55 protein-coding genes and 1 pseudogene (2 of these 56 running past the window's edge) are annotated in these 55,457 nt (G+C 62.1%); 36 read left to right on the top strand and 20 right to left on the bottom strand.

All coding sequences use genetic code 11. The features are described from left to right. Positions 1-222: the 3' portion of a MucR family transcriptional regulator gene (locus M2281_RS03305; RefSeq protein ID WP_280819670.1), read on the top strand. The gene continues 204 nt to the left of window position 1, outside the view; the window shows 222 of its 426 coding nt (coding positions 205-426); its start codon lies off the left edge, out of view; the stop codon is at positions 220-222. A 119-nt stretch (positions 223-341) separates the two neighbouring features. Here the strand turns inward: M2281_RS03305 and M2281_RS03300 are convergent. Next, a pseudogene (locus M2281_RS03300) lies at positions 342-608 on the bottom strand (cytoplasmic protein); the annotation flags it as partial. Between the two features lie 142 nt (positions 609-750). Between M2281_RS03300 and M2281_RS03295 the strand changes: the two are divergent. Continuing rightward, complete coding sequence (locus M2281_RS03295; RefSeq protein ID WP_280819667.1) at positions 751-1,557, top strand: DUF6456 domain-containing protein; 807 nt, start codon at positions 751-753, stop codon at positions 1,555-1,557. Positions 1,558-1,564: 7 nt separating this feature from the next. Here the strand turns inward: M2281_RS03295 and M2281_RS03290 are convergent, their stop codons facing one another. Next, positions 1,565-1,990 carry a SufE family protein gene (locus M2281_RS03290; protein WP_280819666.1) on the bottom strand — a complete coding sequence of 142 codons (426 nt, stop codon included), beginning with the start codon at positions 1,988-1,990 and terminating at the stop codon, positions 1,565-1,567. Between the two features lie 109 nt (positions 1,991-2,099). Further along, positions 2,100-2,423 (bottom strand): DUF5330 domain-containing protein, encoded by a 324-nt coding sequence (locus M2281_RS03285; protein WP_280819665.1) that lies wholly within the window; start codon positions 2,421-2,423, stop codon positions 2,100-2,102. 464 nt (positions 2,424-2,887) lie between these two features. On the opposite strand from M2281_RS03285, the gene M2281_RS03280 reads away from it, so the two are divergent. The 3 genes from M2281_RS03280 (at position 2,888) to M2281_RS03270 (ending at position 5,929) form a co-directional block, all read left to right on the top strand. Continuing rightward, entirely contained in the window at positions 2,888-4,684 is a 1,797-nt protein-coding gene (locus M2281_RS03280) for a sensor histidine kinase (protein ID WP_280821095.1), read from the top strand. Further along, entirely contained in the window at positions 4,659-5,474 is an 816-nt protein-coding gene (locus M2281_RS03275; protein ID WP_280819664.1) for a peptidoglycan-binding domain-containing protein, read from the top strand. The genes M2281_RS03280 and M2281_RS03275 overlap by 26 nt, the downstream gene beginning before the upstream one ends. 107 nt (positions 5,475-5,581) lie before the next feature. Beyond that, a complete protein-coding gene (locus M2281_RS03270) occupies positions 5,582-5,929 on the top strand; it encodes a DUF1491 family protein (RefSeq protein WP_280819662.1) in 348 nt (115 codons plus the stop codon). Here the strand turns inward: M2281_RS03270 and M2281_RS03265 are convergent. Then, positions 5,916-6,830: a hypothetical protein gene (locus tag M2281_RS03265; RefSeq protein WP_280819660.1), complete on the bottom strand. Its 915-nt coding sequence runs from the start codon at positions 6,828-6,830 to the stop codon at positions 5,916-5,918. The genes M2281_RS03270 and M2281_RS03265 overlap by 14 nt on opposite strands. 221 nt (positions 6,831-7,051) lie before the next feature. Here M2281_RS03265 and M2281_RS03260 point away from each other — a divergent pair, with 221 nt between their 5' ends. Continuing rightward, on the top strand, positions 7,052-7,246 hold the full coding sequence (locus M2281_RS03260; protein ID WP_280819659.1) for a hypothetical protein: 195 nt from the start codon (positions 7,052-7,054) through the stop codon (positions 7,244-7,246). Between the two features lie 36 nt (positions 7,247-7,282). Here the strand turns inward: M2281_RS03260 and M2281_RS03255 are convergent, their stop codons facing one another. The 3 genes from M2281_RS03255 to M2281_RS03245 all read right to left on the bottom strand — a co-directional run bounded on the left by M2281_RS03255 (position 7,283) and on the right by M2281_RS03245 (position 10,666). Continuing rightward, positions 7,283-7,825, bottom strand: coding sequence for a DUF1254 domain-containing protein (locus M2281_RS03255; protein ID WP_280819657.1), 543 nt, complete (start codon positions 7,823-7,825; stop codon positions 7,283-7,285). Further along, entirely contained in the window at positions 7,818-8,402 is a 585-nt protein-coding gene (locus M2281_RS03250; protein ID WP_280819656.1) for a DUF1214 domain-containing protein, read from the bottom strand. Before M2281_RS03250 ends, M2281_RS03255 begins: the two co-directional genes overlap by 8 nt. A 110-nt stretch (positions 8,403-8,512) precedes the next feature. Further along, on the bottom strand, positions 8,513-10,666 hold the full coding sequence (locus M2281_RS03245; protein ID WP_280819654.1) for a transglycosylase domain-containing protein: 2,154 nt from the start codon (positions 10,664-10,666) through the stop codon (positions 8,513-8,515). A 691-nt stretch (positions 10,667-11,357) separates the two neighbouring features. On the opposite strand from M2281_RS03245, the gene M2281_RS03240 reads away from it, so the two are divergent. From M2281_RS03240 to M2281_RS03135, 22 genes are all read left to right on the top strand, one after another. After that, a complete protein-coding gene (locus M2281_RS03240; RefSeq protein WP_280819653.1) occupies positions 11,358-11,672 on the top strand; it encodes a head-tail connector protein in 315 nt (104 codons plus the stop codon). Further along, positions 11,672-12,004, top strand: a complete 333-nt coding sequence (locus tag M2281_RS03235; protein ID WP_280819651.1) for a phage head closure protein — start codon at positions 11,672-11,674, stop codon at positions 12,002-12,004. The genes M2281_RS03240 and M2281_RS03235 overlap by 1 nt, the downstream gene beginning before the upstream one ends. Continuing rightward, entirely contained in the window at positions 12,001-12,183 is a 183-nt protein-coding gene (locus tag M2281_RS03230; RefSeq protein ID WP_280819650.1) for a hypothetical protein, read from the top strand. Before M2281_RS03235 ends, M2281_RS03230 begins: the two co-directional genes overlap by 4 nt. After that, positions 12,164-12,574: a DUF3168 domain-containing protein gene (locus M2281_RS03225; RefSeq protein ID WP_280819649.1), complete on the top strand. Its 411-nt coding sequence runs from the start codon at positions 12,164-12,166 to the stop codon at positions 12,572-12,574. The genes M2281_RS03230 and M2281_RS03225 overlap by 20 nt, the downstream gene beginning before the upstream one ends. Positions 12,575-12,632: 58 nt before the next feature. Further along, a complete protein-coding gene (locus tag M2281_RS03220; RefSeq protein WP_280819648.1) occupies positions 12,633-13,049 on the top strand; it encodes a phage major tail protein, TP901-1 family in 417 nt (138 codons plus the stop codon). Next, positions 13,046-13,381, top strand: coding sequence for a gene transfer agent family protein (locus tag M2281_RS03215; protein WP_280819647.1), 336 nt, complete (start codon positions 13,046-13,048; stop codon positions 13,379-13,381). Before M2281_RS03220 ends, M2281_RS03215 begins: the two co-directional genes overlap by 4 nt. Next, complete coding sequence (locus M2281_RS03210; protein WP_280819646.1) at positions 13,378-13,620, top strand: phage tail assembly chaperone; 243 nt, start codon at positions 13,378-13,380, stop codon at positions 13,618-13,620. The genes M2281_RS03215 and M2281_RS03210 overlap by 4 nt, the downstream gene beginning before the upstream one ends. Next, positions 13,605-14,180: a phage tail tape measure protein gene (locus tag M2281_RS03205; protein WP_280819645.1), complete on the top strand. Its 576-nt coding sequence runs from the start codon at positions 13,605-13,607 to the stop codon at positions 14,178-14,180. The genes M2281_RS03210 and M2281_RS03205 overlap by 16 nt, the downstream gene beginning before the upstream one ends. A gap of 8 nt (positions 14,181-14,188) precedes the next feature. Then, positions 14,189-14,830: a DUF2460 domain-containing protein gene (locus M2281_RS03200; protein WP_280819644.1), complete on the top strand. Its 642-nt coding sequence runs from the start codon at positions 14,189-14,191 to the stop codon at positions 14,828-14,830. 2 nt (positions 14,831-14,832) lie between these two features. After that, on the top strand, positions 14,833-15,078 hold the full coding sequence (locus M2281_RS03195) for a baseplate hub protein (RefSeq protein ID WP_280819643.1): 246 nt from the start codon (positions 14,833-14,835) through the stop codon (positions 15,076-15,078). Positions 15,079-15,173: 95 nt separating this feature from the next. Beyond that, on the top strand, positions 15,174-15,473 hold the full coding sequence (locus tag M2281_RS03190) for a hypothetical protein (protein WP_280819642.1): 300 nt from the start codon (positions 15,174-15,176) through the stop codon (positions 15,471-15,473). Between the two features lie 99 nt (positions 15,474-15,572). Further along, the gene (locus M2281_RS03185; RefSeq protein WP_280819641.1) at positions 15,573-16,238 is read left to right on the top strand and encodes a response regulator transcription factor; all 666 of its coding nucleotides are present in this window, start codon (positions 15,573-15,575) and stop codon (positions 16,236-16,238) included. Between the two features lie 40 nt (positions 16,239-16,278). After that, positions 16,279-17,652, top strand: coding sequence for an ATP-binding protein (locus M2281_RS03180; protein ID WP_280819640.1), 1,374 nt, complete (start codon positions 16,279-16,281; stop codon positions 17,650-17,652). Continuing rightward, positions 17,627-18,217 (top strand): hypothetical protein, encoded by a 591-nt coding sequence (locus tag M2281_RS03175; RefSeq protein WP_280819639.1) that lies wholly within the window; start codon positions 17,627-17,629, stop codon positions 18,215-18,217. Before M2281_RS03180 ends, M2281_RS03175 begins: the two co-directional genes overlap by 26 nt. A 100-nt stretch (positions 18,218-18,317) precedes the next feature. Beyond that, entirely contained in the window at positions 18,318-19,460 is a 1,143-nt protein-coding gene (ccmI, locus tag M2281_RS03170; protein ID WP_280819638.1) for a c-type cytochrome biogenesis protein CcmI, read from the top strand. Between the two features lie 5 nt (positions 19,461-19,465). Next, complete coding sequence (gene ccmE, locus M2281_RS03165; protein WP_280819637.1) at positions 19,466-19,900, top strand: cytochrome c maturation protein CcmE; 435 nt, start codon at positions 19,466-19,468, stop codon at positions 19,898-19,900. Between the two features lie 22 nt (positions 19,901-19,922). Then, complete coding sequence (locus M2281_RS03160; RefSeq protein ID WP_280819636.1) at positions 19,923-21,914, top strand: heme lyase CcmF/NrfE family subunit; 1,992 nt, start codon at positions 19,923-19,925, stop codon at positions 21,912-21,914. Then, entirely contained in the window at positions 21,911-22,381 is a 471-nt protein-coding gene (locus M2281_RS03155) for a cytochrome c-type biogenesis protein (RefSeq protein ID WP_280819635.1), read from the top strand. The genes M2281_RS03160 and M2281_RS03155 overlap by 4 nt, the downstream gene beginning before the upstream one ends. Positions 22,382-22,498: 117 nt before the next feature. Beyond that, entirely contained in the window at positions 22,499-24,025 is a 1,527-nt protein-coding gene (locus tag M2281_RS03150) for a Do family serine endopeptidase (RefSeq protein WP_280819634.1), read from the top strand. 184 nt (positions 24,026-24,209) lie between these two features. After that, positions 24,210-24,884 carry a response regulator transcription factor gene (locus M2281_RS03145; protein ID WP_280821094.1) on the top strand — a complete coding sequence of 225 codons (675 nt, stop codon included), beginning with the start codon at positions 24,210-24,212 and terminating at the stop codon, positions 24,882-24,884. Positions 24,885-24,887: 3 nt separating this feature from the next. Continuing rightward, positions 24,888-26,345, top strand: a complete 1,458-nt coding sequence (locus M2281_RS03140) for a sensor histidine kinase (protein ID WP_280819633.1) — start codon at positions 24,888-24,890, stop codon at positions 26,343-26,345. Next, positions 26,342-29,308 (top strand): bifunctional [glutamine synthetase] adenylyltransferase/[glutamine synthetase]-adenylyl-L-tyrosine phosphorylase, encoded by a 2,967-nt coding sequence (locus tag M2281_RS03135; protein ID WP_280819632.1) that lies wholly within the window; start codon positions 26,342-26,344, stop codon positions 29,306-29,308. Before M2281_RS03140 ends, M2281_RS03135 begins: the two co-directional genes overlap by 4 nt. A gap of 8 nt (positions 29,309-29,316) precedes the next feature. Here the strand turns inward: M2281_RS03135 and M2281_RS03130 are convergent, their stop codons facing one another. Next, positions 29,317-31,641, bottom strand: a complete 2,325-nt coding sequence (locus M2281_RS03130) for a PAS domain-containing sensor histidine kinase (RefSeq protein ID WP_280819631.1) — start codon at positions 31,639-31,641, stop codon at positions 29,317-29,319. A gap of 140 nt (positions 31,642-31,781) precedes the next feature. Continuing rightward, entirely contained in the window at positions 31,782-34,427 is a 2,646-nt protein-coding gene (gene pepN, locus M2281_RS03125; protein ID WP_280819630.1) for an aminopeptidase N, read from the bottom strand. A 179-nt stretch (positions 34,428-34,606) separates the two neighbouring features. Between pepN and M2281_RS03120 the strand changes: the two genes are divergently transcribed. Further along, complete coding sequence (locus M2281_RS03120) at positions 34,607-36,919, top strand: xanthine dehydrogenase family protein molybdopterin-binding subunit (protein WP_280819629.1); 2,313 nt, start codon at positions 34,607-34,609, stop codon at positions 36,917-36,919. Beyond that, entirely contained in the window at positions 36,883-37,866 is a 984-nt protein-coding gene (locus tag M2281_RS03115; RefSeq protein WP_280819628.1) for a DMT family transporter, read from the top strand. The genes M2281_RS03120 and M2281_RS03115 overlap by 37 nt, the downstream gene beginning before the upstream one ends. Positions 37,867-37,903: 37 nt before the next feature. Here M2281_RS03115 and M2281_RS03110 read toward each other — a convergent pair whose 3' ends face one another. Next, positions 37,904-38,725: a helix-turn-helix domain-containing protein gene (locus M2281_RS03110; RefSeq protein ID WP_280819627.1), complete on the bottom strand. Its 822-nt coding sequence runs from the start codon at positions 38,723-38,725 to the stop codon at positions 37,904-37,906. 135 nt (positions 38,726-38,860) lie between these two features. Between M2281_RS03110 and M2281_RS03105 the strand changes: the two genes are divergently transcribed. Further along, positions 38,861-39,259: a hypothetical protein gene (locus M2281_RS03105; protein ID WP_280819626.1), complete on the top strand. Its 399-nt coding sequence runs from the start codon at positions 38,861-38,863 to the stop codon at positions 39,257-39,259. Here M2281_RS03105 and M2281_RS03100 read toward each other — a convergent pair. Both M2281_RS03100 and M2281_RS03095 read right to left on the bottom strand, forming a co-directional pair. After that, positions 39,256-40,128 (bottom strand): uracil-DNA glycosylase, encoded by an 873-nt coding sequence (locus M2281_RS03100; RefSeq protein WP_280819625.1) that lies wholly within the window; start codon positions 40,126-40,128, stop codon positions 39,256-39,258. The two genes, M2281_RS03105 and M2281_RS03100, sit on opposite strands and share 4 nt — an antisense overlap. A gap of 36 nt (positions 40,129-40,164) precedes the next feature. Next, positions 40,165-40,824: a hypothetical protein gene (locus M2281_RS03095; protein WP_425537658.1), complete on the bottom strand. Its 660-nt coding sequence runs from the start codon at positions 40,822-40,824 to the stop codon at positions 40,165-40,167. A 254-nt stretch (positions 40,825-41,078) separates the two neighbouring features. Between M2281_RS03095 and M2281_RS03090 the strand changes: the two genes are divergently transcribed. Further along, on the top strand, positions 41,079-42,731 hold the full coding sequence (locus tag M2281_RS03090) for an electron transfer flavoprotein-ubiquinone oxidoreductase (protein WP_280819623.1): 1,653 nt from the start codon (positions 41,079-41,081) through the stop codon (positions 42,729-42,731). Between the two features lie 81 nt (positions 42,732-42,812). Further along, the gene (locus M2281_RS03085) at positions 42,813-43,406 is read left to right on the top strand and encodes a DUF922 domain-containing protein (protein WP_280819622.1); all 594 of its coding nucleotides are present in this window, start codon (positions 42,813-42,815) and stop codon (positions 43,404-43,406) included. A 67-nt stretch (positions 43,407-43,473) separates the two neighbouring features. On the opposite strand, the gene M2281_RS03080 is transcribed toward M2281_RS03085, so the two are convergent. The 3 genes from M2281_RS03080 to M2281_RS03070 form a co-directional block, all read right to left on the bottom strand. After that, complete coding sequence (locus M2281_RS03080; protein ID WP_280819620.1) at positions 43,474-44,532, bottom strand: endonuclease/exonuclease/phosphatase family protein; 1,059 nt, start codon at positions 44,530-44,532, stop codon at positions 43,474-43,476. A gap of 128 nt (positions 44,533-44,660) precedes the next feature. Then, a complete protein-coding gene (locus M2281_RS03075; protein WP_280819619.1) occupies positions 44,661-46,163 on the bottom strand; it encodes an AMP nucleosidase in 1,503 nt (500 codons plus the stop codon). Positions 46,164-46,229: 66 nt separating this feature from the next. Next, positions 46,230-46,439, bottom strand: a complete 210-nt coding sequence (locus M2281_RS03070; RefSeq protein WP_280819618.1) for a hypothetical protein — start codon at positions 46,437-46,439, stop codon at positions 46,230-46,232. A gap of 357 nt (positions 46,440-46,796) precedes the next feature. On the opposite strand from M2281_RS03070, the gene M2281_RS03065 reads away from it, so the two are divergent. Then, on the top strand, positions 46,797-47,507 hold the full coding sequence (locus M2281_RS03065; RefSeq protein WP_280819617.1) for a glutathione S-transferase family protein: 711 nt from the start codon (positions 46,797-46,799) through the stop codon (positions 47,505-47,507). Between the two features lie 75 nt (positions 47,508-47,582). Here the strand turns inward: M2281_RS03065 and M2281_RS03060 are convergent, their stop codons facing one another. Beyond that, a complete protein-coding gene (locus tag M2281_RS03060; RefSeq protein WP_280819616.1) occupies positions 47,583-47,927 on the bottom strand; it encodes a DUF2147 domain-containing protein in 345 nt (114 codons plus the stop codon). Positions 47,928-48,367: 440 nt separating this feature from the next. On the opposite strand from M2281_RS03060, the gene M2281_RS03055 reads away from it, so the two are divergent. Together M2281_RS03055 and M2281_RS03050 are read left to right on the top strand one after the other, a co-directional pair. Then, positions 48,368-48,634 carry a sel1 repeat family protein gene (locus M2281_RS03055; protein ID WP_106723735.1) on the top strand — a complete coding sequence of 89 codons (267 nt, stop codon included), beginning with the start codon at positions 48,368-48,370 and terminating at the stop codon, positions 48,632-48,634. Between the two features lie 329 nt (positions 48,635-48,963). Beyond that, positions 48,964-50,070 (top strand): branched-chain amino acid ABC transporter substrate-binding protein, encoded by a 1,107-nt coding sequence (locus M2281_RS03050; RefSeq protein WP_425537700.1) that lies wholly within the window; start codon positions 48,964-48,966, stop codon positions 50,068-50,070. A 92-nt stretch (positions 50,071-50,162) separates the two neighbouring features. Here the strand turns inward: M2281_RS03050 and M2281_RS03045 are convergent, their stop codons facing one another. From M2281_RS03045 to M2281_RS03030, 4 genes are all read right to left on the bottom strand, one after another. Further along, positions 50,163-52,118, bottom strand: coding sequence for an acetyl/propionyl/methylcrotonyl-CoA carboxylase subunit alpha (locus M2281_RS03045; protein ID WP_280819614.1), 1,956 nt, complete (start codon positions 52,116-52,118; stop codon positions 50,163-50,165). Between the two features lie 35 nt (positions 52,119-52,153). Further along, entirely contained in the window at positions 52,154-52,921 is a 768-nt protein-coding gene (locus tag M2281_RS03040; RefSeq protein WP_280819613.1) for a VOC family protein, read from the bottom strand. Positions 52,922-52,991: 70 nt separating this feature from the next. Continuing rightward, on the bottom strand, positions 52,992-54,599 hold the full coding sequence (locus tag M2281_RS03035) for a carboxyl transferase domain-containing protein (RefSeq protein WP_280819612.1): 1,608 nt from the start codon (positions 54,597-54,599) through the stop codon (positions 52,992-52,994). After that, on the bottom strand, positions 54,600-55,457 hold the 3' portion of the coding sequence (locus M2281_RS03030) for an isovaleryl-CoA dehydrogenase (RefSeq protein WP_280819611.1). The gene runs 306 nt beyond the window's last position; only the last 858 of its 1,164 coding nucleotides appear in the window; its start codon lies beyond the right edge, outside the window; its stop codon occupies positions 54,600-54,602.

Below are 55,457 nucleotides of genomic sequence, written 5' to 3'. Positions count from 1 at the left end.
AAGCGCTCGGTTCACGACGACTATATCGTCTGCCTTGAAGACGGTAAGAAGTTCAAATCGCTGAAGCGTCATCTGATGACGCACTACAGCATGTCGCCCGACCAGTATCGCGAGAAGTGGGGTCTGGATGCCAACTACCCGATGGTGGCACCCAACTATGCTGCTGCCCGTTCTCAGCTTGCAAAGAAGATGGGCCTCGGCCGTAAGCGCAAGTCCAAATAAGAACGTCAGGACTGGTTAATAGGTTTTAACGGCGCCCTCGGGCGCCGTTTTGCATTTGGCCTTTTGGCGATCCGCCTCGCCAAATGGTTGTCGTGGGCATCGGCCAGCGCCGCCTCGCTACCGCGCAGCCTGTCCAACGCCTGCTTCAGAGCGATGTGCCGGTTGAGATCATAACTCCAGTGCCGGCGCATGCCGCGCAGACGCTCCCGTTCGATGGCCCGCTCCAGGCGCAATGCCAGCCTTGCCTTTTGTTCCGGTTCCGCGGTCAACGCGGACGAAAGATCCATCCCGCAGACGAGGTGAAGCGCCGCGGTCTGGCGGGCGTTCGCGACTTCGGCCGTCTGCTTTGTGCGGAAGGCCCTGTATTCGGCATGGATATCGTTCATCACGCAGATTCCTTCGTCGTTGCGATGAACGCACTATCGATCGGCCGCGAAACCGGGGGATGAAATTTGCTGTCCTGAAACGGTCTGGCGAGAAAAGCTCCCTTCATTCCAAAGCCTTGTTAATTCCGGCTGGGGCTTTGACATGGCAGAGCAGACGGAACGCGAGCAGGCAGAGCGGCGCATCATGCGCTTTGTGTCCGGCGGCAGGACCGAGGTCCGAGATGCGGCCTGCGCAGGCAAGCTGCTGCTGGACGGGGAAGATCGCGGCACGATTTCGGTGTCGGCGGAAGTTTTTCGGCAACTGGTCGAAAGGGGAAGCATCGTTCGCCACGGAGACGAGGTGACGCGGCGCAACGATGCTCGGCCAGCGAAAACGGTATCGCAGGAACGTGCGTCTCAGTCGGTGCAACGCGATCTCGACGTGGTGACGGTCGAGCGGGACGGGGCTGCAATCAGGGCCATCGTCAACCTCTCGGAGTCGCCGCTTGGGCAATTGATGCGGCGCAAGACCAGGGACGGCGCGCCGTTTCTGACCGAGGCGGAGTTCCGGGCAGGTGAGCGGCTGCGGGCTGACTATACGCGCGGGCAGATCATGCCCCGATTGGGCGCGAACTGGGAGGCTAGCGTGGCGTCTGGGCGAAGGGCCAGTGGCAATGGCATAGCTGAGCTGACCGACGCTGCCCTGGCCGCGCGGCTGCGCGTCGAACGGGCGATAGCCGCAGTCGGGCCGGAGCTTTCCGGCGTGCTGATCGACATTTGCTGCTTCCTCAAGGGGCTCGAACTGGTGGAAGCGGAGCGAGGCTGGCCGGTGCGTTCGGCCAAGATCGTTCTCAAGACGGCATTAGGCGCGCTCAGCCGGCACTATGAGCCTGCGCGTTCGGCCAATGTCCGCAGACCGGCGCGCATGTTGCACTGGGGCAGTGAGGATTATCGCCCGAGAATGGTTTGATGGCCGTTCAGGCCGGCTGCAGCGCACTCTCGGCGTCGCGCTTGATCCGCTTCACCATGGAGCGAAGGCCGTTGGCTCGCTGCGGCGTCAGATGCGAATCCAGGCCGAGCGAGCGCAGCGTGTCTTCCGCGTCGGTCGCGATGATCTCGCTGGCACGGCGGTTCGAGAAGAGCGCAAGCAGGATCGCGACCAAGCCGCGCACGATATGCGCGTCCGAATCGCCCTGGAACCGGATGACCGGATCGGAGCCGTCGCCGCGATCCGTCAGCAGCCAGACCTGGCTGACGCAGCCGGCAACCTTGTGCGCGTCGTTGCGGGCATGTTCGGGGAAGGGGGGAAGCGTTTCGCCCAGTTCGATGACATAGCGATAGCGATCTTCCCACTCGTCGAGGAAGGCAAAGTCGTCGCGGATATCCTGGATCGTCGCTGTCATGATTTCGATATAGTGACACTAGAGGGCTGCGTCACGGAAAAAGAAAAACACCGCAGGCCACGAGAGGGCAACCGGCCTGCGGTGGGCCGCCTAGGCGGCGAAGAGAAACTCAGTTGGCGGGCTGTGCGGCAGGGATGCTCGCGGTGGTCGCGGCAGTGTCGGGCTGGCCGAGCTGGCTGTCGAGCAGTTCATAGGCGATCCGCGCGGCTTCGCGCGCCCTGATGCCGACCGTGTGCATTGCAGACTTTCCGATCTCGCAGACTTCGGGCTTGCGCTCGCAGAGGCCGCCGATGTCGCCGAGCGCCTCGCGTGCTGCAAAGAAAGTCTGGAAGGCGCCGACGCTGGGCTGATCGTCGCTCTTTCCACCGAAGTCGAACGGCAACACCAGGAGAACCAGCGAAAACCAAAAAGCCGTCTTGAGGAGAAAACCCATGTCCTTGCCCTCGTCGAATGCGGGTCGCACATCGTTGGCGCGACCTCGTTTGTATGAGCACACTGCCACGGCCACGCAAAGGACCGATTGCACAAGCCAATGGCATTTGCAGCAAATTTTGTTCGAATTTTAATGATCCGCAGGACGGCGGAAGCGGCTCGGATTTGAGGCAATGCGTTAAGCTTTGCCTAACCATGTAAGCTCTTGTTTTCAAATGCACGAGTTTCCGAGCGGACAAAATCCAGGGCCACAATGGCCGCTAGTTAAGACTTCGAACGCGGCTAACGGTCCGTTTACCATGCGAGGAACTGGGTTCGATTTGTGCGCCGGCTCGGCCAATATTTGTGGCCCGGGAGGGGCCTGAACGGCACTGCCTTATCCTTTCTTTAAAGGCTCGATGCGAGGTTCGGAAACAACCAAAAAGCGTCCGTCAAGCGGACCAGTTGCGAGTGTGTTGCGTGAGTTTGTTTGCCACCAGATCCAGCGAAGTATTCGGCGCCGTCGACGCCGGCTGCGACCGCTTGGTGCATCCTTCCGTTCGGGATGAAAGCGCCCGCGCGGCCCAGCGCCGCTTGGTCGGCATCCTGCTTGCGGCTCCCTTCTTCGTATCGGTTTCAATCTCCTTTTATCTGGCGGCCACGCTTGGCGCTGCCATGACCCTTGCGTCGATCTGCGCAACCTTCGGTGCGGCCTGGCTCGCGGTTCTGCTGGTCGCGGCCAGCGGCAAGGAACTGCCGGCGGCGGTGGCTGCTCTGGGTTTCGGCACCGCTTCGATTACTGCGATTGTTGCTGCCGCTGGCGGCCTTGCTTCGCCGATGTCGATGCTCCTGCTCGCGCTGCCGCTGGAAGTTTATTGGCAGAGGCGCAGTTTGCGTGCGGCGCTCTGTGGTGCCGGCGCTGCACTGGCTGTGCTGCCGCTGCAGGCACTGCTTGGTTCGACCGTATTCTCCGCTGCCGCGCCCGTGGCTGGCTGGCACTGGCTGGTGCCGCTTGCCTATGTGGCGACGCTTCTGCCGCGCATCAGCGGGGTGTTCGCAAAGACCTCCCAGGACGAGGAAGGCGACGAGCAGCCTCGGCTTGAGGACCTCATCGACGCCGTCGTGATTCGTATGGCGCCGAATGGCGACATTGCCGACGTCTCTGCGCAGGCACGCGAGACGATGCGCCTGCAGCCGGAGCTTCTGCTCGGCACTGGCCTGTTCGACCGCATCCATGTGTCCGATCGCGTGGCTTACCTGTGCGCTTTGGCCGACCTGCGCGGCGGTGCCGCCCATCGCAAGGTGGAAGTCCGGGTTCGGCTGCCGCGCCAGGAGGACGGCCCGACCGACAACTATCGTCCGTTCCTGATCGAGCTGATGAGCAACGGCAATCGCGCCCCGATCTTCACCGCTCTGCTTCGCGAGAACGAGGAAGTGGCGCAGCTGCGTTCCGATCTCGCCAATGCCGACGACTCGACTGCGGCGCTCGAGATCGCGAAGGGCCGTTTCCTGGCGGCGGTCAGCCACGAACTGCGCACGCCGCTCAATGCCATCATCGGCTTCTCCGACATGCTGCTGCATGAAACCTTTGGCGGCTTCCAGAATCCGCGCCAGAAGGAATACGTCACGCTGGTTCGCGATTCCGGCCATCACCTGCTGGCCGTGGTGAACTCCATTCTTGATGTATCCCGCATCGAGGCAGGCACCTATGCCACCAATCCCGAATCGTTCCGTTTCGCGGATGCGGTGGAGATGTGCCGCTCGATGATGAACCTGCAGGCGGAAGCCAAGACCATCTCGCTGACGACGCAGATTGCGCCGGAGACTAGCGAAATCCATGCGGACCAGCGCGCCGTCCAGCAGATGCTGATCAACCTTGTTTCCAACGCGATCAAGTTCACGCCGAGCGGCGGCCAGGTCAGCGTCGGCGCCAAGCGGTTGGGTTCGTGGCTGCATTTCTGGGTGAGCGACAACGGCATCGGTATTGCTGACCACGATCTTGCGCGGCTGGGCAAGCCGTTCACGCAGGTCCAGAACGACTATACGCGCCAGTTCGAGGGAACTGGGCTTGGTCTTTCGCTAGTGAAGGGTCTCGTGTCGCTGCATGAAGGCACGATGTCGATCGAAAGCGCGTTGGGCGAGGGCACCACAGTGACCATCTGCCTGCCGGTTGGTGGGCCTGCCATCGACGAACCAGTGGAAGAGCGTGGCGCGCTGGTGCCGCTGCGGGCAGCCGGCGAAATGAGAAGGGAAGCGCATGGCTCGCTCCGCAAGGCAGGCTAGGCAGGCCAAGGAGCCTGTCCGCAGGCCCAGCCCCTTGCAGGAGGGCGCGGCAGCCGTAGGCAGCATGATCTCGCGCAACCCGGTCCTGGTGGGCGGCTCCACCGCCTTCATGGTTTCGCTGTTCTACGTCTCGGCCAATGCGCTCTGGTATCAGCCGCACGCGCATACCAGCGCGTTTTTCGCCACACGGGAATTCAGCTGGCCGGCCGACCGCGATGCGACGATCCGGACCGAACCTGAAACGACCATCCAGATCGAGCGGCCGGCGGAGGTTCCCCCTGTTGTCCGACCGAAGAGCGATCCGGTCGTAGAGCAAGTTCAGGGCGTACTGAAGACGTTGAATTTCTACGATGGCACCGTGGATGGGCTGAGCGGCCCCGCCACGTCCCGGGCTATCGAGGCGTATCAGCAGAAGATGGGCCTGAACGCCACGGACCAGATCGATGATCAGCTTCTGAACCAGCTTGGTTTGAAATCGCCCGCAGCCGCTATCCCGCCCGTACCGGCGCCACAACCGCGGCCGGCTCCATCGCAGGCCAGGCCTGCGGCCGCCGTGCAGCCAGAGCCGGCGCAGCAGCAGCCGTCGGCAGCTGCAATCTCCCAACGGATCGCCAAGATCCAGGAAGGGTTGAGGGCCTTCGGCAATGCGGATATCGCCTCCGACGGTGTGGCGGGCGCGCGCACCAAGGCTGCTATCAAGGAATTTCAGTCGCTTTTCGGCCTGCCCCAGACCGGGGAGCCGGATGAGGCCGTCTACGTCAAGATGAAGACGATCGGCCTGACGCACTGAAGCCAGGCGCACTCGTTCGCTTCCCAATGCTTGCTTAGTGCTGTCCTTCACTGGCGATGGCGGCTAAGAGCGGTATCTTTCTGCCGCAGCAACGAGTTGTCCGATCCATGCGCGTGACCACAGACCTTTGGGTATCCGTATTGTTGCGCCGCGTCTTCAGCGACGGCGGCTTCGCGGCCGTGGTCAAGCGGGGCGCGGGCGAGGCAGGGGCAGTGTTCGTGCTTTGCCGAAACCGGTTGGGCGAGGTGTCGCTGTTCGGACCGGCCCCGCAGACGAGCTACGATTCCGCGCGGCCCGACGACCGCTACTTTTCCCAGCTTTATGCCGGCGATGACGCGGAAGCCATCGAGGCGCGTCTGGAAAAGGAAAAACGGTTCGATCGCGACATCTGGGTCGTCGAGATCGAGGCCGGACAGACGCCCATCGGCGAGATGATTTCCGTTATGACGCCTTGAGCTTCTGGCTGTCTTGCGAACGGTTCTGCTGCGAGTTGTTCGCCTGAACTGCGGCCGCGATTGCGTCGGCCTTGCAAGTTCGGATGCGCTCACGCGCAGCCTCGGGATCGAGCGCGCGGTAGCGGAGCAGAAAGAGCCGTATCGCCTCGGCGTGCGCATATCTGCCCGGGAAAAGGGCGGCAGCGATAAGGAAGGCCCGCTCTTCGCTCAGCTCGAGCGAACGCAACGCGGCAAGGAGCAGCGACTGGTCCGTCGTATCGGTGACTGACTTGGCGGTCCGGAAATCAAGGCCGGACACCCCTGCCAGAGCCATCTGGAACAGGCTGGCATTTCCGGTGAGAGCGGTGTCGCGCAGCTTGGTGTATGCCGGCGCCTCCTCGGCGCCGTCAGAGGAGCTTTCCTGCGACGGCAGCATCATCGAGCGCAGGCGCCGACGCGCATTGTCGGCTGAAACGCCGGGCAGTCGTTCGTCTGCAGCCTCGGAAGAACCCGTCTTTGCCGATGTGGCCGCCGACCTCGAATGGCTCAGGGCACGGATCAGATGGGCAATTGCCGGGTTGATATCTGGGCGGCGGGCAATAGCGCGCGCATGGGGCAAGCCGTGGCGACCGATCAGGGTGATGAGGTCGATATCCCGAAGCAGCTTCGAGCGGATGAGCAGGGGGGCGGCAATGTCGACGGTCTCGTTGCTCAGCCGTAGAATGAGCGCGCGGGGCGCGTATTCGCATTCTGAAAGGGCGGCCGAAGCGAAACGGCGTGCGTCCACCGGAACCTGATCGAAAAGCGGCAGTGCGAGGTCTTCGAGCTGAGATATTTCGCGCCGCGTCGGGCGCGTCAGCGAACAAAATGCGGAAACGGCGGCGCGAAACAGCCGCTCGCTCTTTCCTGCTTCGCCTTTCAAGGCAAGACGCCTGAAATCTGAAGATGACACAAGGACCACGCCTGACACAAACGCACACGCTTCCGGACAATGCCTGGCCGGTGATGCCCGGTAAGCCCTCGTCCCGAAATAAAGACAAATTTAGCAATGATTTGTTAGCGCTCCGTTAACTCTCTGCTGGCCTGATGGAGAAGGAGGCGTTGCGTACTTGCTCCGGTCATACCGAGAGGGAAACGCGTGTCATGGGCAGCATATTGTCTTTCGTGCCGCGGAAAGCGGCAAGCCGACCGATAGAGCCGCCGGCCCAGGCGCTGGCATCGATCATCATATTTCCAGGCGTGCGCTACGAGCGTCGAGCCATGATCGAGGCCACCGGCGTCAGCACCATCATCGGACGGCCCGGCGCAGGGCCGAAGAAACCCACGCCGCGCCACTGAGGTGCATGGTGAGACCCCGGGGCACCAGCGCGAGCACTATTGCGGCGCGCAGGTGACGCCTTTGAGAAAATCGGAAACCGACTTCTTCCAGCTGTCGTCGGGAACGAAGCTGCGCACGACCACCATTCCCTGGTTGGCGGTGGACTCGACATAGATGGACTTTTCCAGCCCTTCCGGCATCTCCTTGCGCAAATCGACCAGCTGCGCCGGCGAAAGGACGATGAAGTCTATGTTGCCGTCTGGCAGCGTGTGGTCATTGAAGCTGTAGATATTTTCGCCGGCGCGATTGTAGACCGAAACCGACCAGAACGGCGTATAGCCCTTTGCGCTCACCTGCAGGACGCCGTCCGAGAGGTCGAAGCGGCAGGCGGCTGCGTAGAATAACGGATCGACGGATTTGACGATGGGGCTGCCGCCCGATTCCGCGTCCAGCCTCGTGACTTTGTAGGGGCCTGACGACATGGCCAGCCGGGACCACGCGTCCTGCTCGGTAAACTGCGGCACGAGCAGCAGCACGACGATATGGATGATGCCTGCACCTACGAGCCCGATGAGGATTGCGTGGAGCAGCCTAAGCATCGCACGCCACCTTCACGATATGCGGCAGCTCGACATTCGTGATCCCGGTGCTGCTGGCGATGGTGGTGTCGTAAAGCGTGAGCACGAAGAACATCTTGCCGCCGCCGCTGACTGCAAGCCAGTTGCCCGGAGCGGGATGCCGTCCGACGGAAATGGAAACCGAATTGTCGGGCTGACGCAGCATCTCATAGGAATGAAGCGCAGGGGCACGGCCTTCCGGGCCGGCGATGACGCTCATCGTTTCATCTGCCGCATAAAGCGTCCAGAACCGGGCGGGCGGAACAGTGCCCTCGATCGTGTAGCTGCAGCCTCTTCGAAGCTCCGCGCCGCTCGCGTCGCGCTGGGCGATGAATGAAAGGCCCTCCGCCCGGCCAAGCGCCAGCACGCCTTCGCGCGAAACCTTGGCCTTCGAATAGGGGTCGGCATCCGAGGTGCCGATGTCGGGAAAGGCGGTCCATTCCCCGATCGAGACGGCGCCGATGGCGTCCGGTATCTGCAGCGCATACCACACGCTCGCGGTTCCGCCGCCAATGGCGATGGCAAGGGTCAACGCGACGAGGAACGAGTGCTTGAACATGAGGTGCCGGGATTTTGACCGCCAGTTGGGCATATCGCGCCTTCGGCGGTCAAGGCTAGTCGGGTTATTCGGTGCTTGTGAAACTCGTTGGGTGAGCGGCAATCATATGGTCATAGGCCCGACAGCTTTTCGGGCTCGGGCGGCGCCTCGAGGACAGGGGCGCTCTTGAAGTGTTGGTTCATCTCGAGCAGCACGCGGGTGGTCGCACTCGACATGATCGGCGGCCGCCCCATGTCCACATCGATCGCATCGGCGTTCTTCTGTTCCATCTGGGTGGCTTTTTCCGCGACCCTCGGGTCGACATAGGGGTTCTTTATGCCGGGAATGGGTTTGATGTCGATGTTCTGGTGCGCATAGGTCATCAGACGCTGCCAGACCATTGCCGGCAGGGAGCCGCCCGTCATGTTGCGGGTGGGGGAATAGTCGTCGTTACCGAGCCAGACCGCTGCGGTGTAGTTGCCGGTGAAGCCGACATACCAGGCGTCGCGATAGGACTGGGTGGTTCCGGTCTTGCCTGCCGAGCGGATCGAAGGCAGCGCGGCGCGCCGCGCCGTGCCAGCTTCCGGGTTCTGCACCATGATGGAGTTCATCTCGGATACGGCCTTTTCCGAAAGCACGCGCTTAAACTGCGGGTGATTGTGATCCCAGTCGTAGACGACCTTGCCGGAGTGGGTGATGAGCTGCTGAATGCCGTGGCGCATGCTGCCAAGCCCGCCATTGGCGAACACGCTATAGCCCGTCGCCTGATCCATGACCGTCATGCCCGAGGTGCCCAGCACCATCGTCTTGTGCGAGCTGATCGGGGATTCGACGCCCATGGCCTCCGCCGTGGCCTTGATGGGCGCGGTCGTCAGGTAGTCCTTGGCGAGCCGCACCGGTACGGTGTTGATGGACCTCAGCAGGGCCGTCGTGAGGGTGACGCGGCCCGAATAGCTGCGGCCATAGTTCTTCGGCGACCAGTTGCCCCAGCTGATCGGCCCGTCGGATATTACCGACTCCGGCGTGAAGCCGTGCTCCATGGCGGTCGCATACACATAGGGTTTGAACGACGAGCCAGCCTGACGCAGCGCCTTGGTGGCGCGGTTGAACTGGCTGGCGCCATAGTCGCGGCCGCCGACGATGGCGCGCACCGCCCCATTGGTCTCGATAACCACCGAGGCGCCTTCGCTGACGTGATATTCCTTGCCGTGCTGGCGCAGGTTGAACTCGACGGACTCTTCGGCGGCCTTCTGGATGTTGAGGTCTATGGTGGTGCGAGCCACCAGCGAATGTTCGCCGGTAGTGGCGGCAATCCGCTTCACTTCGTCAAAGGCCCAGTCAAGGAAGTAGTCCGGACTTTTTTGATCGCCGCGGTCGACCACGCTTGCCGGGTGGAGACGCGCAGACAGAACCTGACCTTCGGTCATGAAACCGCTTTGCACGAGGTTGGAGAGCACCACATTTGCACGGGCACGGGCTGCGGGCAGATTTACGTGGGGCGCATATTTCGCCGGCGCCTTGAACAGGCCCGCCAGCATGGCGGACTCGGCGAGGTTGAGGTCCTTGACCGACTTCCCGAAGTAGAAATCCGCAGCCGCTTCGATGCCGAACGCGCCACCGCCCATATAGGCGCGATCGAGGTAGAGCTGCAGTATCTCTTTCTTCGACAGGTTGTGCTCCAGCCAGATCGACAGGTAGGCTTCCTTGATCTTGCGTTCGAAGGTGCGTTCGTTGTTGAGGAAGAGGTTCTTGGCAAGCTGCTGGGTTATGCTCGATCCGCCCTGGACGACGGAGTTGGCTCGGACGTTTTCCGACATGGCGCGGAAAAGGCCGAGGAAATCGATGCCGTAGTGGTCGAAGAAGCGCCGGTCTTCGGTGGCGAGCACGGCCTTGATGAGATAGTCCGGCATTTGGTCGACAGGCACGGAGTCGCGCTGCATGATACCGCGTCGGCCGATCTCGTTGCCGTAGCGGTCGAGGAAGGTGACGGCAAAGTCGTCCTGCTGCCGCCAGTTGCCGACGGTCTCCTCGAAGGCGGGGAGAGCGAGCGCCAGCAGCAGGACCGAGCCTGCCGCGCCCATGGTGAAACCTTCGCTCAGGACCTCGATGACGCCACGCCGCCAGCCGCGGACGCGAAAGCGCCGAAAAAAGATCGTGAGGGATTCCCAGGACTCCCGCGCCTTGAAACTGGCCTCGTAAAGCGACGAATCGATCCAGGCGTCGATTGCCAGGAAAAAGCTGGCACGCGGCGCCTTGGCCTTTCGCTTCGCGGAGGGGTCTTTCATTTCGCCGCCGCCCGTCTGTCTGTTTCGTAATCTCAGAAAAAGCATATGGCAGTTTCCGGACGGTGAATATCGGCTTCTTACCCAATCATATTGGCCCCCGCGGAGGAAAACCAAGGGTTGCCCACAGATCGTGAAAAAATCTCATTCGAATAGGAATAAATTCTTGACACCGTGACGGTGCTTTGGTAGTGTTTTCATATCGTCGGAAAAGTGTGGGCGGCGGGCCGGTGAATGGCCTCGCAATTGGCCACCGGCGAACATCTCCAGAAATCCAGAGAGTTTTCGAATGGTACCATGCGCCAAAGCACGGTGGATGGCTGCGCGCGCTTTATGAGAGCGACCGGCCGTCCCTGGAACAAATCGCCGTTGTCGCAGGGTGGAGGCTCGCGACTGTCCAGTCTCGCGCGGGCCGCGACGCCTGGCAGCGCAGCAATCCGCCAAAGGATCCCGGCGGCCGTGTCGCCAGGGTAATCGACGGGTTGCTTGGGGAAATCGAAGCTCTTGGCTTCGGAAGCGGGGAAGGGGCCACCCGACCGGCTCGACGCGCTGGTCTGGGCGGTGAACGAACTCATACCGGACCGCTCGGCGCGCCCGCGCATTCGCGAATTTCTCTAGACAGGAGAACACATGGCTTGGAAATGGCCTTGGCCTCGCAGCGCGGGGAACGATGCCGTGCGCCCCGAGCGCAAGAGTGGCGGATTGGGTTTCGTGGCGCTGCACGCGCAGGGCGGGCGACTATCAGGTCGACACGCTGTCGCGTCCTGCGCGCCTTCATATCGAACGGCGCCCCGAGCCGCTGAGAAGCATGAACGGCATCGAGATCGATCTTTCCGCCGGCTTCGGCGAGGCGGGGACGGATGTACCGGATCTGCTGAAGCGGGCAGTCACCTTGCTGGTGGCGCATTGGTACGAGTTCCGCGCTGCCTACGGCGCAGCCGACCAGCCGGTTTCCTATCCGGGCGGCTATGACCGCCTGATCGCCGGCTATCGCGACCGGAGGCTTTAATGGCGGAATTCATCGATCCGGGAAAGTTGCGGACGGAACTGGCGCTCGAACGATGCGCCACTCGCTCGGATGGTCTTGGCGGCCAGGTCGAGAACTGGACGGAGATCGCGAACGTGTTCGCGATGATCGAGCCGATCTCGGCGCAAAGCCTTTCCGGCGCCGACCAGACCCGGCAGGCGGTTTCGCATCGCATTACGATGCGCTGGCGCGGTGATGTAGCATCCGGGATGCGGCTGGCAGGCCAGGGGCGCATCTTTGGCATCGTCACCGTTCACGACCCGGATGAGACAGGGCGTTACCTTGTCTGCCGCACATTGGAGAGTGCGCCATGAAAACGTCGATCAGGATGACGCTGGATGGCCTGATGCGTGCCCTGCGCTGGCAGGCGCACGATCTGGCGGAAGAGCTTGAACAACGCTACCGTGCCGAAATGCGGAAGCCTCGCGTGGCTGTTAACGCCGGCAAACGCGTCCGCGAGTTGGGGGAAAGCAATGACCGCGTCGGCCGTTGAGCTGCAGAAAGCCATTTTCTCCGCGCTGGAGGCCGATGCTGCTTTGATCGGGCTTTTGGGAGGCGCGAAGGTGTTCGATCGGGCACCCGACGACCAGCCTTTCCCGTATCTCACCTTCGGCCGCACCAGCGTCTATGACTGGAGCACGGGCACCGAGAAGGGCAGCGAACATCTCTTCACGCTGCACGTGTGGTCGAAGGCGAAGGGCAAGAAGGAAGCGCTGGAGATCATGGAGGCGGCCAAGGCGTGCCTTGATGCCGGTTCCCTGGAACTGAACAGGCACCATCTGGTGAACATGCGGCTCGAATTTGCCGAAGCCAGATATGACGAGGATCTGGCGGTCCATCACGGGCTTCTTCGATACCGCGCGGTGATTGAAGACCTCGTCTGAGCCGTCGGCGTCTTCGCGCCGGGCAATTTACCCCACCAAACAATTCGGGAGACCAGACATGGTCGCACAGAAGGGCAAGGACCTTCTGCTCAAGCTCGATTCCACGGGCTCGGGCAATTTCATTACTGTTGCAGGGCTGCGCTCCAAACGCATCGCCTTCAACAGCGAAACGGTCGATGTGACCGATGCCGACTCCGCCGGTCGCTGGCGGGAACTGCTGGCTGGCAGCGGCGTCCAGCGCGCCTCGATCAGCGGGTCGGGGATCTTCAAGGATCAGCAGTCGGATGCCGCGATCAGGTCCCGGTTCTTTGCCGGCGAGATTTCGAAATGGCAGCTCTCCGTGCCGGATTTCGGCGTGGTTCAGGGCGTCTTCCAGATAACGTCGCTCGAATATACCGGCACCCATGATGGCGAGGTGACTTTCGAGATGGCGCTGGAATCGGCAGGCCCCATCAGCTTCACGGTGGCGCCATGACCGCTAACAAACGGCGCGGCGAAATTGCCGCTGAACTTGATGGCAAGACCTATCGCCTGTGCCTGACGCTGGGCGCGCTTGCCGAGCTGGAGGCAACCTATGCCGCCGACGACCTCGGCGCACTGGTGGAGCGCTTTTCGCGCGGTCGGCTTTGGGCGCTGGACATGATCCGCATTGTCGGTGCGGGTTTGCGCGGCGGCGGCAACGACATCGCCGACGATGAGGTCGGTAGCATGCAGGCGGCCAATGGTGTTGCAGGGTTCACTGCTATCGTGGCCGACCTGTTGACCGCGACCTTCGGCGGAGCGTCGGGGCCGGCCACAAACCCTTGAAAGCCGGGGCAGGCGAGGCGCGCGAATTCCCGTGGGACCAGGTGATGGCCATGGGGTTCGGCCTGCTGCGGCTTTCGCCCAGTACCTTCTGGGCCATGACGCCGCGCGAATTCGAACGCGCCATGAGCGTTTTCACGCGACGAGCGGAGGAGGCGACGCGGCGCGATGACCTGGCTGCGCTGATGCGCATCTTTCCCGACATCCCCGAGAATGAGGAGAGAGCATGGTTGAGGACGTAACGGTCTCGATCAATGCCGACGCGGCGCCTTTCCAGGCCGCGCTGGAAGACCTGGAGAAGATGTCGGATCGCTTTGGCGCGCAACTGACGGGAGCGCTGAAGGGGGCCGCAGTGAGTGGCCGCGAACTAGACGACGTGCTGCACAGGATCGGGCTCAATCTCGCCGGCATGGCGCTGGAGCAGGGACTGAAACCGCTTCGATCACTGACCAGTTCGCTGTTTTCCGGGTTGCTCGGCGGGCTCACCGGCATATTGCCTTTCGCCAAAGGGGGCGTGCCGGGCCATGTGGTGCCATTCGCCGGCGGGGGCGTGGTTTCCGCCCCGAGTTATTTTCCCATGGGCCGCAATCTCGGGCTGATGGGCGAGGCAGGACCGGAGGCGATCATGCCGCTGCAGCGGGGGCCTGATGGCCGGCTGGGTGTTGCCGCTGCAGGTGGCGGCGCGCCGGTGAACGTCGTCTTCAACGTCACCTCGCCGGACGCCGCTTCGTTCCGAAAATCCGAGGCGCAGATCACCGGCATGCTCGCGCGCGCGGTCTCGCGCGGCGCCAGAACTTTTTGAGGAGGCGAATGTCCGAACTTGCCAGTTTTCACGATGTGCGCTTTCCGCTCGCCCTTTCCTTTGGCGCAACCGGCGGGCCGGAGCGGCGTAACGAGATCGTTTCGCTGACCTCGGGGCGCGAAAAGCGCAATGCGCGCTTCTCCCAGTCGCGCCACCATTATGATGCGGGCACAGGCGTCAGGTCGCTTGAAGACCTGCACGACGTGCTCGTCTTTTTCGAGGCGCGGCGCGGATCCCTGCATGCGTTTCGTTTCCGCGATCCGTTCGACATGAAGTCGTGTCGGCCGGAGGATGCGCCAACACCTGCGGACCAACTGCTCGACCATGGCGACGGGACCGCCACGCGCTTCAAACTCGTCAAACGTTACGGCACAGGCGATGACGCCTATTTTCGCCTCATCTCGAAGCCCGTCATCTCGTCGCTGCGGGTGGCGATCGACAATGCCGAGCTCGGGGCAGACGGATTTTCCTTTGACGCGGCGTCCGGCGAAGTGGTTCTTGCCAAGGCGCCGATCAATGGAGCGGCGGTGACTGCGGGCTTCGAATTCGACGTGCCGGTGCGCTTCGACAATGAGCGCCTGTCCATGAGCCTCACGGCCTTCAAGGCGGGGCAGATTCCATCGATCCCTTTGATCGAGGTGCAGCTTTGAGCGTGTATCCGCAGTCCCTGATCGATCATCTCTCCAGCAATGTAACCACCATCTGCCACTGCTGGCGCCTCACCAGATCGGACGGGACGGTTGCCGGCTATACCGATCATGATCGCGCGCTGACGGTTGATGGCATTCGCTTCGAGCCGGAGACGGGTTTTAGCGGCAGCGAGGCGCGCGACACGCTCGGCCTTTCCGTCGATACGGTCGACGTCGAAGGCGCCTTGAGGCCGTTCCATTCGCGGTGAAAACAATAGTCTGAAGAGAGGGTTGCGGGCTGCGGGAATTGCTGCTGATCTGTGTTCATTTCGTGTTCAGCAGTCATCGGTTAATGACGATAATCATGAAGACGCACCGCTCCATTTTCTGGTCTGTTGCTCTGTCGCTATGTGCGTCAGTGCTGATTGCGCCTCGGTTGTCGGCTGCCCCGGCTGCTGACCCTGCCGACGACGATTCGATGGTTGTCGCGTCGGCTGATTGCTACGCGATCGGCCAGCAGGTGGCCGCCCAGAATGGGGGAACGCTTGCCAAGGCGAACTCTTCCACGCAGGGGGGGCAGGAGGTCTGCGTCATCGTGGTGCTGGTGCCGGGCAAGGACGGGCAGCGGCCACGGCGTGCCGAGTTCGTGGTACCCCAGAATTGAGTTTTGGACGCGCAATTTCCCACCCGGCGGAAATCGACCTATTTCTGCCGGCTTTTGCGACAATTTGTGCCGGCTTTTGCGACAACAGGCGAATAGCGCATGCGGATACTGGTTGTTGAAGATGACAAGGAACTGAACCGGCAGCTTTCGGACGCGCTGAGCGACGCAGGCTATGTCGTCGATCGCGCTTACGACGGCGAGGAGGGGCATTTCCTTGGCGACACCGAGCCGTATGATGCCGTCGTTCTCGATATCGGCTTGCCGCAGATGGACGGGATCAGTGTTGTCGAGCGCTGGCGCCGCGATGGCCGAAAGATGCCGGTGCTTATCCTGACCGCCCGTGATCGCTGGAGCGACAAGGTCGCCGGCATCGACGCCGGCGCCGACGACTATGTGACAAAGCCCTATCATATCGAAGAAGTGCTGGCGCGCATGCGCGCACTGATCCGGCGGGCTGCAGGGCATGCTTCGTCCGAGCTGTCGTGCGGCCCGGTGCGTCTCGACACCAAGGCTTCGAAAGCCAATGTTAACGGCGTTCCGCTCAAGCTCACATCGCACGAGTTCCGGCTTCTCGCCTATCTGATGCACCACATGGGCGAGGTCGTGTCGCGGACCGAACTGGTCGAGCATCTCTACGACCAGGATTTCGATCGGGATTCCAACACCATCGAGGTGTTCGTCGGCCGCCTTCGCAAGAAGATGGGCGTCGATATGATCGAGACGGTGCGCGGCATGGGCTACCGGATGCGCGAGCCTGCATCATGAAACCGGTAGTTGCCGAAAGAACGGCCTCCGGGTGTGACAGATGACTTTCGGCCCTCGCTCGCTGACCTTTCGCGTCATCGCCTTTTCGACGATCTGGGCGGTGGTTGCGCTGATCGTCATCTATACGGTGATCGCGACCCTCTATCGCCAGGCGAGTGAACGGGGCTTCGAGAGCCTTCTGTCGGCACATCTGTTCAACCTCATCGGCTCGGTCGGCGTGTCCGAGCCGGGCGTGCTGACCGGTGGCCCCGATCTTGGTGATCTCAGATTTTCGGAGCCAAAATCCGGCTGGTACTGGTCGGTCGAACCCGTTTCGCAGGGCTTGAGCGGCGGGCTTCGCTCCCTGTCGATGACCGAGGCCATACCATCGCCGTCGACGACGGAGGTGCCTTTCAATACCTCCTTCCAGCGAAACTACAGGATGGAAGGTATTGCGGGAGAAGAGATCGAGGTGCTCGAGAACGAGTTCGTTCTCGACGCCAAGAACCGGATCGCGCGTTTTCGGGTGATGGGCAATCGCAGCGAGTTAGAGCACGAGATCGGCATCTTCGACCGGCGACTGCTAACTTACCTGTCGCTCTTCGGCTTCGGCATGATTGCTATCAATGCGATCGCGATCCTCATGGGCTTGCGCCCGCTCAGCCGGGTCCGGGCAGCGCTGGCGATGGTCCGTGAAGGCAGCGCCCAGCGCCTGGACGGCAAATTCCCGGCCGAGATCGAGCCGCTTGCCAACGAAACCAACGCCCTGATCGATAATAATCGGCGCATCGTCGAACGTTCGCGCACGCAGGTCGGCAATCTGGCTCATTCGCTGAAGACGCCTCTGGCCGTGCTTCTCAACGAGGGCAGGGCGCTTGGGGGCGTCAAGGGCAAGCTGATTGTCGATCAGGCCGAAGCCATGCAAAGCCAGGTCGAACACTACCTGCAGCGCGCGCGTGTCGCCGCACAACGCGACAGCGTGGTCTATCGCACGCCAGTGGTGCCGGTCCTTCAGCGCATGGTGCGGGTGATGACGAAGCTCGGCCCGGACACCCAGCTCTCGCTTGCTCTGCCGACTTCCGAAATCGTGTTCGGCGGCGAACGCGAGGACCTAGAGGAAGTGGTCGGCAATCTGCTCGAAAATGCAATGAAGTGGGCGAAGGCCGAGGTGCGGGTTTCAGTTGAGACTGCCCCGAACAGCGGCACGGCTGGCGAGTTTTCTATCGCCATCGAAGATGACGGGCCCGGCATTCCCGAGGAGAAGGCACGCGACGCGCTAAAGCGCGGGAAGAGGCTCGACGAGACAAAGCCCGGCACGGGGCTCGGATTGGCGATCGTCGCCGATCTTATCAAGGAATATGGCGGGCAATTAATGTTGGAACGATCGGCCTTGGGCGGGCTTAAAGCGATTGTTCAACTTCGTAGTGTGCAGTAAAATGGTAATAGCTTTGCAGGGCGGATTTTCAGCGGCCGAATTTCGGTCCAGTATTGACCCAAATGCGACTCCCAAGTCTTTGATCGTTGAAGGAATTTTTGAATTGATGGCAGGCAGGAGAATTGGCGCGGCGCTGGTTGTCGGATTGTTTGCCGTTTCAGGGTGCACAACGACCGGCTTGAGCAGCAGTACGGGCTCCGCTTGGGGCGGTATTGCCGGCGGTCAGGCGTCTTCCGGCCGAGCCAGGGTGACGTCAACGATCATCGCCGCGATGGATGGCGGCCTTATAGGTGGCTCCATTGGATCGAGCTTGGACGACAGCGAGCGGCGCAGCGCGCTTGAGGCGGAGTACAGGGCCCTCGAATACACCCAGAGCGGCCAGCCGGTCGCCTGGCAGGGCCAGCAGCAGGGACGTTCCGGCCAGGTGGTCGCCGCGCAGCCGTATCGAGTCGGTTCCCAGGACTGCCGTCAGTATACGCAGACCGTGTTCGTTGCCGGCCAGTCGCGAACTGCGCGCGGCACGGCTTGCCGCAATCCCGATGGCAGCTGGACGCCTCTGACCTGATTTTGGTCTTGTGGAGCGCCTGGAATAGCCGGACGAAAGCCGTCAATCCGCCGCAGGTCGCGTATGTTGGCACACCTATTCGCTGAGGCTATTAAGGGGCATGGTTTTTTGGTTCATTGCCGCTTTGCTGACGCTGGCGGCCAGCCTTGCGGTCCTGATGCCGCTGGCCGGCCGCTCGAAGAATGATTCGAGCGGCGGCGCGCACGACCTCGAAGTCTATCGCGACCAGCTCGCCGAGCTTGACCGCGATGCCGCGCGCGGCCTGATCCAGCCGACGGACGCGGAACAGGCGCGTGCCGAGATCGCAAGGCGCATCATTCGCCTGGGCAGTGACGACAAGCAGCAGCGGATTTTTACAAGCTCTGTTTCCGTCGCGCGCTCGTTGGGTGTTGCTGCAGTGTTGGCGGTGCCCCTGATCAGCTGGGGCCTCTACAGCATTCTTGGTTCTCCGGACATTCCGTCCCAGCCTTTGCGGGAACGGCTTGCGCAAAATCCGGCGGACAGTTCCGTCGATGAGCTAATCGCGCGCGCCGAGGCCCATCTTGCAGGCAACCCACAGGACGGTCGCGGCTGGGACGTGCTGGCGCCGGTCTATCTGCGGATAGGGCGCTACGATCAGGCGGTAACGGCCTATCGCAACGCGATCAGACTTCAAGGCTCGACGGCCGACAGAGAGGCCGGTCTCGGCGAAGCAATCACTGATGCTGCGGATGGAATGGTTTCCGCAGAAGCCCAGCAGGCATTTGAGCGCGCGCTGAGGCTGGAAAAGGATCAGCCGAAGTCCCGCTTCTATCTGGCCACCGCTCTTGTGCAGGATGGCAAGATACAGGAGGCCGCGAGCGCCTGGGAGGCGATGCTGGCAAGTCTGCCTGCGGATTCCCCGTGGCGCAGCCCGACTGAAGCGGCGCTCGCCGAGACCCAAAAGCGCATGACCGGCGCCCCAGTTGCAAAGGCTGCGCCCGGCCCGTCGAAACAGGATATGGAAGCTGCCGCTTCGATGTCGCCGGAAGACCGCAAGGCGATGATCGAGACGATGGTTGCCAAACTGGATGAAAAGCTCCGCCAAAACCCGCATGACGTAGAGGGCTGGCAGCGGCTTTTGCGGTCCTACCTCGTGCTCGGCAAGAATGACGAGGCCCATGCCGCGTTGAAACGCGGGATCGAGGCTCTTGGCGCGACCACCGAAGACGGCAAGAAATTCGCCGAATTTGCGGCCACTCTTGGCCTGTCGGCGACGGAGTAATACGCATGACGCGCAAGCGGAAGAGGCTGTCCATCATCGGCGTCGGCGCGGCCTTCCTGATCGCGGCGACCGCGCTGACTTTCTATGCGCTTGGGCAGAAGGCGTCTTACTTTTTCATGCCTGCCGATCTCCAGACCGCGACGCTGCAGCCCGGCCAGCGAATTCGCCTCGGCGGGCTCGTGGAAAAGGGTTCCATCGTGCGTGGGCAGGGAACGCAGGTCAGCTTCGGCGTGACAGATCACGAGAAGTCCGTGAAGGTGACCTACAACGGCATTTTGCCGGACCTCTTCCGCGAGGATCAGGGCGTCATCACCGAGGGCAGCTTCGGCCCGGATGGCGTGTTCATTGCCGACAGCGTGCTGGCCAAGCACGATGAGAACTACATGCCCAAGGAAGTCGCCGAAGGCCTGAAGGCCAAGGGCGTCTGGCAGGAGAACTGAGTGAAGGAAAGCCAGCACCTCCATGGTTGAAATCGGTCATTTCGCACTCGTTCTCGCCTTCGCGCTTTCGTTGGTGCAGTCGCTGGTGCCGCTATTTGGTGCGCGCAGCGGTAATGAGAGGCTGATGGCGGTCGGCGGTCCGGTCGCAGTGACCGGATTCGGGCTGACGGCGCTGTCCTTCTTGGCTCTCGCCTCGGCCTACCTGCAGTCCGATTTCTCGGTCGTGAATGTGTGGGAAAATTCCCATTCGCTGCAGCCGATGCTCTATAAGTTCACCGGAACCTGGGGCAACCATGAAGGCTCCATGCTCCTCTGGGTGCTGATCCTGACCTTCTTCGGGGCGCTCGTTGCGGCGTTCGGGGCGAACCTGCCGGCGACGCTGCGCGCCAATGTGCTGGCCGTCCAGGGGTGGATCGGAGCGGCCTTCTTTCTGTTTATCCTGACCACGTCCAATCCCTTCACGCGTCTCATCCCGGCCCCGATCGAGGGGCGCGACCTCAATCCCGTCCTTCAGGACGTCGGCCTCGCCATCCATCCGCCGCTTCTCTATCTCGGCTATGTCGGCTTCTCGGTCTGCTTCTCCTTTGCGGTCGCAGCGCTCATCGATGGAAAGATCGATGCCGCTTGGGCCCGCTGGGTGCGCCCATGGACGCTTGCGGCCTGGGTCTTCCTGACCGGTGGCATCGCGATGGGCTCCTACTGGGCTTATTACGAGCTCGGCTGGGGCGGCTTCTGGTTCTGGGACCCGGTCGAAAACGCTTCCTTCATGCCGTGGCTCGCCGGCACGGCACTGCTGCATTCGGCCATCGTGATGGAAAAGCGCTCGGCCCTGAAGATCTGGACGCTGTTGCTTGCGATCCTGACCTTCTCGCTTTCGCTGCTTGGCACCTTCCTTGTTCGCTCGGGCGTTTTGACATCGGTTCATGCCTTTGCCACCGATCCGAGCCGAGGCATCTTCATCCTGTGCATTTTGACGCTTTTCATCGGCGGGTCGCTGGCATTGTTTGCGCTACGCGCCGGCAGCCTAACGGCGGGCGGCATTTTCCAGCCTATTTCGCGTGAAGGTTCTCTGGTCCTAAACAACCTGTTCCTGACCACCGCCGCGGCCACCGTTCTGATAGGCACTCTCTATCCGCTGCTTCTCGAGGCGACGACTGGAGATAAGATCTCCGTCGGCGCTCCGTTCTTCAACCTCACCTTCGGCGCCCTGATGGTGCCTGTTCTGCTGCTAATACCCTTTGGTCCGCTGCTCGCGTGGAAGCGCGGCGACATCTTTGCTGCCGCGCAGCGGCTCATGGTAGCTTTTGGCGGTGCGCTTCTGGCGGTTCTGGTGACGGTGCTGTTCATCGACAAGGCGGCGGTTTTCACCGCACTTGGCATCGGGATCGCAGTCTGGTTGGTTCTCGGCGCGCTGACTGATCTGGCTTTGAAGTCAGGCATTGGCAATGTGCCGCTGAAGACGGCGATCAGCCGTTTCGTCGGGCTGCCCGGGTCGGTATTCGGAACTGCGATTGCCCATCTCGGGCTGGGCCTTACCCTGCTTGGTATCGTCAGCGCGGTTTCTTTCGAATCCGAGCGGATTCTGACTATGCACCCGGGCGATACCACTGAAGTTGCCGGCCGTGTGGTTCGCTTTGACGGGCTGCACCCGTTCCAGGGACCGAATTTCACCGAGGACCGCGGACGCTTCGTCCTAGTCGGACCTGATGGCAAGGACAAGCTTGAAGTCATATCATCTAAGCGCTTCTATCCGGCTCGCCGCATGCCCACGACGGAAGCTGGCATCAAGACGATGGGCTTCAGCCAGCTCTACGTCTCACTGGGTGACGAGCAGACCGATGGGGCTGTGGTGGTCCGCATGTGGTGGAAGCCGCTGGTGACGCTCATTTGGCTCGGCGGCCTGGTTATGATGGTTGGCGGCACGGTGTCGTTGACGGATCGGCGACTGCGCGTCGGCGCGCCGGCCCGCCGTTCTGCCCGCCCGGCCGACAAGGCAAGGCCGGTAACGACATGAGACGGTTCCCCCGCATAGCCGTTGCGGCCCTACTTTGCGCGCTGACCTTCAGCGGCGCGGCCTATGCCGTTCAGCCCGACGAGATGCTGCAGGATCCGGCACTGGAAGCGCGCGCGCGCCTGCTGTCGGAAGAACTGCGCTGCATGGTCTGCCAGAACCAGTCGATCGACCAATCCGATGCGGATCTGGCGCGCGATCTGCGCGTGTTGGTGCGCGAGCGTCTCAAGGCAGGTGACACCAACGACCAGGTGCTGGATTATATCGTGTCCCGCTATGGTGAGTTCGTGCTACTGAAGCCGCGCTTCAGCCTGCGCAATGCCTTCTTGTGGGGCGCGCCGCTGGCGCTGCTTCTTTGCGGTGGCGTGGCGGTGCTTTACGCCGTTCGTTCGCGGCGTAGTGTCGAGGTTGCCGAGCTCTCCGAGCAAGAAAAGAAGGCGCTCGACAAAATCCTGCGCAAGGACCAGTAGTCGCTCCAGGCCGAAACATTACGAAAGTTTCATCCGGCGGAAAGAGCGCCGTAATGTAGTTCCTCCTATCACTCTTGCGAGTGGATGCGTTCGTGTCCCCGTTCAAGAGGATAGCTCATGACCAATTCTCCTAACCCCGTTTCGAAGAATCGCGGCCGGCTGCTGGCTGCAGCTGCCTCCATCGCCATTGCCGGCGCGATCGGCCTTAGCGCGGTTACTTCGGGAACCCAGGCGGTTCTCGCCGATCCGGTGCGAGTGGAAGCTCCCCAGGCTCCCAGCTTTGCCGATGTTGTAGAAAAGGTTTCGCCGGCGGTCGTCAGCGTTCGCGTAAAGTCGAAGGTCGACCAGATGGCGAATGAAGAGGACGGCTCGTTTGGCCCGCGCGGCTTCGACAATCTTCCCGACGATCATCCGATGAAGCGCTTCTTCCGCCAGTTCAGGGGCGGGGAGTGGCAGAATGGCCAGCGCTGGCACCGCAATCATGAACACCAGCCGCGCCCGGTCGCACAGGGCTCGGGTTTCTTCATTTCGGATGACGGCTATCTCGTCACCAACAATCACGTCGTTGAGGACGGTTCGTCCTTCACCGTCGTCACCAATGACGGCAAGGAACTCGACGCCAAGCTGATCGGCACCGACCCGCGCACTGACCTCGCCGTTCTGAAGGTCGACGGTGGCGGCAAGTTCACCTATGTCGACTTCGCTGACGACAACAAGGTCCGGGTCGGCGACTGGGTGGTTGCGGTCGGCAATCCCTTCGGCCTTGGCGGCACCGTCACTGCAGGCATCGTTTCGGCACGTGGCCGCGACATCGGTGCGGGCCCCTATGACGACTTCATCCAGATCGACGCAGCGGTGAACCGCGGCAATTCCGGCGGTCCGGCCTTCAACCTCAACGGCCAGGTCGTGGGCGTCAACACGGCGATCTTCTCGCCTTCGGGCGGCAGCGTCGGCATTGCCTTCGCGATCCCAGCCACGACTGCCAAGCAGGTTGTTCAAGACCTGATGAAGGACGGCAGCGTCAAGCGCGGCTGGCTGGGCGTCCAGATTCAGCCGGTAACGGCGGACATTGCCGAGTCGCTCGGTCTGAAGGAGGCCAAGGGCGCACTCGTCGCTGGCGTTCAGGACGACGGCCCGGCAAAGAAGGCCGGCATCGTTTCGGGTGACATTATCACGCAGGTCGACGGCAAGGATGTTTCCTCGTCTCGCGAGCTCGCCCGCGTCATCGGCGCCAACCCTCCTGGCAAGGCGGTCGAGGTGACGTTGCTGCGCAACGGCAAGTCGGAGACGATGAAGATCGATCTCGGTGCGCTTCCGACCTCGGACAAGCAGGCTTCGGCTGACCAGCAGCAGGCGCCGCAGAACGCGACGGAAACGCTGGCTGATCTCGGCATGACGGTGACCAGCGCCGATGACGGCAAGGGTCTGGTTGTGACCGCAGTCGAGCCCGACAGCGATGCAGCTGACCGCGGCATCCAGGCTGGCGACGTCATCACGGCCGTCAATTCGGCGGAAGTGAAGGCGCCGGGCGATGTTACCAAAGCAATGGAAGATGCGGCCAAGGCCGGCCGCAAAGCGATCCTCGTCCAGGTCTCGCGTGAGGATACCAACCGCTTCGTCACGCTCCCTGTGAACAAGGGCTGATCCATCGCCGGACTTTCCGATGCGGCCCCCACCGTTCCGGTACGCATTGGAAGGGGTTGCGCGGTTTTGTCAGTTCGCACCAACCCCGCGGCAGCAGGTTGCAAGACCTGCTGCCGCATCTTGTTGGAGATCGGTGATGGACGTAAGTATCCTTGAACCCGGCGAAATCGCGTATAGTGGCCAGATGAAGATTCTCGTTATCGAAGATGACCGCGAGGCTGCGGAGTACCTGGAAAAGGCATTGGCCGAAGCAGGTCATACTGCTCATGTGGCCCGCGACGGGGAAACCGGATTCGCGCTCGCCGATTCAGGCGATTACGACGTCATGGTCATCGATCGCATGCTGCCACGACGTGACGGACTTTCGGTTATCGCCGGGCTCAGGTCGCGCGGCAACACCACGCCGGTTCTCATCCTGTCGGCTCTTGGCGAGGTCGACGACCGCGTCACCGGGCTTCGCGCCGGCGGTGACGACTATCTCACCAAGCCTTACGCCTTCTCCGAATTGCTGGCGCGGATCGAGGTTCTGAATCGCCGGACAGCCTCTCGGGAAGCTGAGACGGTCTACCGCATCGGCGACCTTGAACTCGATCGGCTTTCTCACACGGTCCGCCGCGGTGTGCTCGACATTACGCTGCAGCCACGCGAATTTCGCCTGCTCGAATATCTCATGCGCCACGCCGGCCAGGTCGTGACGCGCACCATGCTCCTGGAGAATGTCTGGGACTATCACTTCGATCCGCAGACCAACGTCATCGACGTCCACATTTCGCGGCTGCGCAGCAAGATCGAAAAAGGCTTCTCAAGCCCAATCCTGCATACGGTTCGTGGCGCAGGCTATATGCTCAAGGCCGGTTAGCCGATGGCCTTTAGGTTGCCTGCCATCATGAAGACGACGGCCGCGCGGCTGTCGGCCCTTTACCTGCTGCTGTTTACTCTCTGCGCCATTCTGCTCGTCTTCTACATGACGTCGTTGTCGGCAACCATGCTGACCGAGCAGACGATGGAGACAATCAACGAAGAGGTGCAGGGTCTGGGACAGGCCTATCAGCGGGGAGGGCTGCCGCTTCTGGTTCGCACCATCGAGCGCAGGGCGCGGCAACCGGGCGCCAATCTTTATCTGATCGCCGATTCCAATGGCCGCATTCTTGCCGGCAATGTCCAGAGCCTTGAGCCGGGCGTTCTTCAAAATGAAGGTTGGACTGATCGGCCTTTTGCCTACCAGCGCTTCGGCGACAACAGTGCGGAACGCAAGAGCGCCGACGCTTCGACGTCTGGCGGTACTGCGGCGGAGATTGCGCCGCGGCATGACGCAATAGCCGTGGTCCTGCGCCTGCCCAATCAGATGATCGTGCTTGTCGGGCGAGATCTGTCGGAGCCGGAACGTTTCCGCGAGGTGGTCCAGCGCGCGCTCATGGCCGCGCTCGGCATGATGGGCCTCGGCGCATTGCTCATCTGGTATTTCGTCGGACGTCGGGCGCTGAAGCACATCGACAGCGTCTCGGACGCCAGCCGACGCATCATGGGCGGCGACCTTTCCGGGCGTCTGCCGGTCACGGGGGCAGGCGACGAATTCGATCGACTGTCGGAAAACCTCAATACCATGCTGGAGCGTATCGCCGATCTGAACGAGGGGCTGAAACAGGTTTCCGACAACATTGCCCATGACTTGAAAACGCCGCTGACCCGCTTGCGCAATCGTGCCGAAGCAGCACTTTCCAGCCGGTCCACTTCCGACGAGTACAGAGCCGCCCTCGAAAGCACCATTGCCGAGTCCGACCAGCTGATAAGAACCTTCAACGCCATCCTGATGATATCGCGGCTGGAGGCCGGCTATTCGTCGGAGGCCGTCGCTAAGGTCGATCTCGTAGCGATCGTGCAGGATGTGGCCGAACTCTACGAGCCGGTGGCTGAGGAGAGCGGCGTCGAGCTCGAGGCGCCGGTCACGGGCTCGCTCGTCATCGACGGAAATCGTGAACTCATCGGCCAGGCGCTGTCGAACATTGTCGACAACGCCATAAAATATTCGCTCGATGCCGCCGACAAACCTGCAGTGCGCGTCACGCTGGAAAAGATCGGCAATGAGGTCCGGTTGCGGGTGGTCGACAACGGGCCGGGCATTCCCGACGATGTGGACCGGGAAAGGGCCACTGAGCGCTTCGTGCGGTTGGAGAAAAGCCGCTCGCAGCCGGGCTCCGGCCTCGGCCTCAGCCTGACCAAGGCGGTCATGAAATTTCATCATGGGCACCTTGAACTTGCCTCGGCCGACCCTGGATTATCCGTCACCATGAGCTTCCCCCAGAGAGAGATCGGGAAATGACCACAGGACTGGCGGCCAAGCCGAAGGACCAACCCTGGTTCGGCAGTCCCGTGCCGGATTTAGTCCCGCTCGATCCGCACCGCGCCAGCCGCGAGATCGCCGAGATTGCTGATACGGCGAAGGAAGCAGGGCTCAAGCGGCTTTCTGCACTGCTAAACGGAAAGAGCCGCCTGGCAGCTTTTCTGGAGGCTGTGTTCGATCTTTCGATTTTCATGCGCGATTGCGCGCGCCGACGGCCGGAAATCCTCGAGGCGCTGTTTGACCACACGATCGACGACCGGCTGCTTTTCATCCAAGGTGAAATCGCGGCGGCAGTACGTGCGGAGGACGTGTCCGAAAAGAGCCTGATGATGGCGCTGCGCCGGCTGAAGCTCGAGGCGCATTTTCTCATCGCGTTGGCCGAGCTTGCTGGCGAATCCGACACCGCCACCACGGTTCGGCGCCTCAGCGACCTTGCCGACGCCTGCGTTCGTGCTGCTTCGGACTTCCTGCTGCGTGAGGCGCATTTTCAGGGCAAGCTGAGCCTCCCCGACCCGGAAAAGCCGGCCGAGGGCTCAGGCTGGATTCTGCTCGGCATGGGCAAGCTCGGCGCCCATGAGCTCAACTTCTCCTCCGACATCGACCTCGTGGTGTTTTTCGAGCCGGATGCGCCGGCTATCACCGATCCTTTTGGGGCGGCGGAACTTTTCGCGCGCATGACGCGGCGGCTCGTGAAAATCCTGCAGGATCGCACCGAGCACGGCTACGTCTTCCGCACCGATCTGCGCTTGCGCCCGGACCCGGGCTCGACGCCGCTGGCGATCCCCGTTCAGGCCGCCTTGCTCTATTACGAAGGGCGCGGCCAGAACTGGGAGCGCGCTGCCATGATCAAGGCGCGCGCCGTTGCAGGTGACCTCAAGGCAGGCGCGGCCTTCCTCAAGGAACTGCAGCCCTATGTCTGGCGCAAATACATGGACTTTGCGGCAATCGCCGACGTCCATTCGATCAAGCGCCAGATCCACGCCCACAAGGGGCATGGTGAAATCGCAGTGAAGGGACACAACGTCAAGCTCGGTCGGGGCGGCATTCGCGAGATCGAGTTCTTCGTGCAGACCCAGCAGTTGATCGCCGGCGGAAGGTTCCCCGATCTTCGCGGCCGCGAGACGGTGTCAATGCTTGCGCAGCTAGCTGCGCACGGGTGGATCACCGCCGAGGCGAGGGACACGCTCACGCAGCAATACTGGTTCCTGCGGCGGGTGGAACACGCGATCCAGATGGTCGCAGACGAGCAGACCCACACTTTGCCAGAGGATGACGAGGGGCTCGAGCGGATCGCACACATGCTCGGTTTCGCCGATCGCGAGACGTTTTCGGCCGAGTTTCGTGCTTCGCTGCATCGGGTGGAGCACCACTATGCGGCGCTTTTCGAAACAGCGCCGGAGTTGTCTTCAGGCGTCGGTAATCTGGTCTTCACGGGCGACGTGGACGACCCCGACACGCTGCAAACCCTGCGTAAGCTGGGCTTCGAGAGGCCGAGCGACATCTGCCGCGTCATCCGGAGTTGGCATTTTGGGCGTTACCGGGCGACCCAGTCGGCCGAAGCGCGCGAGCGGCTGACGGAACTGACGCCGGCGCTGCTCGAAGCTTTCGGCAAGACCCGCCGCGCTGATGAAGCCCTGATGCGGTTCGACGAGTTTTTGGCCGGGTTGCCGGCAGGCATCCAGCTATTCTCGCTCCTGCAATCCAATCCGGCGCTGCTGCGGCTGCTGGCGACGATCATGGGAACAGCACCGCGGCTCGCAACCATCGTCACCCGGCGCCCGCATGTATTCGATGGTCTGCTGGACCCGCTATTGCTGTCGGAACTGCCCGACAGGAACTATCTCTCGACGCGCCTGTCGGTCTTCCTCGAAGGTGCCAAGACCTACGAGGATGTTCTCGATCGCCTGCGCATCTTTGCAGCGGAGCAGAAATTCCTCATCGGCGTGCGTCTCCTTGCAGGCTCGATCGACGCGACAAGAGCCGGCACGGCCTTCTCCGATCTCGCCGATTTGACGATAGGGAGTGCGCTGGATGCGGTCGTCGACGAATTTGCCGTGCGGCATGGCAGGGTCAAGGGCGGCAAGGCGGCAATTCTGGGGATGGGCAAGCTGGGCAGCCGCGAACTGACCGCCGGTTCGGATGTCGACCTGATCCTGCTTTACGACCACGACCCGGACGCTGAAGAGAGCGACGGCGAGAAGCCGTTGGCACCCTCGCACTACTATGCCCGCCTGACGCAGCGCTTGATCGCCGCAGTGTCGGCGCCGACGGCGGAGGGCGTTCTCTATGAACTCGACCTGCGCCTGCGCCCCTCCGGAAACAAGGGCCCGGTTGCCACGCATATCGACGCGTTCCGCAGATACCAGCGCGAAGAGGCGTGGACTTGGGAGCATATGGCCATTACCCGCGCTCGTGCTGTGGCCGGCGACCCGACGCTTTGCGAGGCCGTCGAAGCGGAGGTGGCTTCGGTGCTCGCCTTGCCGCGTGACTTCTCCAAGGTCGCCAAAGAGGCGGTCGACATGCGCAAGATGATCGAGGAAGAAAAGCCGTCGCGCGACCTCTGGGACATCAAGCTCATTCCAGGCGGCCTGATCGATCTCGAGTTCATCGCGCAAGTGGCAGTGCTTACGCATCGGATCGAGGAGGGACCGTGCACCGCGAGCACGGCCGAGACCCTCGCGCGCCTCAGCCCCGAATTCGCCGATGCCCAGGCGCGGCAGGAACTGTGCGACGCCTATGCGCTCTATTTGTCGCTGACGCAGATGATCCGCCTGTGCCTTACGGGAGCCTTCGAGCGGAGCGACATGCCGCCGGGCCTGGCCGACCTTTTGCTGCGCTCGACCGACCTGCCGGATTTCGGCGTGCTGGAGGCGCATCTAAAGGAGACGGCGCGAAAGGTGAGGACCAATTTCGACCGTCTGCTCCGCAGCAAGAAAAGATAGGCTGCCGGTCAGGCGGCTTCCTTCATTACCTGTCTCGGCTTGCTTGCCGGGATGCGAACCGACACGATCGTGCCGACGCCTTCCGCGGAGCGGATTTTCAGCGCGCCGCCATGCAGTTCGGCGAGCGAGCGGGAGATGGCAAGCCCGAGGCCCGACCCGGTGTGGTTCTTGGAGAACTGGTTCTGCACCTGCTCGAACGGGCGACCGAGCTTGCCCAGCGCCGATTTCGGAATGCCGCAGCCATTGTCTTCGATTGTGATCATCAGCGCCTTGGCCACGTTGCGCGCGCGCACCGTGATGTGCCCACCCTGACCCGTAAACTTCACCGCGTTGGAAAGCAGGTTGATAACGATCTGCTTGACCGCGCGCCGGTCGGCATAGAGCGACATGGCGTCGGCTATCTTGGTCTCGACGGTGATCGACTTCTGCGCCGCCTGCAGTGAGATCACGCGCACCGTCTCGCTGATAAGCGGGTTGAGGTCGATCTCCTCGCTGTCGATGGAGAACTGGCCAGCTTCGATCTTCGACATGTCGAGGATGTCGTTGATGACGCCGAGCAGGTACTGTCCGCTGCTCAGGATATCGCGGGTATATTCCTCGTAGCGGTCGGAGCCGAGAGGCCCGAAGAGCCCGGATTCCATCAGTTCCGAGAAGCCGATGATCGCATTGAGCGGCGTGCGCAGCTCGTGTGACATGTTGGCAAGGAATTCGGACTTCGCGCGGTTTGCCGCCTCGGCGCGCTCGGTTTCCTTCATGTATTTCTTGTTGAGCTCAACCAGTTCTCGCGAGCGTTCCTGCTCGGCGCGGCGCGCGAGGCTCAGGTCGTGGATCGTCGCCATCAGGCGGCGTTCGCTTTCGACCAGCTTTTCCTGATGCTGCTTGATCTGGGTGATGTCGGAGCCCACCGACACGTTGCCGCCGTCGCGCGTCTTCAGCTCGTTGACCTGCAGCCAGCGGCCGTCCGCCAGCTGGCGTTCGAAGGTCACGCCGCCGCGATGGATATTGGCGCTGGGCAGTCGCCGTTCGGCGGCGAAAGCAACCATCCGTTGTTCGATGACATGACGCGGCGTGCCCGGCACGACGTCGCGGTCCGAAAGGCCGTGATCCTGTTGGTACTTGGTGTTGCACATCACCAGACGCTGCTGCGGGTCCCACAGCACGAAGGACTCAGTGATGTTCTCGATCGCCGTGCGCAGGCGCATGTCTGCCGCCTCCGAGCGCAGCACGAGATGGCGCTGCTCGGTGACGTCGACGGCGATGCCGATCATCTGGATCTCCGGCGCATCCGGGTCCACGACCTGAGCGCGAGCCCGCATCCAGACCCATTGGCCGTCGGCATGGCGCATGCGGAAGACCTGGTCGATATGGTCGATCTCGCGGGCGACAACCCGGCTGGCAAGCTGGAAAAGGTTGCCATCTTCACGGTGGATGATGTCGTCCACTTCGCCGAAGGACAGCATTTCGTTGCAAGGCTCATAGCCCAGCATCTCGTAGATCGAGCGCGACCAGTACATCTTGCCGCGCACCATGTCCCAATCCCACAGGCCGCAGCGGCCGCGCACCAGGGCCATGTCGATGCGTTCATGGGCATCGAGATAGAGCCGGTCTGCGGCTTGTGCCCGCGCAGCCTGCGTGAAGTAGGCATAGAGCAGGATGCCGAGAACCGCCGCGGTCACCAAGAAGAGGGTGACGTTGAGCGAAACGGTCTTCCGCCATTCGGAAAATACAGCTTCCTGAGGAACGAGCGCGACGGCCGCGGTTTTCCGGCCATTCACGAGGCTGACCGCCGCATACCAGCTCTGCTCGTCAATGCGGACTTCCATGACACCGGCGCGTTCGCCGAACATGAAGAGCGGTTGCCCACCTGAAATGATGCTGTCGAGCGTCTTGCCTTCCCAGTGCGTCGATACCGGCGCAACCGCCAGGACGCGGAAGGCACCATCAGTGATCGCCAGGACATGCCGGCTGCCCATGGCGCCTTGCTGCAGGGTGCGTTCGATGAGCGTCTTGCCCTCGTCGGTAATCGAGCCGCCATCCTTGTCGACGAGGCTGACCGTGCTGGCGAGTTGGCTGGCAGCCAGGCTGAGGAAAGCCTTGGCGTTGCGTTCCACATCGTCGCGCCAGGCCATGAGCGACATGAAGCGCGCCGCCATGAGGATCAGCAGGAAGGTGACGATGAGGGCAGGGACGGAACGGCGCAGGATCGGCTCCGCCGCAAGCAGGCGACGATAGGCCGGCTCAGCGATGATCCGTGCGTTGCCCGCCAGGGTCGCGCCCTTGCGTCGGACAAAAACACCGCCATCGGGCGCGCTCCACGCGTCCGCCTTCGCCATCAAGAGGCTCCCCGTAATCCTTTTGTTAAGAATGACCCGGTAACGCCGCACATCCGAATCATCCATAAAGAATCAAACGTGATTCCCCTTGTCCATAGGCCGGGCGAAAAAATGCCTCGGTAGACGAGAAAAATATCTCGTCAGGCGAGGGTTCTCTCGATGATGTCACGCAAATCGGCCGACAGGTTCGGTGTCGAGCTGATGGCCAGCAGTGCTTCGCGTGCCTTGGCTTGCCTGCCCGGTTCGAGCGAACGCCACGAGCGCAGCGCTGTGGCGAGGCGTGCCGCGACCTGCGGGTTGCGCTTTTCGACCGCCAGCACGGTGTCGACGAACAGCTTGTAGCCGGCGCCATCGGCTCGGTGGAAGCCGGTCTGATTGGCGCTGGCGAAGGTTCCAATCAGCGAGCGTACACGGTTTGGATTGGACATCGAGAAAGCCGGATGTTCCATCAAGCTGCGGACGATGTCGACTGCTTCGGCACCGGGCGTCGAGGCCTGGATCTGGAACCACTTGTCCATGACCAAAGCATCGCCACGATACTTCGCCTCGAAGGCCGCAAGGGCATCGGTCGCCTGCTGCGATCCGCGATGACGATGCGCGAGAATGCCCATCGCGGCGGCGCGGTCGGTCATGTTGGTCGCGCCGGCGAAATGATCGGCAGCCAAGCCGACACCTCCCGGCAGTGCCGAAAGATAGTCGAGAAGCACGTTTCGCAGCGCCCGCTTGCCGGCACTGGCCGCATCGGGGCTGAAAGGCCCGGCAACGTGTAGGCTCGCATACAAGGCATTGAAAGATTCGCGATTTGTCTCCGCGATAGCAAGCGCCAGCGCTTCCCGCCCGGCCCGAACCGCGTCGGGATCGATGTTGCTGCCGATCTCGCGGGCGATATCGGCTTCGCCCGGCAACGCCAAGGCCAGAGCCCTGAAAGCTGGCTCCAGCGTTTCATCGGTAGCGATCGTGCCGGCAAGCCGCAGCAGTTCAGGCGAAAAGTAGGGCACCTTGCCGCCGAGCACGCTGCGGAAGGCGGAAATCAGAGTTTCCGTCAAAAGCGTGTTGAACGCCTGCCAGCGCGAGAAGGCATCGCTGTCATGCCGTGCCAGGAAGGCCTGATCCTCCGCGCTTTGCGCGATCGAAAGCGTGATCGGCGCCGAGAACCCCCGGTTCAACGACACCGAGGGGCGCTCGGCGATGCCCGAGAACTTCACCACGTGCCGGCGCTTGCGCAGATGGATCACTCCGTCCGCGACGTCGGCTCCCTCCACGTCCGCATAGGCCATGTCCTTGCCGTCCGGGCCGACGAGGCCGAAGGCGAGCGGGATGTGCATCAGGCGCTTGCGGCTTTCCGAGGGTGTCGGCGGCACCGACTGCTCGATCTCAAGGGTGAACTCGCCCGAACCGGCATTGTGCGAGCCGCTGACAGTCACGTTCGGCGTTCCGGCTTGGTGATACCAGAGCGCGAACTGCGACAGGTCCTGGCCGGAAACCTCCTCGAAGACTTTTAGAAAATCCTCGATCGTGGCCGCGTCGCCGTCATGCCGCTCGAAGTAGAGGTCCATGCCTTCCCGGAACGCCTGTGCGCCGAGGATGGTGCGGATCATGCGCACGACCTCGGATCCCTTTTCGTAGACGGTGGCCGTGTAGAAGTTGTTGATCTCGCGATAGCGGCGCGGACGCACCGGATGCGCCAGCGGTCCCTGGTCCTCGGGGAACTGATGCGCCCGCAGCGTGCGCACTTCGGCAATGCGCTTGACTGCACGCGATCGCTGGTCGGCGGAAAACTCATGATCGCGGAAAACGGTCAGCCCTTCCTTGAGGCAGAGCTGGAACCAATCGCGGCAAGTGATTCTGTTGCCTGTCCAATTGTGGAAATACTCGTGGGCGATGATCGCCTCGATATTCGCGAAATCCGTGTCGGTCGCGGTCTCTTCATCAGCGAGCACATATTTGTCGTTGAAGATGTTGAGACCCTTGTTCTCCATCGCGCCCATGTTGAAGTCGGAGACGGCGACGATATTGAAAACGTCGAGGTCGTATTCGCAGCCGAACACTTCTTCGTCCCAGCGTATCGAGCGCTTCAGCGCGTCCATCGCATAGGTGGCCAGGCGCTCCTTGCCATGTTCGACATAGATGCCGAGCTCGACCTGGCGGCCCGAGGCGGTGACAAAAGTGTCGCCCACGCGCCCAAGATCGCCCGCGACCAGCGCGAACAGGTAGGACGGCTTCGGGAAGGGATCGTCCCAGACCGCGTAGTGCCACCCATCTCCAAGGTCGCCGCTTTCGACGGGATTGCCGTTTGACAAGAGCAGCGGGGCTTCGTCGCGCCGCGCCTCGATCCGAACCGTATAGACCGACAGGATGTCCGGCCGGTCGAGGAAATAGGTGATGCGGCGAAAGCCCTCCGCTTCGCACTGGGTGCAATAGACGCCGTTGGACCTGTACAGCCCCATCAGCGCTTCGTTTTTCGACGGGGCGATTTCTGTCTCCAGGAGGAGCTTGAAGCGCCCGGACGCCGGCGGATTGGCGATGATGAGTTGATCGGCGGAAGCAGTGTAGGAGGAGGGCTCAAGCGGCTTTCCGTCGATTTCGATGCGGCGCAAGACCAAGCCATCGCCATCGAGGATCAGCGCCGGGGCACCTTTTACGCCGTTGCGGCGCTCAATCGTCAGCTCGGCGACCACCGTGGTCTCGTCGGGCGAAAGCCTGAAGGTCAGTCCGGTCGAGGGGATGAGATAATCGCTCGGGCGGTAGTCTTCGAGCCGAAACACCTGACCGGTATCTGTACGCATTATCACAACTTTCCTATTGAGATCTGCTCGTTCCAAGCAGATGTTTCCATCACTGGCCGCCTGGTAGCTGGCCTACAAAAGATGGCAGTGCTGCTCTTTACACGAAAGCCACCATCGACAAAACTAACGCAGGACCTATTTCAGGCCAGCATCCTCGTCCGAACATTGCCGGGGCAACCATGACAATCGTCACGCCGAAATTCGGGATGGGCGCGTCAGTCTTGCGCGTCGAGGATCAGGCTTTCATCACCGGACGTGGCCGTTACACCGACGACATTGCCGTACCCGGCATGCTGCACGGCCATGTGCTGCGCTCTCCGGTTGCGAAGGCCTCGATGAAGGTGACCTCGGTCGAGGCAGCGAAGGCCGCTCGTGGCGTACATCTGGTGCTGACGGGCGCCGATGTCAAAGGTCTTGGCGATCTCAAGTCCGGCATGATGCAGCAGCAGCCCGACGGCTCCCAGGCGCCGACGCGCGACATACCGATCCTGTGCCGCGACCGGGTGAACTATGTCGGCGATGCCGTGGCCTTCGTGGTGGCGGACAGCCGTGCGCAGGCGCAGGACGCCGCCGAACTGATCGAGGTCGACTATGACAGCGAGGAAGCTGCCGGCAGCACCGCGACCGCGCTCGATCCCGAATCGCCGCTGGTGTGGCCCGAACTGGGCACGAACCGCGCCTTCCTCTACGAGCTTGGCGATGCTGTGAAAACGGAAGCCGCTTTCGAGCGGGCCGAACGAATTACCCGTATCGACTTCGTCAACAATCGCCTCGTTTGCAACTACATGGAGCCTCGCTCGGCCATCGGTGAGTGGCACGCTGACGAAGGCCGTTTCCAGCTCACGACCGGCTCGCAGGGCGTGCATTCCATGCGCTCGATCCTGGCCAGGCAGGTGTTTGGAATACAGCCGGAGAAGCTGCGCGTCGTGACGCCGGATGTCGGCGGCGGCTTCGGCCCGAAAAGTTTCGTCTATCGCGAGCATGCACTGGTGCTGGAGGCGGCGCGGCGTCTCGGGCGGCCGGTCAAATGGGCAGGCGACCGGACGGAGCATTTTTTGACTGATGCGCAGGGGCGCGACCATGTCGTCACCGCCGAAATGGCCATGGATCGCGATGGACGTTTCCTGGGCCTGCGCATCCGCATCACCGCCAATCTTGGTGCCTATTGTTCGCAATATGGGCCGTTCGTGCCCTACATTGGCGCTACCATGTCGACCGGCGCCTACGATATCGACGCGCTCGACGCGGCTGTCACGGGCGTCTACACCAACACCTGCCCGGTGGATGCCTATCGCGGGGCCGGGCGACCCGAAGCCGCTTTCCTTATTGAAAAACTGGTCGATGCCTGTGCACACGACCTTGGCCTGGCTCCTGACGAAATCCGCCGCGGCAACTTCATCAAACCGGAGCAGTTCCCGTACCGGACCCCGACCGGCCGGCTCTATGATGTCGGCGAATTCGCCGGGCACATGGAACTCGCAATGGAACGAGCGAACTGGTCGGATTTTCCGGCGCGCCTTGCCGGCTCCAAGGCGGATGGGAAAATCCGCGGCATCGGCATGGCAACCTACATCGAAGCCTGCGCTTTCGCAGGATCGGAGCCGGCCCATGTCGAGCTCAATGGCGACGGCACGGTCACGCTTCTGATCGGCACTCAGTCCAACGGGCAGGGCCACGCCACCGCCTATGCGCAGTTCGTGGCCGAAAAGCTCGGCATGGACATCGCGCAGGTGAAGGTGGTGCAGGGCGACACCGATCGCCTCGCGCGCGGTGGGGGCACCGGCGGTTCCCGCTCGATACCGCTTGGCGGGGTTTCCGCTGCCCGTGCTGGCGAGGCGCTGGCCGAGAAGATCGCCAGGATTGCCGCCGATGAGCTCGAGGCCTCGGCTGCGGATATCGAGCTGATCGACGGCACGGCGCGTATCGTCGGCACCGACCGCTCGATCGGCTTTGCCGATATCGCTAAGGCCGCCAAGCGCCCGGAGGACCTCAAGGGCTCGGGCGAGTTTACACAGCATGAGGCGACTTATCCCAATGGGACACATATCTGCGAGGTTGAGATCGACCCCGAGACCGGAAACACCGAGATCGTCGCCTACACCATCGTCGACGATTTCGGGGTCACGGTGAACCCGCTGCTGCTCGCCGGCCAGGTTCACGGCGGGGTGGTGCAGGGCATCGGCCAGGCTTTGAGCGAAAACGCCGTCTATAGCGAAGATGGCCAGTTGCTGACCGCCAGCTTCATGGACTATGCCATGCCGCGCGCGGACAATTTTCCGTGGCTGCATTTCGAGACCCGCAACGTGCCATCGACCACAAATGCACTCGGCATCAAGGGTGCCGGCGAAGCCGGTGCCATCGGCTCGACACCTGCGACGCTCAATGCCGTCACCGATGCGCTTTTCCGTGCCTATGGGGTGCGGCATATCGAGATGCCGGCGACGCCGTCGCGCATATGGGCAACCATCCAGGACGCCGTGGCAGCAAAGTGAATAAATCCGAGAGTTCGCGGGTCAATCGGCCGCTCACTGGCATTGCCTTCAAGGTCGTGTCGGTAACCGTATTCGTTGCCATGTCGTCGCTGATCAAGGCGGCAGGCCCGTTGCCGGCGGGTCAGATCGTTTTCTTCCGCTCATTCTTCGCGATGCTGCCGATCCTGGCTTACCTGGCCTTTCGCAAGGAGTTGAGCACGGCTTTTCACACGAAGCGGCCGCTCAACCACGTCGCCCGCGGCATGGTGGGCGTAACCGCCATGGGCCTCGGCTTCTTCGCGCTAACTCGATTGCCTTTGCCTGAAGCGATCACGCTCAACTACGCGCAGCCGCTTCTGGTGGTCGTGTTCAGCTCCATAATCCTTGGCGAGACGATCCGCTTCTATCGTTGGAGCGCGGTCGTTGTTGGCCTGATCGGCGTCTGCATCATTTCATGGCCGAAGCTCACCTTGTTTGGTGGCAATGCTGGCTTGGGCAACGACGAAATGCTTGGCGTTATCGCTGCGATCGTCGGTGCGGCCGTGTCCGCGCTCGCGATGATCGTCGTGCGCAGCCTCGTTCACACGGAGCGTACCGGGACGATCGTCCTGTGGTTTTCGCTGACCTCGACGGTCCTGGCGCTGTTTAGTTACCCGTTTGGCTGGACTGCGCTGACTTTCCAGCAAACAGCCCTGCTTATCATCGCCGGTTGCTGCGGAGGGCTTGGCCAGCTCCTGATGACCGAAGCCTACCGCTATGCGGAAGCTTCTACGGTCGCGCCGTTCGAATACACCTCGATGATCTTCGGCCTTGCCGTGGGCTACTACCTTTTCGGCGACGTGCCGACGATCCACATGCTGGTGGGAGGGCTCATCGTCGTCGGAGCAGGCATCTTCATTATCTGGCGCGAACGGCAATTGGGGCTGGAGCGCAGGGCAGTCCGGCAGGTTGCGCCGTCGCAAGCCTGAGGGGATAGGCCCCAAGCCTCGGTTCAGTTTGCGAGCCTCACGACGGCTTCCGAGCAGCGCCACGTTCTGCCGCCATGCGCTGCAAAGCGGCCGCCGTCTCTTGGTCTGCGGGGAAGAATGACTCGATCGCCAGTTCCGAAAGCGTCACGTCGAGCGGCGTTCCGAACACCGTAATCGTGCTGATGAAGGAAAGGATCTCCTTTCCCATCCTGAGCCGCAGCGGATGCGCTATCGCCGCGATCTCCCGGTGAGTGGCGCGGCTCGTTGGTGCTCCGGTTGGATAGGTCGACAATTCGCGTTCCAGGTTCGCCAGCACGGGGTCGCCGGACGCGTCGATCTGGCGTTTGAGGCGCTCAATCAGATGCGTCCGCCATTCGTGAAGGTTGACGATGCGCGGCGCCAGCCCCCTTGGGTGCAGGCTGAGCCGCAGGACGTTGATCGGCGGCGCAAGCAGCGAGACGTTGGCGACTTCCTCGATGAGCGGGCCGATTGCGGCATTGCCGGCAACGAGGTTCCAATGCCGGTCGACGGCTATGGAAGGAAACGGCTCGTGCCCCATGAGCACCATTTCCACCGCCGCCATGGCCGGGGCGAGCGAAGCATCGTCGAGTTTCTTCTCGCTGAAAGTCGGCGCATAGCCCGCCGCGAGCAGGATCTGGTTGCGCTGGCGAAGCGGTATATCGAGCTGATCGGCCAGATGCAGCACCATATCCCGCGAAGGCGCGGCGCGGCCGCTTTCGACGAAGCTCAGATGGCGCTGCGATATCTCGGCCTCAGCGGCGAGATCGAGCTGGCTCAAGCGGCGGCGCATGCGCCATTCGCGGATAAGGGTGCCGGCGGAAGATTGCTGCGTGCTCATGAAGCCGACGTTAGGGGATCGGCCTCCCAAATTCTATTACCTGCCAAGTAATCGCCAGCAGAAGCGTGCGGCGTCAGGTTTCGGCCAACTTGGAACGAAAGCCGAGGAACACTGAAACCCGACAGGAGAATTCCCATGACCGTCACCACATCGCCATTCATCCGCAATGCCCTGCTTCTCGATGCGGTCGCCAGCGGCGCGACCGGATTGCTCGCGATCGCCGGCGCGTCGTTTCTTTCGCCGTTGCTGAACCTGCCGGCGCCCTTGCTGTTCTGGGCCGGCATCGTGCTGGTGCCGTTCGTGGCGCTTCTGCTCATAACGGCACGACGCCGGAGCGTGAGGCGCATGGTGCTCATCGACATCATCGCCATCAACGCGCTCTGGGTGGCGGCGAGCTTCGGCTTGCTGGCCTCCGGCCTCGTGGCGCCAAACGCGCTCGGCATCGCCTTCATCTGCGTGCAGGCGATTGCGGTTGCCCTGTTTGCCGAGCTTCAGTTCATCGGCATGCGCCGCGCAACCGCTCTTGTTGTCTAGCCAAGCTCGCCGAGCTTTGCCTTGATCTCGAGGAAATCCCGCCATGCAAGTTTCTTGTGGGCGGGATTTCGCAAGAGATAGGCCGGATGAAGCGTCGGCATTGCCGGCACTACGGTTCCCGACTTCATCTGATGCGCGCGCCAGTTGCCGCGCAGGCGCAAAATGCCATCGGTCGTATCGAGCAGCAGCTTGGCCGAAGGCCCACCCAGCGTTACCAGAACCTTGGGATTGGCAAGCTCGATCTGGCGCTCGATGAACGGCCGGCAGATTTCGGTCTCATGCGGCGTCGGCGTGCGATTGCCCGGCGGGCGCCAGGGAATGACATTGGCAATGTAGGCGGAGTTCCGGTCGAGACCGATTGCCGCCAGCATGCGGTCCAGCAATTGGCCCGAACGACCAACAAAGGGCAGCCCCTCCAGATCCTCGTCGCGGCCCGGCGCCTCGCCCACCAGCATCACGTCGGCAGTGGGGTTGCCGTCGGAGAACACCAGGTTTTTGGCCGTGAATTTCAGATTGCAGCCGTCGAAGGCCGCCATATGCGCGCGAAGCTCTTCGAGCGTGCCGGCACGCGAGGCTATCTCGCGCGCGAGCGCGGCCTGCGCCTCGTCTGGCACCGCAGCCGGCGTTGCCGGACGGGCAGGGGGCGCGGCACGGTCGAGCATGGACGTACGCGCCTGTTCGGCCGGGGCAGATGCCTGGCCGTCGAATGAGCGGGCTCTGGCGGGCGCCTTGGCCGATTGCGCAGACACGGCCGCCTCCGCGAACCGGTCGATCGGCTCTTCGACCAGCGCGTCATAGGCGCCGGACTCGGCATAGAAAGCGAGCAGCTCACGAAGGTCCGGCTGCTCATGTCTGGCGATGGAGGTCATAACCCTACATTCTTCCGGGCGCGCGGCGATTTCAAGTCAGGTCGACGGAATGCGCGGGTCTTGCACCAGATAAAATATGCTGGTCGGCGTGTAGTCGGTTACCAGGAAGCCGAAGGAGCCGGGCTTTCGCGGATCGATCTTGCCTTCGCGGAAGAGCAGCCGGTCATAGGGCTCGAAGTCGCAATCGAATTTCTCGAAGCTGTCGGACCCGATGGCTTTCGCGTCACTGCGTTGCTGGTCGAATGAAAGCCCGTCGCCGAACACGCTTGGCTGGTGCAGGATTTCCTGAAGCTCGAATTCGAACTCCACCCAGGCGAGTTCGCTGGCATTGAGAACCTCCAGGCGCAGATAGACGAAGCCGTTGGCATAGTTCCCCGAAAAGTCGAATGCGCGTACCGGCTTTGTCGCGCGAATGACCAATGTCACCGGACTTGCCGAATAAAGCTCCTCGCCGATGACGATGGGATCGGCCTTGGTGCCTGTTCCGCCTACCGATCGAATGCGAAAGCCACCCAATTCATCGGAAAAGGAATAGGCACCGGCCGGCCAGGAGCCCTCATCCGAGATTGCATCTTCCGCGTGTGCGGGCAGGGAGAATGAGCGGGCTGCGAGCAAAACAAACAGAAACAGCGCAGCCCAACGGCGCGCCGCGACAAAATGCGTCACTCCCGACCACCTAGGCTCGACCTGCCGCATGCTGGGAGTATGGCCGAGAATGGATCGAAGCAAAATCCACGAATTTGGCGGATAGCGGCCACGATCAGGTGCCATCGTCGCCACATTTAATTGACGCTTACGTCAACGCTGATTAGCTTGTTCCAGCATGGATGATATGGTGTTGCAAACTCCGCAATATGCCAGTTGCGCGGTTTCGCGTCGCTTTCGGATGCGCTATGGGAGCTTGGACCCAGCAGGATGCCTGACGGGGCCAAGCCAGTGCGGAGGAACTGATGAGTGAGATTGAACGCGAAAGCATGGAATTCGACGTGGTTATCGTCGGTGCGGGGCCCGCTGGCCTGGCCGCCGCGATACGCCTAAAACAGGTCAATCCAGAGCTTTCCGTCGTCGTGCTGGAAAAGGGCGCCGAAGTGGGCGCTCACATCCTCTCCGGTGCCGTCGTCGATCCCATCGGCATCGACAAGCTCCTGCCGGACTGGCGCGAAGAGGCTGACCATCCGTTCAAGACGCCGGTCACCGACGACCATTTCCTCGTGCTCGGGCCTGCCGGCTCGGTGCGCCTGCCGAACGTCCTGATGCCGCCGCTGATGAACAATCACGGCAACTACATCGTCTCGCTCGGCAATGTCTGCCGCTGGCTGGCCGGACATGCCGAAGCGCTGGGCGTCGAGATCTATCCGGGCTTTGCCGCAGTCGACCTGATCTACAACGACGAAGGCGCTGTCACAGGCGTTGTGACTGGCGACATGGGCATCGAGCGCGATGGCTCGCATGGCCCGAACTACGCGCCCGGCATGGCTCTGCTCGGCAAATATGTGCTGATCGGCGAGGGCGCGCGCGGCTCGCTCGCCAAGAAGCTGATCGCCAAATACAAGCTGGACGAAGGCCGCGAGCCGGGCAAGTTCGGCATCGGCCTCAAGGAACTGTGGCAGGTCGCGCCGGAGAAGCACAAGCCGGGTCTGGTCCAGCATTCCTTTGGCTGGCCGCTCGACATGAAGACCGGCGGCGGTTCGTTCCTCTACCACCTCGAGGACAATCTGGTGGCCGTCGGCTTCGTCGTTCACCTCAACTACAAGAACCCCTATCTGTCGCCTTTCGAGGAATTCCAGCGCTTCAAGACGCATCCGGCGATCCGCGGCACGTTCGAGGGCGGCAAGCGCATCTCCTACGGCGCCCGCGCCATCACCGAAGGCGGCTGGCAGTCGGTGCCGAAGCTGACCTTCCCGGGCGGCGCGCTGATGGGTTGCTCGGCTGGTTTCGTCAACGTTCCGCGCATCAAGGGTTCGCACAACGCGGTGCTCTCCGGCATGCAGGCCGCCGAGCATGTCGCCAAGGCAATTGTGGCAGGCCGCAGCCATGACGAGATCGTCGAATATGAGAACGAATGGCGCTCCACCGCCATCGGAAAGGACCTCAAGAAGGTCCGGAACGTGAAGCCGCTATGGTCAAAGTTGGGTACTTTGGCGGGCGTTGGCCTCGGCGGGCTGGACATGTGGACGAACACGCTTTTCGGCTTCTCGCTCTTCGGCACTTTGAAGCACGGCAAGACCGATGCCGCCTCGCTGGAGCCCGCAGCCAAGCACAAGAAAATCGCCTATCCCAAGCCTGACGGCGTGCTGACTTTCGACCGGCTTTCCTCCGTGTTCCTGTCCAACACGAACCACGAGGAAAACCAGCCAATTCATTTGCAGGTCAAGGACTTGGGCCTGCAGAAGCGGTCGGAGCACGACGTGTTCGCAGGGCCGTCGAGCCGCTACTGCCCGGCGGGCGTGTACGAGTGGGTCGAGGAAGGCGGAGACGCCAAGTTTGTGATCAACGCGCAGAACTGCGTGCACTGCAAAACTTGCGACATCAAGGACCCGAACCAGAACATCAACTGGGTACCGCCGCAAGGGGGTGAGGGGCCGGTCTACCCCAACATGTAGAGCCTCATAATTAAGCAAGTGTTGAAATAAGATCCATCCTGTGCTTGTTTGCGGGTCCCCCCTAGTTGGAGTACCCCCCAAATGCGTACAGTTGGAATAACCTTAATTGCACTTGTCTGTGGCTTTGCCGGCGTTGCCAACGCCGACAGCAAGGTCGTGGTCAAAACCACAACCTATCCCGTTACCGGTAACAGCGGGCGCGAGATCATGAGATCGATGTTTTCCGGCGGGCCCACGCAGGGCCTGCAGGCTCGGGCCATGGCTGCGACGCGCTACGACGTGAAGTGGGACATGGATTGGGACAAGAATGGCGGCACCTGCCGGCTGAAGGGCGCACGCGCGACCCTGTTCCTGACCTACAACTTCCCCAAGCTGGCGAGCAGAGTTTCGCCTGATCTGCAGTCGCGCTGGACGAAGTTCATGGCCGGCGTTCGTACCCATGAGCAGCACCACGGTCAGCTTGCACAGGATATGGTCAAGGCCGCAGAGTCGTCGGTTGTCGGCATGACGAATGCCAACGATCCCGGCTGCACGAGGACGCAGAACGAAGCTCGTCGCCACATTTCGTCGATCTATGCCCAGTACGAAGCCCGTCAGCGCGCATTCGACGCCAAGGAGCATCAGCGTGGCGGCAATGTCGACGCGCTCGTCGCTGGGCTGGTGAACAGAGGCTAACACAATCCGTTCTGGCGGCATCGGTTCCGGTGCTGCCAGGATATATGTTCGACCGGCGTCATCGTAGTCAGCTGCTTCCGTAGCCAGCTGCGTTGGGGGATCGCCGGACGAAGGTGGCGGTCGCAGTTTCCGCGTTTTCTTCGTGCCTGGGGGACGATGGCATGAGCGAAAACTCGACCAACACCGGCAAGTGGTCTGAACCGGCCTCGCCTAAAGTGCGGGCCGTGTTCACCACGACGCTTCCCTTGTGCATCAGCTGATCGATCGGCAGGCCGCTGAATCGCAGGAATTCGGGAAGCTTGATCCACTGCCAGGTCGGGCCGACAGATGGCACCAGCGCCAGGCCGCCCATTTGGCCTACATGCGCCACGGCGGCACTCCACGGAGTGGCGTTGAAGTCGCCTGCAAGCAGGGCTGTCTCGCCGACTTCGGAAAGCGGACGGGCCAACATCAAAATTTGCCGATGCTGGTCGAATGGCCAGGGCCATCCGAGATGCAGGGCCGCGATATCGACCGGCCGCCCGCCGAAATCGATCGGCGCAATCACGAAAGAGCTTCGGTCGTAGCACCTGGCTTCCTGCCCCTCCACGAAGGGCCGGGCAGACAGGATCGCGACACCGTATTCCCCGTGCGGACTTGGGCAGATGATGCGGTAGGGATAGGCTGAGGAAAGCAGAGCCAGCTTCTCAACCCACATTTCCGAAGTTTCTTCCAGCGTCACCACGTCCGGCCGGATCTGGCCAATGAGCGACAGCACCTTGTTGGGCTCGGGATTGTTGTAGCGCAGGTTAAGCTGCAGAAGCTTGTATACAGGCTGGTTGTCATCCTTCGGCGCAAAACCAGCATGAACGACTGCTGGCCCGAGACTCTGCATGGTGCCCGAGACGCTGACCACGGCGCCGCCGGCCAGGACAAGCGCCACCACGCCTTCTTTCCGGAACCGGCCGAAAAGCATCGGCAGGGCCGCGAGCGCCAGCAAGACCGCCAGATGAATGCGGAAATGCGCGAAGGAGTCGAAAGCCGGGTGCAGCCTGCTGAAAAAGCCGAGCACCAGCGGTACCGAAAGAACGATTGAAGCGGAAAAGGCCGCCAGTTCAAGTTTGTCGCGGAATGCCGTTGTCTTCATGCCCGTCCATATCGACAAGAAGTTGGCTCATTCAAGAGGCCCTATGGCCGTAGGCCGCCTGCCTTGAACGACAGGCGGCCCGTAGTGCAATCAAACGCTGCGTGGTCCTCCCCGAGGGCACAGATCTTTTACTGGAACGCGGTTTCCGAGAAGCTGCGCAGCTTGCGCGAATGCAGGCGCTCCATCGGCATTTCGGCAAGCTTCTCCACTGCACGGATACCGATGTTCAGATGCTGGGCGACCTGCCGCTTGTAGAACTCCGTTGCCATGCCAGGCAGCTTCAATTCGCCATGCAGCGGCTTGTCTGACACGCATAGAAGCGTCCCGTAGGGCACGCGGAAGCGGAAACCGTTGGCCGCGATGGTGGCCGACTCCATGTCGAGCGCAATGGCGCGCGACTGCGACAGGCGCTGCACCGGGCCGCGCTGGTCGCGCAGTTCCCAGTTGCGGTTGTCGATCGTTGCGACGGTGCCCGTGCGCATGATGCGCTTGAGGTCGTAGCCGGAAAGTCCGGTCACCTCAGCCACCGCTTCCTGGAGGGCAACCTGGATTTCGGCGAGCGGCGGGATGGGGATCCAGACCGGCAGATCGTCATCCAGCACGTGGTCTTCGCGCACATAGGCATGCGCCAGCACGTAGTCGCCAAGCGCCTGCGTGTTGCGCAAGCCCGCGCAGTGGCCGAGCATCAGCCAGGCATGCGGTCGCAACACAGCGACGTGGTCGGTGATCGTCTTGGCGTTGGATGGCCCGACGCCGATATTGATCATGGTGATGCCGGCGTGGCCCGGCTTCTTGAGGTGATAGGCCGGCATCTGCGGCATGCGCCCCAGCGGGGTACCTTCGGAAGGCCGCGTCTCGCCCGCTTTGGTCACCACATTTCCCGGCTCGACGAAGGCCTCATAGCCCTCGCCGCCCTTGGCCATGAGGTCGCGGGCGTAGAGGCAGAACTCGTCGATGTAGAACTGGTAGTTCGTGAACAGAACGAAGTTCTGGAAATGATGTGGCGTGGTCGCCGTGTAGTGCGACAGGCGGTGCAGCGAATAGTCGATGCGCTGGGCGGTAAATGGCGCCAGCGGCTTCGGCTCGCCCGGCAGCACCTCAAGCGTGCCGTTGACGATATGGTCGTCGGTGCTGTTGAGGTCCGGTACGTCAAACAGGTCGCGGATCGGACGCTTGATGTATTCGGCGATGGATCCGTCGACATGGGTGCCTTCGAGGAAGGCGAAGTGGATCGGGATCGGCGTGGTGGACTCTGCGATCGTGACCTGGACGCCGTGGTTGCGCATGATCAGGCGTAGCTGCTCGGTCAGGTAGCTCTCGAACAGATCGGGGCGTGTAATGGTCGTCGCATAGCGTCCCGGCAGCGGCATGTGGCCGTAGGCCTGCCTGGAGTCGACCTGCGTGTAGGATGAAGTCGTCACCCTGATCTCGGGGTAGAAGGCCCGGTAACGTCTCTGGGTGTCGCCCTGTTGGGCAAGCGATGCGAATGCGTTGCGCAGGAAGGCGGTATTGCGCTCGTAGAGGAGTTTCAGAGCGGCGACTGCCTCGCCGGCGTCTGTAAAGCTTTGCTGCCCGAAGGGCTCAGGGCAGGAGATCGTCTCAATGGGGGTTGGGTAGATTCTCTTTTCCATGACCCAATATAGAGACTTGCTATCGCTCTTGGGAGGGGGCTCGCCAAGACTTGGGCGCTTTTTCTACTAGGTGCCCGAAGTGCGCTGTAGACTGAGCAGCAGGACAAAGCCTGCGCCGGAATTCTTTTGCGCAGGCGCTTCGATCGTCGGCCCGGCGGAGCCGCGCACGGCCGGCACGGCGAAAACGGGAGCGGCAAGCAGGGCCAGAATGAGCGCTGCCCGGGGCAAAAGCCGAAGAATTGCAGCGGCCTTCTTCATGGTCGTAGCTTTTTTCATCAGAATGGTCGGGTTCAGAGGCGGTTGGAGGGGCTGCATGTCAGCCCGAACTCGTAAGAGCAGGTCCGGACCATTCCATACTCGCGGGAGCGGCTTGAACGCTCCACCTGGGCAACGAGCATTGAAAAGAACATCCCGAACAGGGCCGTCAACAAACAGACGATTGTGAACCGACGAGCGAGCATTGATGGCGTCTCCTTCAATGCCATGAAGAATGCCCGCGCTCAGCTGAATGGCCTCTGAGAGGCCCGTTCATCCTCGGTTCAATTTTATTAATCACAGCACGCAAGTTGTGTGCTTGTGTTTACGTAGGGTCTGCCTATCTGCTGAATGCGACCCAAATGTGGAGATGCCAGTATGATAATTCAGACCCAGCCGATCGAACTCTATTATTGGCCTACACCGAATGGCTGGAAAATCTCCATTATGCTCGAGGAACTCGGCGTTCCCTATACGGTCAAATACGTCAACATCGGCCGCGGTGAGCAGTTCGAACCTTCCTTCCTGAAGATATCGCCGAACAACCGCATGCCGGCCATCATCGATCCAGAAGGCCCCGGCGGCGAGCCGATCTCGGTTTTCGAGTCCGGTGCCATCCTGCAGTATCTCGGCCGCAAGTTCGGCAAGTTCTATCCGGCCGACGAGCGCCAGCGCGTCGAGGTCGAGGAGTGGCTGTTCTGGCAGGTGGGCGGGCTTGGCCCGATGGCCGGGCAGGCCAACCATTTCCGCGTCTATGCCCCTGAGCAGGTGCCCTATGGGATCGAGCGCTACACCAATGAGGTCAACCGGCTCTATGGCGTGATGAACAAGCGCCTGGCTGACCGCGAGTTCCTTGCAGGCGAGTACTCCATCGCCGACATCGCCTCCATCGGCTGGACGATGGGCTACGAGCGCCAGGGCCAGGACATGAACGACTTCCCCAACCTCAAGCGCTGGTTCGAGACGATGAAGGCACGGCCCGCCGTACGGCGCGGCGTCGAAGTCGGCAAGGACGAGCGCGAGCGGCAGAACCTCGCCACCGACAAGGAGGCCCAGAAGATCCTGTTTGGCCAGCGGGCGCGCGCCTGACGCCTATCCTGTAAGCGAAATGGCCCGCGAGCGCATGCTCCGCGGGCCATTTTTGCGTTCAGCTGCAGCTGAATTTCAGAGCTTCGTCCAGTTCTGGCCCTTGCAGATCAGGCCGCCCAGCACGCAGCCGCTCATTTTCATCGCGTTGCCGTTCAGCGTGGCCTTGCCCTTGTAGGTCTTGTCGTCGGCCGGATCCGTGATCGAGCCGGCATAGTTGCCGTCTCCGCTGGCTGTCATCTTGCCGATCTGCTTGCCCGCGTATTTGCCGGTCTTCAGCGTGATGCAGAACCCGCCGCCGCAATCGCCGATTGCCGCGGTTTCTCCGCTCTGTGTCTTCCAGTTCCCCTCGATGGGGTCTGCATAAGCGGCGCCGAGCATCAGCATGGTCGCGGCGACAGCCAGGCTTACCTTACGAAACATTAGTGTCCTCCCTCAGGTGTCGCGGCCGGACCGACGTTCTCCTCCTGTTCGGCCGCTGACGTAAACGTTAGCTAGTGCAGTTGGCGGAGGAACAAAAGCGGTGCCGCAACGTAAGGGTGAGCTGTTTTTGCAGGGCGTGAGGTCGGTCGCGGCGGAAGTTCTTGACGCAGGAAGGAGCTATTGCCGCTTTTCGTGGTTAGGAAAGGGTTTCGTTCGAGGGCGAAGATTTTCATCGAATTTTCCCAAAACCCCAGGCGGCGCCTGCATCTCTATCCTTAATAAATTCAGACGTTTACTTCTTGTTTGAACTTTGTTTGCCTGCAGTTAAGCAAGCCATTTAACGGCGAATTCAAGCCTCAGGTTCATCCTTCGAAGCATCGGAAGAGCAGCCCAAGACGACAAAGAGAGGCGCTCTCCAGCAACGGACAGGGACCTTCGAGATGGCACGTTTTGAAATGTTTGAAGGCGGCTTCGGCGCGATGGGAACCACCGCACAAGCCGACGTTCTTTTCGAGCTTGGCATGATGTACGCAACTGGCCGCGACTGCGAAGTCGATGTTGTGGCCGCTCATAAATGGCTGAATATCGCCGCTATCAAGGGCTCGGCCCGCGCTGCCGACCTGCGCTCGGAACTCTCGGCCTCGATGTCGAAGCCGCAGATCGCACAGGCCCTGCGCGAGGCGCGCGAATGGATGACGATGCACTGAGTGCATCGACCCGAAATTGAAATACCAGGCTCAGGCAAAGAAAAAACGCCGAGCCTCACCAACAGAACGCGGCAGCTTGGAGGCGGGCCAGCCGCGCATGTCAAAGCGACGACAGAGCATCGATTGGCCGGGGATGTCCGCGATGCGATCGACGACGAAGGCCGCGACGGCACGATGCCGGCGCGGCCTTCGTCGTTTACCGGTTCCATCAGAGGTTGTTGCATCCTCCCCGCTGCGAATGTTATTCCCGCCAACGCCTAGGATAAATGAGGGCGGCGTTCGGCCACGAGCCGACATCGGAGGACATCTACGTGATCAAGAAATCGCTTATGGGAGCCGCGCTCGTCGGCTTCGTATTGGCAGCGCAGGCAGCGCGCGCCGACGACGACATCACCATTGCCGTTGCGGGGCCGATGACTGGCCAGCTCGCAACCATCGGTGACCAGTTCAAGCAGGGCGCGGAAGCTGCGGTCAAGGCCATCAACGCGAAGGGCGGCGTCATGGGTCGCCAGCTCAAGCTGTCGATCGAAGACGACGTCTGCGATCCCAAGCAGGCCGTGTCGGTTGCCAACCGCATCGTCGCCAACGGCATCAAGTTCATCGACGGCCATGCCTGCTCCGGCTCGAGCATCCCGGCCTCGGCCGTCTACGCCGAAAGCGGCGTGCTGATGATGAGCCCTGCCTCGTCGAACCCGATCATGACGGATGACGCAGCCGCCAAGGGCTGGCCGACCATCATGCGTCTCTACACGCGCGACGACGCGCAGGGCGCGTTCATCGGCCCGTGGATCGCCAAGAAGTATGCCGGCAAGAATGTCGTCATCCTGCACGACAAGAGCGCCTACGGCCAGGGCGTCGCCGACGCAGTGCGCAAGACGATGAACGAAAACGGCCTGAAGGAAGTTCTCTACGAAGGCCTCAACGCCGGCGAGAAGGACTATTCCGCGCTCGTCACCAAGCTGAAGGGCCTCAAGGCCGACGTCGTCTATTTCGGCGGCTATCACCCCGAAGCCGGCCTGATGCTGCGTCAGTCGGACGAGCAGGGCTTCAAGTACCAGCTGATCATGCCGGACTCGATCGCCTCTCCGGAATTCTGGCAGATCGCCGGCCCGGCTGGCGAAGGCACGATGTTCGTGTTCCCGTCCGACCCGCAGGCCAAGCCTGAGGCGAAGGAAGCCGTTGAGAACATCAAGTCGGGCGGCTTCGTGCCGGAAGGCTTCACCCTGTTCTCCTACTCCGTCATCCAGGCCTTCGCGCAGGGCATTGAGCGAGCCGGCACCGACGATCCGATGAAGGTCGCTGAAGTCCTGAAGAACGGCGAGCCGATCCACACCGTGGTTGGCGACGTGATCTTCGACGAAAAGGGCGACTTCAAGAACGCCGCCTACGACATCAACCAGTGGCACGACGGTAAGTACGCGCCGATCGCGCAGTAATATCGATCTCGCTTCTGGCGAGTTGACACGATGGCCGGGCTTGTCCCGGCCATTTTCGTTTTAAAGGCTGAACCTTTGTCTGAAGGCGCCGCTCAGGCGCTGACCTCTTCCACAAATCTCACCAGTACGGTGCCGTCGGTCACCTGCGCGCCCTCGAGAGCGATGTCGGCGATGATGCCGTCATGCTGTGCGGCGATGGTGTGTTCCATCTTCATCGCCTCCAGGATCAGCAAGGGCTGACCCTTCTTGACCGCGTCGCCCTGGGCTGCGCGCACCAGCTTGACCAGGCCCGGCATCGGCGCCCGCATGCTGCCAGCGCCCGCCTCGGCTTCGGCAGCGCTCGCGAAAGGATCGGGGACCGTGAATGTATAGGCTATGCCGGCGGCGAAGACCGCGACATGGCCCGGCCAGGCGACGGTGCCTGCAAGATCTGCCTGGGTGAGGGCGACTGACGGGAATCCTTCGAGACGTACCGCGTAACGCCCGTTGCCCTCAGCCGCTACGCTCGCCTTCAGTTCTTTCGCGCCGCGATGAAGCGAAACCTGGCGTTCGATCGGATGAAAATGGCTGTAGCCGGTAAGCGACGCCCAGGGATCGTCGGACGAGACGCTATTCATCCCGGAAGCCGCCAGTGCGGCCCGAGCAACAATGGTAGCGTCTGGCTGCGGCGTCTCCGTCAACGCCACCTGCTTGCGACCGATCAGTCCGGTGTCGACATCGCCTGCGGCAAAGTCGGCGTCCTGCGCCAGCGCGGCAAGGAAACCGATATTGGTGACTGAGCCGGCGATTTCGGTGTTCTTCAACGCTGTCGCCAGCGCGTGGAGAGCCGGATGCCGGTCCTCGGCATGGACCACCAGCTTGGCGATCATCGGATCGTAATAGGGTGAGATGGCATCGCCCTGCCGCACGCCGGTTTCGATACGCATCGCCGAACCGGCTGGCGCTTGGGCTGGAAAGCTCAGGTGATGCAGGGTGCCGATGGCCGGCAGGAAATCGCGCTGAGGGTCTTCGGCATAGATGCGGGCCTCGAAGGCGTGGCCGGAAAGCGCGATCTCTTCCTGGCTCTTCGGCAGCTTTTCGCCGGCCGCCACGCGCAGTTGCCATTCCACAAGGTCGACGCCGGTGATCATCTCGGTCACCGGGTGCTCCACCTGCAGGCGGGTGTTCATTTCCATGAACCAGAAGCGGTCGGGCCTGAGCCCATCCGAGGCGTCGACGATGAACTCGATGGTGCCGGCACCGGAATAGGAGATCGCCTTGGCTGCCTTCACAGCCGCGTCGGTCATGGCCTTGCGCATCCCTGCCGTCATGCCGGGGGCAGGGGCCTCCTCGATGACCTTCTGATGCCGCCGTTGAGCCGAGCAATCGCGCTCGAACAGGTGGACGGCATTACCGAAATTGTCGCCAAAAACCTGCACCTCGATATGGCGCGGCTTTTCTACATACTTTTCCACTAGCACGCGGTCGTCGCCGAATGCGGCCTTGGCCTCGCGCCGCGCACCCGAGAGAGCATCCGGAAAATCGTCCGGATGCTCCACCCTGCGCATGCCCTTGCCGCCACCGCCCGCGCGCGCCTTGATCAGAACCGGATAGCCGATCTCGCGCGCCTTGGAGGCAAGCACGACGATGTCCTGCGCTTCGCCATGATAGCCCGGCACCACCGGCACGCCGGCATTTTCCATCAGGCGCTTGGCGGCATCCTTCAGGCCCATGGCGCGGATCGAGGCGGCAGACGGGCCAATGAACACCAGCCCGGCCGCAACGACCTGATCGACGAAGTCGGGATTCTCCGACAGGAACCCGTAGCCGGGGTGGATCGCCTCGGCTCCGGTTGCCTTTGCCGCCTCGATGATCCTGTCGCCGCGCAGATAGCTTTCGCCCACCGGCGAGGCGCCGATATGCACCGCCTCATCGGCCATCGCCACATGGAGCGCATTCGCATCGGCATCGGAGTAGACAGCGACCGTGCGAACGCCCATACGCCGCGCGGTGCGAATGACGCGAACGGCAATCTCACCGCGGTTGGCGATCAGGATTTTCGAGAACATTCATCCTCCATTTGATACTCTCGGCGCGGTGCCGGTTACTTGCGGCTGCCGACCAGCGCGAACAGAGCGCCTTGCGGGTCCGTGGCCTGGAGCACCCAGGAGCCGCCCGGGACCTCCATCGGCCCCATCACGACCTTCCCGTTGTTCTTGGCGATACGTTCGGCGGCCTCATCGATGTCGCCGACGTTGAAATAGTAGAGCCAGTAGGGCGACGGGATTTGTGGCGGCTTGGTCATCATGCCGCCGATGGCGTCGCCGCCTGCAGCAAATAGCTGGTAGGTGCCCATCGGCCCCATATCGACCGCATCACCTTTGGACCAGTGAAACTGCTTCGAATAGAAATCGAAGGCGCTCTTCCATTCCGCGGCCATGAGTTCATGCCAGCCGATATGGCCGGGGGCCATGGGTGCAGCGGGCGCCCCCCCTTCGCCCTTCGGCGTGAACAGCATGAATACCGCGCCCTGCGGGTCGGCGACGACCGAGAAGCGGCCGACTTCGGGGATGTCGGCCGGTGCCCGAAACACCTTGCCGCCATCTTTCCGGACACTCTCCGTCGCGGCATCGACATCGGCAGCATAGATGTAGCCTACCCAGGCCGGATTCATGCCCGCCGCCTCGTCGGGGATCGCCATAAGGCCCGCAACGCTCGCGTCGCCGGCCTTCAGGATGACGTAGTGCATTTCGTCTCCGCCACCCCACTGTTCGGACTTCCACCCCACGACAGTCTTGTAGAAGTTCTCAGCTGAATCGACATCGCTGGTCATCAGCTCGTACCAGACGAATTTGCTTGGATTTGCAGGCATGTCAGGCTCCCTTCGTCATTGCGTTGAGTTCCTAGCTGCGGTTGCCCCCGGCGTGCGCTGTAGGTGACCCCTACATTCTGAATACGCCGAACTTAGTGTCCTCGATCGGCGCGTTAAGTGCAGCCGAAAGGCTGAGTGCGAGCACGTCGCGGGTCCTTGCTGGATCGATGATACCATCGTCCCACAGCCGTGCCGAGGAATAGAGCGGGTGGCCCTCGCGCTCGTATTTTTCGAGGATCGGCGCGCGGAACGCGGCCTCTTCCTCGGTGCTCCAGGTGCCGCCCTTGCGCTCGATGCCTTCGCGCTTGACCATGGCAAGCACGGTCGCCGCCTGCTCGCCGCCCATGACCGAGATGCGCGCATTCGGCCACATCCAGAGGAAGCGGGGCGAATAGGCGCGTCCGCACATGCCGTAGTTGCCCGCCCCGAAGGAGCCGCCGACGATGACGGTGAGCTTCGGCACCTGGGCGGTCGCCACTGCGGTGACAAGCTTGGCGCCATCCTTGGCAATGCCGCCGGCTTCGTATTTCGCCCCCACCATGAAGCCGGTGATGTTCTGCAGGAAGATCAGCGGGATCTTGCGCTGGCAGCACAGCTCGATAAAATGCGCGCCCTTCAGCGCGCTTTCGGAAAACAGCACGCCGTTGTTGCCGAGTATGCCCACCGGCATGCCATGGAGATGGGCAAAGCCGGTAACCAGCGTCGTGCCGTAGTTCTGCTTGAACTCGTCGAACTCGGAGCCGTCGACGATGCGGGCGATGATCTCGCGCACGTCGTATGGCTTGCGTGTGTCGGTCGGCACGACGCCGTAGATTTCATCCGGCGCGTAAAGCGGCGGAATCGGTTTCTTCAGATCGAGCCCTATCGCCTTCTTTCGATTCAAGTTTCTGACGATCTGGCGGGTGATGGCGAGCGCGTGTGCGTCATCCATCGCATAGTGATCGGCAACGCCCGAAAGCCGCGTGTGCACGTCCGCGCCGCCAAGTTCCTCAGCTGTCACGTCCTCGCCGGTGGCCGCCTTCACCAGCGGCGGACCGCCGAGGAAGATGGTCGCCTGGTTGCGAACCATGATCGTCTCGTCCGACATAGCCGGCACATAGGCGCCGCCTGCCGTGCAGGAGCCCATGACGCAGGCGATCTGCGGAATGCCGGCCGCCGACATGTTGGCCTGATTGTAGAAGATGCGGCCGAAATGCTCGCGGTCGGGGAAAACCTCGTCTTGGTTGGGCAGATTCGCGCCGCCGGAATCGACCAGATAGACGCAGGGCAGGTCGTTCTGCATGGCGATTTCCTGCGCCCGCAGATGCTTCTTCACCGTCACCGGATAGTAGGTGCCGCCCTTCACAGTGGCGTCGTTCACCACCACCATCACCTCGCGGCCCTCGACGCGGCCGATGCCGGCGATCATGCCGGCAGAAGATATGTCGCTGCCATACATGTTCCAGGCTGCGAACTGGCCGATCTCTAGAAAGGGCGAGCCGGCATCGAGAAGCTGGGCCAGACGCTGGCGTGGCAGAAGCTTGCCGCGCGAGGTATGGCGCTTGCGCGCTTCCTCCGAACCGCCGCGCTCGACGGTTGCGGCCTTGTCGGCCATGTCGGCCACCAGCGCCCGCATATGCTCGGCATTGGCCTTGAAGGTGTCGGAGGCGGTCGAAAGCTGGGACTGGATGACAGGCATTTAAACGCTTTCCCCCATGATCTCGCGGCCGATCAGCCAGCGGCGGATTTCGCTGGTGCCGGCGCCGATCTCGTAGAGCTTGGCGTCGCGCAGCAGTCGTCCGGTCGGATAGTCGTTGATGTAGCCGTTGCCGCCAAGAAGCTGGATCGCATCCAGCGACATCTGCGTGGCGTTTTCCGCGGCATAGAGAATGCAGCCGGCGGCGTCCTTGCGGGTGGTCTGGCCGCGATCACAGGCCGAAGCCACGGCGTAGACATAGGCGCGGCTGGCATTCATCGTCGCATACATGTCGGCAAGCTTGCCCTGCACGAGCTGGAAATCGCCGATGGCCTGCCCGAACTGACGCCGGGTTTGCACGTAAGGCACGGCCACATCCAGGCATGCCGACATGATGCCTAGTGGGCCGCCGGCCAGAACGGTTCGTTCATAGTCCAGCCCCGACATCAGCACCTCGACGCCGCGTCCCTCCTCTCCAAGGACGTTATCGAACGGCACCTCGACATCCTCGAAAACGAGCTCGCCTGTGTTGGAGCCGCGCATACCGAGTTTGTCCAGCTTCTGCGCCACGGAGAAGCCCTTCATGCTCTTCTCGATGATGAAAGCGGTAATGCCGCGCGAGCCCATTGTGGGTTCGGTCTTGGCGTAGACGACCAATGTATCGGCATCAGGGCCGTTTGTGATCCACATCTTGTTGCCGTTTAGCACGAAGCGGTCATTGCGCTTGTCTGCCCTCAGGCGCATCGACACGACATCTGAACCAGAACCCGGCTCCGACATGGCCAGCGCCCCGACCATTCCGCCCGAGCAGAGCGCCGGCAGGTATTTTTCCTTCTGCGCGGGCGTCCCCCAGCGGTTGAT

It is taken from the genome of Pseudaminobacter soli (ex Li et al. 2025) (genome assembly GCF_029892515.1).
In the GTDB taxonomy this organism is placed as follows: Bacteria; Pseudomonadota; Alphaproteobacteria; order Rhizobiales; family Rhizobiaceae; genus Pseudaminobacter; species Pseudaminobacter soli_A.
Note: the sequence above shows the minus strand (reverse complement) of the source record. Positions and strands in the feature narration are given on the sequence as shown.

Bases quoted from the DNA above. Each gene is read 5' to 3' on its own strand.
- M2281_RS03295 (WP_280819667.1), top strand. From the start codon at position 751: ATGGCAGAGCAGACGGAACGCGAGCAGGCAGAGCGGCGCATCATGCGC.
- M2281_RS03290 (WP_280819666.1), bottom strand. From the start codon at position 1,990: ATGACAGCGACGATCCAGGATATCCGCGACGACTTTGCCTTCCTCGAC.
- M2281_RS03285 (WP_280819665.1), bottom strand. From the start codon at position 2,423: ATGGGTTTTCTCCTCAAGACGGCTTTTTGGTTTTCGCTGGTTCTCCTG.
- M2281_RS03275 (WP_280819664.1), top strand. From the start codon at position 4,659: ATGGCTCGCTCCGCAAGGCAGGCTAGGCAGGCCAAGGAGCCTGTCCGC.
- M2281_RS03270 (WP_280819662.1), top strand. From the start codon at position 5,582: ATGCGCGTGACCACAGACCTTTGGGTATCCGTATTGTTGCGCCGCGTC.
- M2281_RS03260 (WP_280819659.1), top strand. From the start codon at position 7,052: ATGGGCAGCATATTGTCTTTCGTGCCGCGGAAAGCGGCAAGCCGACCG.
- M2281_RS03255 (WP_280819657.1), bottom strand. From the start codon at position 7,825: ATGCTTAGGCTGCTCCACGCAATCCTCATCGGGCTCGTAGGTGCAGGC.
- M2281_RS03250 (WP_280819656.1), bottom strand. From the start codon at position 8,402: ATGTTCAAGCACTCGTTCCTCGTCGCGTTGACCCTTGCCATCGCCATT.
- M2281_RS03245 (WP_280819654.1), bottom strand. From the start codon at position 10,666: ATGAAAGACCCCTCCGCGAAGCGAAAGGCCAAGGCGCCGCGTGCCAGC.
- M2281_RS03235 (WP_280819651.1), top strand. From the start codon at position 11,672: ATGGCGGAATTCATCGATCCGGGAAAGTTGCGGACGGAACTGGCGCTC.
- M2281_RS03230 (WP_280819650.1), top strand. From the start codon at position 12,001: ATGAAAACGTCGATCAGGATGACGCTGGATGGCCTGATGCGTGCCCTG.
- M2281_RS03225 (WP_280819649.1), top strand. From the start codon at position 12,164: ATGACCGCGTCGGCCGTTGAGCTGCAGAAAGCCATTTTCTCCGCGCTG.
- M2281_RS03220 (WP_280819648.1), top strand. From the start codon at position 12,633: ATGGTCGCACAGAAGGGCAAGGACCTTCTGCTCAAGCTCGATTCCACG.
- M2281_RS03215 (WP_280819647.1), top strand. From the start codon at position 13,046: ATGACCGCTAACAAACGGCGCGGCGAAATTGCCGCTGAACTTGATGGC.
- M2281_RS03205 (WP_280819645.1), top strand. From the start codon at position 13,605: ATGGTTGAGGACGTAACGGTCTCGATCAATGCCGACGCGGCGCCTTTC.
- M2281_RS03200 (WP_280819644.1), top strand. From the start codon at position 14,189: ATGTCCGAACTTGCCAGTTTTCACGATGTGCGCTTTCCGCTCGCCCTT.
- M2281_RS03190 (WP_280819642.1), top strand. From the start codon at position 15,174: ATGAAGACGCACCGCTCCATTTTCTGGTCTGTTGCTCTGTCGCTATGT.
- M2281_RS03185 (WP_280819641.1), top strand. From the start codon at position 15,573: ATGCGGATACTGGTTGTTGAAGATGACAAGGAACTGAACCGGCAGCTT.
- M2281_RS03180 (WP_280819640.1), top strand. From the start codon at position 16,279: ATGACTTTCGGCCCTCGCTCGCTGACCTTTCGCGTCATCGCCTTTTCG.
- ccmI (WP_280819638.1), top strand. From the start codon at position 18,318: ATGGTTTTTTGGTTCATTGCCGCTTTGCTGACGCTGGCGGCCAGCCTT.
- ccmE (WP_280819637.1), top strand. From the start codon at position 19,466: ATGACGCGCAAGCGGAAGAGGCTGTCCATCATCGGCGTCGGCGCGGCC.
- M2281_RS03160 (WP_280819636.1), top strand. From the start codon at position 19,923: ATGGTTGAAATCGGTCATTTCGCACTCGTTCTCGCCTTCGCGCTTTCG.
- M2281_RS03155 (WP_280819635.1), top strand. From the start codon at position 21,911: ATGAGACGGTTCCCCCGCATAGCCGTTGCGGCCCTACTTTGCGCGCTG.
- M2281_RS03150 (WP_280819634.1), top strand. From the start codon at position 22,499: ATGACCAATTCTCCTAACCCCGTTTCGAAGAATCGCGGCCGGCTGCTG.
- M2281_RS03145 (WP_280821094.1), top strand. From the start codon at position 24,210: ATGAAGATTCTCGTTATCGAAGATGACCGCGAGGCTGCGGAGTACCTG.
- M2281_RS03140 (WP_280819633.1), top strand. From the start codon at position 24,888: ATGGCCTTTAGGTTGCCTGCCATCATGAAGACGACGGCCGCGCGGCTG.
- M2281_RS03135 (WP_280819632.1), top strand. From the start codon at position 26,342: ATGACCACAGGACTGGCGGCCAAGCCGAAGGACCAACCCTGGTTCGGC.
- M2281_RS03130 (WP_280819631.1), bottom strand. From the start codon at position 31,641: ATGGCGAAGGCGGACGCGTGGAGCGCGCCCGATGGCGGTGTTTTTGTC.
- pepN (WP_280819630.1), bottom strand. From the start codon at position 34,427: ATGCGTACAGATACCGGTCAGGTGTTTCGGCTCGAAGACTACCGCCCG.
- M2281_RS03120 (WP_280819629.1), top strand. From the start codon at position 34,607: ATGACAATCGTCACGCCGAAATTCGGGATGGGCGCGTCAGTCTTGCGC.
- M2281_RS03115 (WP_280819628.1), top strand. From the start codon at position 36,883: ATGGGCAACCATCCAGGACGCCGTGGCAGCAAAGTGAATAAATCCGAG.
- M2281_RS03110 (WP_280819627.1), bottom strand. From the start codon at position 38,725: ATGAGCACGCAGCAATCTTCCGCCGGCACCCTTATCCGCGAATGGCGC.
- M2281_RS03105 (WP_280819626.1), top strand. From the start codon at position 38,861: ATGACCGTCACCACATCGCCATTCATCCGCAATGCCCTGCTTCTCGAT.
- M2281_RS03100 (WP_280819625.1), bottom strand. From the start codon at position 40,128: ATGACCTCCATCGCCAGACATGAGCAGCCGGACCTTCGTGAGCTGCTC.
- M2281_RS03095 (WP_425537658.1), bottom strand. From the start codon at position 40,824: ATGCGGCAGGTCGAGCCTAGGTGGTCGGGAGTGACGCATTTTGTCGCG.
- M2281_RS03090 (WP_280819623.1), top strand. From the start codon at position 41,079: ATGAGTGAGATTGAACGCGAAAGCATGGAATTCGACGTGGTTATCGTC.
- M2281_RS03085 (WP_280819622.1), top strand. From the start codon at position 42,813: ATGCGTACAGTTGGAATAACCTTAATTGCACTTGTCTGTGGCTTTGCC.
- M2281_RS03080 (WP_280819620.1), bottom strand. From the start codon at position 44,532: ATGAAGACAACGGCATTCCGCGACAAACTTGAACTGGCGGCCTTTTCC.
- M2281_RS03075 (WP_280819619.1), bottom strand. From the start codon at position 46,163: ATGGAAAAGAGAATCTACCCAACCCCCATTGAGACGATCTCCTGCCCT.
- M2281_RS03070 (WP_280819618.1), bottom strand. From the start codon at position 46,439: ATGAAAAAAGCTACGACCATGAAGAAGGCCGCTGCAATTCTTCGGCTT.
- M2281_RS03065 (WP_280819617.1), top strand. From the start codon at position 46,797: ATGATAATTCAGACCCAGCCGATCGAACTCTATTATTGGCCTACACCG.
- M2281_RS03060 (WP_280819616.1), bottom strand. From the start codon at position 47,927: ATGTTTCGTAAGGTAAGCCTGGCTGTCGCCGCGACCATGCTGATGCTC.
- M2281_RS03055 (WP_106723735.1), top strand. From the start codon at position 48,368: ATGGCACGTTTTGAAATGTTTGAAGGCGGCTTCGGCGCGATGGGAACC.
- M2281_RS03050 (WP_425537700.1), top strand. From the start codon at position 48,964: ATGGGAGCCGCGCTCGTCGGCTTCGTATTGGCAGCGCAGGCAGCGCGC.
- M2281_RS03045 (WP_280819614.1), bottom strand. From the start codon at position 52,118: ATGTTCTCGAAAATCCTGATCGCCAACCGCGGTGAGATTGCCGTTCGC.
- M2281_RS03040 (WP_280819613.1), bottom strand. From the start codon at position 52,921: ATGCCTGCAAATCCAAGCAAATTCGTCTGGTACGAGCTGATGACCAGC.
- M2281_RS03035 (WP_280819612.1), bottom strand. From the start codon at position 54,599: ATGCCTGTCATCCAGTCCCAGCTTTCGACCGCCTCCGACACCTTCAAG.